44 protein-coding genes (1 of these 44 cut by a window edge) are annotated in these 56,069 nt (G+C 73.7%); 26 read left to right on the plus strand and 18 right to left on the minus strand.

Translation table 11 applies throughout. The annotated features are described in order from the left end of the window. The 6 genes in view from FB00_RS09920 to FB00_RS09945 are tightly spaced (at most 1 nt apart) and all read right to left on the minus strand, a layout consistent with a single transcriptional unit that may run on beyond the window. A protein-coding gene (locus tag FB00_RS09920; protein ID WP_047232751.1) for a class I adenylate-forming enzyme family protein crosses the window boundary here: on the minus strand, positions 1 to 1,560 show its 5' portion. It extends 57 nt beyond the left edge of the window; the window shows 1,560 of its 1,617 coding nt (coding positions 1–1,560); its start codon is at positions 1,558 to 1,560; the stop codon falls past the left edge of the window. Next, entirely contained in the window at positions 1,557 to 2,714 is a 1,158-nt protein-coding gene (locus tag FB00_RS09925) for a branched-chain amino acid ABC transporter permease (RefSeq protein ID WP_082141184.1), read from the minus strand. The genes FB00_RS09920 and FB00_RS09925 overlap by 4 nt, the downstream gene beginning before the upstream one ends. Continuing rightward, a complete protein-coding gene (locus FB00_RS09930; RefSeq protein ID WP_047232752.1) occupies positions 2,711 to 3,586 on the minus strand; it encodes a branched-chain amino acid ABC transporter permease in 876 nt (291 codons plus the stop codon). Before FB00_RS09930 ends, FB00_RS09925 begins: the two co-directional genes overlap by 4 nt. After that, positions 3,583 to 4,359 (minus strand): ABC transporter ATP-binding protein, encoded by a 777-nt coding sequence (locus FB00_RS09935; protein WP_047232753.1) that lies wholly within the window; start codon positions 4,357 to 4,359, stop codon positions 3,583 to 3,585. Before FB00_RS09935 ends, FB00_RS09930 begins: the two co-directional genes overlap by 4 nt. Then, positions 4,356 to 5,132, minus strand: coding sequence for an ABC transporter ATP-binding protein (locus FB00_RS09940; RefSeq protein ID WP_047232754.1), 777 nt, complete (start codon positions 5,130 to 5,132; stop codon positions 4,356 to 4,358). Before FB00_RS09940 ends, FB00_RS09935 begins: the two co-directional genes overlap by 4 nt. 1 nt (position 5,133) lies before the next feature. Further along, the gene (locus FB00_RS09945) at positions 5,134 to 6,348 is read right to left on the minus strand and encodes a substrate-binding domain-containing protein (RefSeq protein WP_047232755.1); all 1,215 of its coding nucleotides are present in this window, start codon (positions 6,346 to 6,348) and stop codon (positions 5,134 to 5,136) included. Positions 6,349 to 6,607: 259 nt separating this feature from the next. On the opposite strand from FB00_RS09945, the gene FB00_RS09950 reads away from it, so the two are divergent. Continuing rightward, on the plus strand, positions 6,608 to 8,101 hold the full coding sequence (locus FB00_RS09950; RefSeq protein ID WP_197088790.1) for a PHB depolymerase family esterase: 1,494 nt from the start codon (positions 6,608 to 6,610) through the stop codon (positions 8,099 to 8,101). 119 nt (positions 8,102 to 8,220) lie between these two features. Here the strand turns inward: FB00_RS09950 and nhaA are convergent, their stop codons facing one another. After that, entirely contained in the window at positions 8,221 to 9,540 is a 1,320-nt protein-coding gene (nhaA, locus tag FB00_RS09960; RefSeq protein WP_047232757.1) for a Na+/H+ antiporter NhaA, read from the minus strand. 180 nt (positions 9,541 to 9,720) lie between these two features. Between nhaA and FB00_RS09965 the strand changes: the two genes are divergently transcribed. Next, positions 9,721 to 10,626 carry a hypothetical protein gene (locus FB00_RS09965; protein WP_047232758.1) on the plus strand — a complete coding sequence of 302 codons (906 nt, stop codon included), beginning with the start codon at positions 9,721 to 9,723 and terminating at the stop codon, positions 10,624 to 10,626. Between the two features lie 853 nt (positions 10,627 to 11,479). Here FB00_RS09965 and FB00_RS09970 read toward each other — a convergent pair. Together FB00_RS09970 and FB00_RS09975 are read right to left on the minus strand one after the other, a co-directional pair. Then, entirely contained in the window at positions 11,480 to 12,064 is a 585-nt protein-coding gene (locus FB00_RS09970) for a DUF1697 domain-containing protein (protein WP_047232759.1), read from the minus strand. Continuing rightward, on the minus strand, positions 12,031 to 13,503 hold the full coding sequence (locus FB00_RS09975; RefSeq protein WP_047232760.1) for an amidase: 1,473 nt from the start codon (positions 13,501 to 13,503) through the stop codon (positions 12,031 to 12,033). The genes FB00_RS09970 and FB00_RS09975 overlap by 34 nt, the downstream gene beginning before the upstream one ends. 171 nt (positions 13,504 to 13,674) lie before the next feature. On the opposite strand from FB00_RS09975, the gene FB00_RS09980 reads away from it, so the two are divergent. The 3 genes from FB00_RS09980 (at position 13,675) to FB00_RS09990 (ending at position 17,677) form a co-directional block, all read left to right on the plus strand. Next, the gene (locus FB00_RS09980; RefSeq protein WP_047232761.1) at positions 13,675 to 14,295 is read left to right on the plus strand and encodes a PadR family transcriptional regulator; all 621 of its coding nucleotides are present in this window, start codon (positions 13,675 to 13,677) and stop codon (positions 14,293 to 14,295) included. A 134-nt stretch (positions 14,296 to 14,429) separates the two neighbouring features. Beyond that, positions 14,430 to 15,935 (plus strand): DHA2 family efflux MFS transporter permease subunit, encoded by a 1,506-nt coding sequence (locus tag FB00_RS09985; protein ID WP_231581797.1) that lies wholly within the window; start codon positions 14,430 to 14,432, stop codon positions 15,933 to 15,935. A 404-nt stretch (positions 15,936 to 16,339) separates the two neighbouring features. Further along, positions 16,340 to 17,677: a PhoH family protein gene (locus FB00_RS09990; protein WP_047232762.1), complete on the plus strand. Its 1,338-nt coding sequence runs from the start codon at positions 16,340 to 16,342 to the stop codon at positions 17,675 to 17,677. A 58-nt stretch (positions 17,678 to 17,735) separates the two neighbouring features. On the opposite strand, the gene FB00_RS09995 is transcribed toward FB00_RS09990, so the two are convergent. Next, on the minus strand, positions 17,736 to 19,148 hold the full coding sequence (locus FB00_RS09995) for an FUSC family protein (RefSeq protein WP_052877572.1): 1,413 nt from the start codon (positions 19,146 to 19,148) through the stop codon (positions 17,736 to 17,738). A gap of 75 nt (positions 19,149 to 19,223) precedes the next feature. On the opposite strand from FB00_RS09995, the gene FB00_RS10000 reads away from it, so the two are divergent. Then, a complete protein-coding gene (locus tag FB00_RS10000; protein ID WP_047232763.1) occupies positions 19,224 to 19,712 on the plus strand; it encodes a MarR family winged helix-turn-helix transcriptional regulator in 489 nt (162 codons plus the stop codon). 81 nt (positions 19,713 to 19,793) lie between these two features. Here FB00_RS10000 and FB00_RS10005 read toward each other — a convergent pair whose 3' ends face one another. Further along, the gene (locus tag FB00_RS10005) at positions 19,794 to 21,239 is read right to left on the minus strand and encodes a class II fumarate hydratase (protein WP_047232764.1); all 1,446 of its coding nucleotides are present in this window, start codon (positions 21,237 to 21,239) and stop codon (positions 19,794 to 19,796) included. A gap of 98 nt (positions 21,240 to 21,337) precedes the next feature. Then, on the minus strand, positions 21,338 to 22,015 hold the full coding sequence (locus FB00_RS10010) for a carbonic anhydrase (RefSeq protein ID WP_047232765.1): 678 nt from the start codon (positions 22,013 to 22,015) through the stop codon (positions 21,338 to 21,340). Between the two features lie 128 nt (positions 22,016 to 22,143). Between FB00_RS10010 and FB00_RS10015 the strand changes: the two genes are divergently transcribed. The 4 genes from FB00_RS10015 (at position 22,144) to FB00_RS10030 (ending at position 26,708) form a co-directional block, all read left to right on the plus strand. Next, positions 22,144 to 23,436, plus strand: a complete 1,293-nt coding sequence (locus tag FB00_RS10015; protein ID WP_047232766.1) for a sugar ABC transporter substrate-binding protein — start codon at positions 22,144 to 22,146, stop codon at positions 23,434 to 23,436. Beyond that, entirely contained in the window at positions 23,433 to 24,500 is a 1,068-nt protein-coding gene (locus FB00_RS10020) for a carbohydrate ABC transporter permease (protein WP_082141189.1), read from the plus strand. Before FB00_RS10015 ends, FB00_RS10020 begins: the two co-directional genes overlap by 4 nt. Then, positions 24,500 to 25,351 (plus strand): carbohydrate ABC transporter permease, encoded by an 852-nt coding sequence (locus tag FB00_RS10025; protein ID WP_047232767.1) that lies wholly within the window; start codon positions 24,500 to 24,502, stop codon positions 25,349 to 25,351. Before FB00_RS10020 ends, FB00_RS10025 begins: the two co-directional genes overlap by 1 nt. 103 nt (positions 25,352 to 25,454) lie before the next feature. Further along, on the plus strand, positions 25,455 to 26,708 hold the full coding sequence (locus FB00_RS10030; RefSeq protein WP_047232768.1) for an ABC transporter ATP-binding protein: 1,254 nt from the start codon (positions 25,455 to 25,457) through the stop codon (positions 26,706 to 26,708). Positions 26,709 to 26,765: 57 nt separating this feature from the next. Here FB00_RS10030 and FB00_RS10035 read toward each other — a convergent pair whose 3' ends face one another. The 4 genes from FB00_RS10035 to FB00_RS22010 all read right to left on the minus strand — a co-directional run bounded on the left by FB00_RS10035 (position 26,766) and on the right by FB00_RS22010 (position 30,189). After that, complete coding sequence (locus tag FB00_RS10035) at positions 26,766 to 27,731, minus strand: carbohydrate kinase family protein (protein WP_047232769.1); 966 nt, start codon at positions 27,729 to 27,731, stop codon at positions 26,766 to 26,768. Continuing rightward, entirely contained in the window at positions 27,728 to 28,024 is a 297-nt protein-coding gene (locus FB00_RS10040) for an exodeoxyribonuclease VII small subunit (RefSeq protein WP_047232770.1), read from the minus strand. Before FB00_RS10040 ends, FB00_RS10035 begins: the two co-directional genes overlap by 4 nt. A 61-nt stretch (positions 28,025 to 28,085) precedes the next feature. Then, entirely contained in the window at positions 28,086 to 29,429 is a 1,344-nt protein-coding gene (gene xseA / locus FB00_RS10045) for an exodeoxyribonuclease VII large subunit (RefSeq protein ID WP_419865523.1), read from the minus strand. An 82-nt stretch (positions 29,430 to 29,511) separates the two neighbouring features. Next, on the minus strand, positions 29,512 to 30,189 hold the full coding sequence (locus FB00_RS22010; protein WP_052877573.1) for a polysaccharide deacetylase family protein: 678 nt from the start codon (positions 30,187 to 30,189) through the stop codon (positions 29,512 to 29,514). 1,003 nt (positions 30,190 to 31,192) lie between these two features. Here FB00_RS22010 and FB00_RS10060 point away from each other — a divergent pair. Continuing rightward, positions 31,193 to 32,284, plus strand: a complete 1,092-nt coding sequence (locus tag FB00_RS10060; RefSeq protein WP_082141191.1) for a 4-hydroxy-3-methylbut-2-enyl diphosphate reductase — start codon at positions 31,193 to 31,195, stop codon at positions 32,282 to 32,284. Positions 32,285 to 32,324: 40 nt separating this feature from the next. On the opposite strand, the gene rmuC is transcribed toward FB00_RS10060, so the two are convergent. After that, entirely contained in the window at positions 32,325 to 33,833 is a 1,509-nt protein-coding gene (gene rmuC, locus FB00_RS10065) for a DNA recombination protein RmuC (protein WP_047232772.1), read from the minus strand. A gap of 119 nt (positions 33,834 to 33,952) precedes the next feature. Here rmuC and FB00_RS10070 point away from each other — a divergent pair, with 119 nt between their 5' ends. From FB00_RS10070 to FB00_RS10095, 6 genes are all read left to right on the plus strand, one after another. After that, complete coding sequence (locus FB00_RS10070; RefSeq protein WP_082141192.1) at positions 33,953 to 34,837, plus strand: ABC transporter ATP-binding protein; 885 nt, start codon at positions 33,953 to 33,955, stop codon at positions 34,835 to 34,837. Further along, positions 34,819 to 36,405, plus strand: a complete 1,587-nt coding sequence (locus FB00_RS10075; protein ID WP_047232773.1) for a hypothetical protein — start codon at positions 34,819 to 34,821, stop codon at positions 36,403 to 36,405. Before FB00_RS10070 ends, FB00_RS10075 begins: the two co-directional genes overlap by 19 nt. A 52-nt stretch (positions 36,406 to 36,457) precedes the next feature. Next, on the plus strand, positions 36,458 to 37,543 hold the full coding sequence (ychF, locus tag FB00_RS10080) for a redox-regulated ATPase YchF (protein ID WP_047232774.1): 1,086 nt from the start codon (positions 36,458 to 36,460) through the stop codon (positions 37,541 to 37,543). A gap of 324 nt (positions 37,544 to 37,867) precedes the next feature. Then, complete coding sequence (locus FB00_RS10085; RefSeq protein WP_047232775.1) at positions 37,868 to 39,724, plus strand: ABC transporter family substrate-binding protein; 1,857 nt, start codon at positions 37,868 to 37,870, stop codon at positions 39,722 to 39,724. 249 nt (positions 39,725 to 39,973) lie between these two features. Beyond that, entirely contained in the window at positions 39,974 to 41,503 is a 1,530-nt protein-coding gene (locus tag FB00_RS10090; protein WP_047232776.1) for an ABC transporter permease, read from the plus strand. Then, entirely contained in the window at positions 41,500 to 42,537 is a 1,038-nt protein-coding gene (locus tag FB00_RS10095; RefSeq protein ID WP_047232777.1) for an ABC transporter permease, read from the plus strand. The genes FB00_RS10090 and FB00_RS10095 overlap by 4 nt, the downstream gene beginning before the upstream one ends. Before the next feature lie 68 nt (positions 42,538 to 42,605). On the opposite strand, the gene FB00_RS21065 is transcribed toward FB00_RS10095, so the two are convergent. Then, entirely contained in the window at positions 42,606 to 43,184 is a 579-nt protein-coding gene (locus FB00_RS21065; protein WP_052877574.1) for a PH domain-containing protein, read from the minus strand. A gap of 65 nt (positions 43,185 to 43,249) precedes the next feature. Here FB00_RS21065 and FB00_RS10105 point away from each other — a divergent pair, with 65 nt between their 5' ends. From FB00_RS10105 to FB00_RS10145, 9 genes are all read left to right on the plus strand, one after another. Continuing rightward, positions 43,250 to 45,079, plus strand: a complete 1,830-nt coding sequence (locus FB00_RS10105; RefSeq protein WP_047232778.1) for an ABC transporter ATP-binding protein — start codon at positions 43,250 to 43,252, stop codon at positions 45,077 to 45,079. Positions 45,080 to 45,213: 134 nt separating this feature from the next. Further along, positions 45,214 to 46,983: a BCCT family transporter gene (locus tag FB00_RS10110; RefSeq protein WP_082141193.1), complete on the plus strand. Its 1,770-nt coding sequence runs from the start codon at positions 45,214 to 45,216 to the stop codon at positions 46,981 to 46,983. A gap of 220 nt (positions 46,984 to 47,203) precedes the next feature. Beyond that, positions 47,204 to 49,114, plus strand: a complete 1,911-nt coding sequence (gene typA, locus FB00_RS10115) for a translational GTPase TypA (RefSeq protein ID WP_047232779.1) — start codon at positions 47,204 to 47,206, stop codon at positions 49,112 to 49,114. A 13-nt stretch (positions 49,115 to 49,127) separates the two neighbouring features. Then, entirely contained in the window at positions 49,128 to 50,162 is a 1,035-nt protein-coding gene (locus tag FB00_RS10120) for a PIG-L family deacetylase (protein WP_231581795.1), read from the plus strand. A gap of 10 nt (positions 50,163 to 50,172) precedes the next feature. Beyond that, positions 50,173 to 50,622 (plus strand): hypothetical protein, encoded by a 450-nt coding sequence (locus tag FB00_RS10125; RefSeq protein ID WP_181446398.1) that lies wholly within the window; start codon positions 50,173 to 50,175, stop codon positions 50,620 to 50,622. A gap of 76 nt (positions 50,623 to 50,698) precedes the next feature. Beyond that, the gene (locus tag FB00_RS22720; RefSeq protein WP_082141194.1) at positions 50,699 to 53,818 is read left to right on the plus strand and encodes a VanW family protein; all 3,120 of its coding nucleotides are present in this window, start codon (positions 50,699 to 50,701) and stop codon (positions 53,816 to 53,818) included. A gap of 31 nt (positions 53,819 to 53,849) precedes the next feature. After that, positions 53,850 to 54,755 (plus strand): hypothetical protein, encoded by a 906-nt coding sequence (locus tag FB00_RS10135; RefSeq protein WP_047232780.1) that lies wholly within the window; start codon positions 53,850 to 53,852, stop codon positions 54,753 to 54,755. Further along, positions 54,752 to 55,714 (plus strand): prephenate dehydratase, encoded by a 963-nt coding sequence (locus FB00_RS10140; protein ID WP_047232781.1) that lies wholly within the window; start codon positions 54,752 to 54,754, stop codon positions 55,712 to 55,714. Before FB00_RS10135 ends, FB00_RS10140 begins: the two co-directional genes overlap by 4 nt. Then, on the plus strand, positions 55,708 to 56,069 hold a 362-nt coding region (locus tag FB00_RS10145), incomplete at its 3' end, for a prephenate dehydrogenase/arogenate dehydrogenase family protein (protein WP_047232782.1). The genes FB00_RS10140 and FB00_RS10145, both read left to right, overlap by 7 nt.

Consider the following 56,069-nt stretch of genomic DNA (forward strand, 5'->3'; position numbering starts at 1 on the left):
CAGCGACGTGCGGGGCAGGGACGGGACGAGGTCGAAGCGGCGAGGGACCTTGAAGTGCGCGAGCTCGCGGCGGCAGAACGCCTCCAGGTCCTCGGGGTCGGTGGGCCAGCCCTGGCGCGGGACGACGAACGCCGCGCCGACCTCGCCCCACCGGTCGTCGGGGACGCCCACGACCGCGACGTCCGCGACACCCGGATGACGCCGGAGCACGGCCTCCACCTCGGACGGCGTGACGTTCTCGCCGCCGACGATGAAGACGTCCTTGATCCGGTCGACCACGCGGTAGTACCCGTCGGCGTCGCGCTCGACGAGGTCCCCGGTGCGCAGCCAGCCGTCGTGCAGGACGGCGGCCGTCGCGGCGTCGTCGCGGAAGTACCCGTCGAACACCCCAGGGCCGCGGACCAGCAGCTCGCCGGACGCGGGCCCGTCGAGGTGCTGGCCCGTCACCGGGTCGGCCACCGCGACCTCGACGTGCGGGTACGGCGTCCCGGCCGACCCGATGCGCTCGCGCGCCTGGTCGTCGGGAAGGCACAGCACGTTGGGACCCGCCTCCGTGAGCCCGTACCCCTGCGACAGCGCGACGCCGCGCCGGTGCCACGTGCGGAGCAGCGGCTCGGGCATGGGTGCGCCGCCCACGACGGCGTGCCGCAGCGACGACAGGTCGGCGTCCGCGAAGCCGGGGTGCTCGGCGAGCAGCAGGTAGTTCGTCGGGACGCCCATCATCGTCGTGACGCGGCGCTCGGCGACGAGCTGCAGCACGCGCTCGGGCTCGAACGTGCGCTCCAGGACGACCGTCGCGCCGGTCCACCACGCGAGCAGGGGCTGGATGTTCCAGCCGCCCGCGTGGAACTGCGGCAGCACGCTCAGCACGACGTCGTGGCTCGTGAGCTCGACCGTGCGCGAGAGCGAGAGGTTGGTCCAGAAGCAGTTCGCGTGCGTGAGCAGCGCGCCCTTGGCCGCGCCCTGGGTCCCGGACGTGAAGACGAGCAGCAGTGGGTCGTCGTCGCGCACATGCCGGCGCTCGGGGGAGGGCGCGACCGCGGCCCGGTCCGCGCCGCTCGCGCCACGCGCGCCCTCGGTCAGCCGCGGGCGGCGCGACGGCGCGGGGACCCGCGCCTCGACGCCGCTGCGGCCGAGCTCGGTGCGCCGCGGCGGGAGGACGAGCCGGTCCAGGGCGGCGTCGGCCAGCGCGGAGAACTCCTGCTCGACGAGCACGAGCGCGGGGTCGGCCTGCTCGAGCTGGGCCGCGAGCTCGCCGGGCGACAGGCGCCACGAGAGCGGCGCGAGCACCAGTCCCGCCTGCGCGCACGCGAAGAACAGCACGACCTGGTCGGCGCTGTTGCCCGTCACCGTGGCCACGCGGTCCCCGACGCCGTACCCCGCCTCGCGGAACGCGGCCGCCAGGGTGCTCGCGCGCTCGTGCAGGTCGCGGTAGCGCAGGGTCACGCCCCGGTCGTCGACCGCGACGCGGTCCGGCGTCGCGAGCGCGCGGTCGCGCGTCCAGCGCCCGAGGGTGTGCAGGCCGTCCTGCGCGCCGGGCCGGTGCTGCGTCGTCGTCATGCCACCTCCTCGAGGCGCTCGCGGGCTCCCTCCCGATCCTCCCGCGGGCGGCGGCGCGCGGCGAGGCGCGACGCGGCGCCGGCGATCCCGCCGGGCAGGAACATCACGACGAGGATGAAGAGGGTCCCGAGGAGGAACAGGGGCTCGCTGAGCGGCACGCGCAGGACGGCCGGCAGGTCGGCCACGGTCGCGGAGCCCGCGAGCGTCCCGAGCCGCTGGTCGAGGATCGTGTAGAGCACGCCGCCGACGATCGCGCCCCATCGGGACCCGACGCCGCCGAGCACGACCATGACGAGCAGCGTGAGCGTGAAGTCCGCGGACGTCGCGCGCGGTACGGCCCCGGACTGGAGCAGCAGGTAGGCCATGCCGACGACCGTGGCGAGCGTCGCCGCGAGCACGAACACGAGGAGCTTGACCAGGTAGGGGCGCCCGCCGATGACGCGGACGCGCATCTCGTTCTCGCGCGTCGCCGCCGCGACGTGACCGGCGCGCGAGCGCTCGACCCACAGCACGACGAGGTAGACGCCGACGAGCACGGCGAGCGCGAGCCAGTAGAGGTTGCGCGTGTTGAGCACCCCGACGAACGCGTCGGGGACGTTCCCGGTCGCGAGGGCGAGGCCCTCCTCGCCGCCGGTCGCCCCGCCGGGGTTGCGGCGCACGAGCACGTTGCCGGCCTGCGCGAACGCGGGCGTGACCATGGCGAAGGAGATCCCGGTGACGCGCAGCGAGATCGCGCCGACGACGTGGGCGAGCACGATGCCGCCGACGAGCACGAGCGCCGCGGCGGGAAGGAGGGGGATCTCGGTCGTGTCGAGCACGATCGCGAGCCCGTAGACGCCGGCGGCGAAGTAGAGCGCGTGGCCGAAGCTCAGCAGCCCCGCGACCCCGAACAGCAGGTGGTAGCTCAGCGCGAGCGCGCCGATGAGCCAGCACAGCGCCATCATCTGGAGCGCGCCGGGGGTGTACGTCGGGCCGGGCAGGACGCCCGGCACGTGGATCGCGAGCAGGGGGAGGCACGCGAGCAGGGCGACGAGCGCGACGCCCGCGAGCGTGCGGACCAGCGTGCCCGACGGCGTCCGGCGGGCGGGCCGGTCGGCGCGCGGTGCGTCGTCGGCCGGGGCGGCCGAGGCCGGGGGAGCGGTCTGGGTGGTCATGCGGCTGCCCTCCCGAGGAGGCCGGTGGGACGGACGAGGAGCACGAGCGCGAGCAGCAGCACCACGATGAGGTCGCCGTAGCCGAGGTAGTAGTTCGCGAACTGCTGCAGGACCGCGACGAGCACGGAGGCGACCGCGGCGCCGGTGAGCGATCCGAGGCCGCCGATCACGGTGACGATGAACGCGAAGATGAGCAGCGACCCGCCGAGGTGCGGCGAGACGTAGCCGAAGTACTGCGAGGCGAGGACCCCGCCGAGGCCCGCGGCGGCGCCGCCGACCGCGAACACGAGCGTGAACGCCTTGCGCACGTCGATGCCGAGCGCGGTGACCATGGACCGGTTCTCGACGCCCGCGCGGATGATGAGCCCGTAGCGGGTGCGCTTGAGGAACAGCACGATCGCGCCGAGCACGAGCGCCGCCGCGGCGATCGCGACGAACCGGTCGTTGGGCACCGGCGCGCCCGCGAGGTCGGTCGTGCCCTTGAGCCACGCGGGCCCGGAGATGAACTCGGGGTCCGATCCCCACATGCCCTCGAACAGCGCGACCGAGGCGAGCGAGAGCCCGACCGTGACGAGCACCTGCTCGATGTGCCGCTCGTAGAGGGGGCGGATGAGCAGCAGCTCGGTGAGCGCCGCGGCGCCCGCCCCGACGATCGCGCCGGCGAGCAGCGAGAGGGCGAACACGCCCCACGAGTCCGCGCCGAGCGAGCGCGCGACGAACCAGCCGCCGAACGCGCCGAGCGTGAGGAACGAGCCGTGCGCGAAGTTGAGGACGCCCATGAGCCCGTAGATGAGCGACAGGCCCGACGCGACGAGGAAGTACAGCGCCCCGAGGCCGAGCCCCGTGACGAGGAGGAGGACGATCGTGCTCACCGGGCCACCGCCCCTTCGGTTCCGTGGTGGTCGACCTCGGCGTGCACGCCGAGGAGCTGCTGGACGCGGTCGGGGTCGTCGAGGAGCTCGCGCGCCGGACCGGTGTGCACGACGCGGCCCGCGTCGATGACGACGACGCGCTCGGCGAGCCGCTCGATGACCTCGAGGTTCTGCTCGACGAGCAGGATCGGCACGGTGCGCGCCGCCTCCGCGAGCGCGTCCGCGACCTCGCCGACGATCCGCGGCGCGAGGCCCTTGGTCGGCTCGTCGACGAGGAGCAAGCGGTTGGCGTTGAGCAGGGCGCGCGCGAGCGACACCATCTGCTGCTGGCCGCCCGAGAGCGTGCCCGCGCGCTGGGCGGCGCGCTGCACGAGGTCCGGGAAGAGCTCCGCGACGAGCTCGCGGCGCGGGTGGGCGTCGCGCTCGGCGAGCCGCAGGTTCTCCGCGACCGTGAGCCCGGCGAACACCTCCCGGTCCTCGGGCACGTACCCGACGCCGCGCCGCACGATCCTGTCCGTGCGCTCGCCGTCGACGCGCTCGCCGGCGAGCAGCACCTCGCCCCGGCGCTCGATCAGGCCGAGCACGGCCTTGAGGGTCGACGTCTTGCCGACGCCGTTGCGTCCCAGCACCGCCGTGACTCCGGTGGCCGGGACGGAGAACGTCACGTCCTCGACGACCTGCTGGCCCGCGATGCGCGCGGACAGCCCGCGCACCTCAAGGACGGGCACGCCGGTCGCTCCGGTGCGGTCGCTGTCGTTCCTGGCGGCGCTCATGCTGCCTCTCCTGCCGTGACGCCCAGGTAGGCGCTCTGCACCGTCGGGTCGGCCATGACGGCGTCGGGGGTGTCGCACGCGAGCAGCTCGCCGTGGTGCATGACCGCGACGCGGTCCACGAGCCCCAGGACGACGTCCATGTGGTGCTCGACCATGAGCACCGTGCAGCCGGTCGCGTGCAGGTCGCGGATGACCTCGACGAGGCCGGGCACGTCGGCCGACGACACGCCCGCCATGGGCTCGTCGAGCAGCACGACGCGCGGCTCCGTGGCGAGGAGCACCGCGATCTCGAGCTTGCGCTTGTCGCCGTGGGACAGGTCGCCGGCCGCGACGTCGGCGCGGCGCGTGAGACCGACGGTCTCCAGGTGCCGGTCCGCCTCCCGCGTCGCGGCGTCGCCGCGGCGCGGGAAGCGCAGCACGGACAGGGCGCCGCCGAGGCGCCCCTGCGCGGCGAGCCGCACGTTCTCCCGGACGCTCAGGCGCGGGAACAGGCTCGACGTCTGGAACGTGCGGCCCAGCCCGGCGCGGGCGCGCGCGGCCACCGAGGTGGTCGTCACGTCCGCGCCCTCGAGGAGCACCGACCCGCTGGTCGGGCGGTGGATCCCCGAGACCAGGTTGAAGAGCGTCGTCTTGCCCGCACCGTTCGGCCCGATCACCCCGAGCATCTCGCCCCGCCCGACGGCGATGCTCACGCCGTCGAGGATGCGCGCCCCGCCGATCTGGAGGCCGAGGTCGCGGACCTCGAGCGCGGGGCGGGTGTGCGGCTCGCCCACGTCAGCCCGCCTCGGCCGGCGCGACGTCCTCGCCCGGCACCTCGGTGACGAGCTCGGGCACCCAGGCGTCGCCGTCGGCCACGAGCTTGACCTGGTACATCGGCTGGACCAGCGCGTGGTCGGACGCGCGGACCGTCGTCGTGCCCTTGGGGCCCTCGAAGCTCCAGCCCTCGAGCGCGTCGACCATGGCGTCGACGTCGTCGCCGCCCTCCTCGATCGCGTGGACGATCATCTGCGCCGCGACGAAGCCGTCGGGCGTGAAGAGGTCCGCCTGCTTTCCGGCCTCCTCGACCGACGCGAGCATCGCGGCCTCGACCTCGGTGCCCGCGGCGCCCGGGAAGTAGTGGTTGAGGAAGTCGACCTTGCTCGCGGCGCCGCCGTACGCGCCGTAGGTCGCGACGTCACCGAGGCCGGTGACGACCGTCGTCGAGTCGAGCACGCCCTGCTGGTCGAGGCCCTGCCACATCGCGCCCGACGTCGCCCCGGCCCACGCGACGAACACGAGGTCGGGCGCGGCGTCGACGATCTGGTGCGCGAACGGTGTGAACTCCGTCGCGTCCTCGGGCACGAGCACGCTCGTCACCTCGGCGCCCTGCGCGCCGAGGACCGCCTCGACCGCGGCGAGGTTGCCCTGGCCGAACGCGTTGTCCTGCGCGAAGACGACGACCTTCGCGCCGTCGGGGTCGACGAACGTGCCCGCGGTCGCGACGTCCTGGAGCGACTGGCGGCCCGAGCGGAACGTGTAGTCGTTGATGCCCGTGAGCGCGTCGACCGCGGCCGGGCCGGAGATGTAGAGGACCTTGTTCTGCTCGGCCTGCTCCGCGAGCTTGAGCGCGACGCCGGACACGACCGTGCCGCCGAGGATCTGGTAGCCCTTGCCGATGAGGTCCTTGGCCTGGCCGACCGCCTTGTCGGGGTCGCCGCCGTCGTCGTGGAACGTCACGTTGACCGGGCGGCCGTCCACCTCGCCCGTGCCGTCGGTCGCGTAGTCGAGACCAGCCTGGAAGCCCTCGTAGTAGGCCTCGCCGTAGGCCGCGAGCGGCCCGGTCTTGGAGTAGATGATGCCGACGTCGACCGGGTCGGCGCTCGTGCTGCTCTCGCCGCCGGTGGTGTCGCCGCCGGTCGCGTCGGTCGGCGCGCACGCGGCGAGCACGAGGCTCGCGGCCGCGAGCGCGGCGACGGCGAGTGCCGGCCGCTGGGACTTCTTCGTCCGCATGACTTCGCCCTTCGTTGGGTGGTCCTGGGGGAGCGCCGCTCAAACATGAGAGGCGATTCAGGTTGCGGGAATCATGGGTCCGCGACCGACGCGGTGTCAACCCGCGCCGGTCACGATCCGGCCACGAGGTTCACGAAGAGATGTTGACAGGTGATTCAGGTCACACGTAACGTCCGGTCCGCCCGGGTCCGGCGCGCAACGGTGCGCGCCGCAGCGCGTCCCGCGCTGACGGCGACCCGACCTCGACGTGGAGGTTCAGATGGTCAGGCACTCCCTCAGGCGGCGCGGCCGCGCCCGCCGGTCCGCGGCCGCGCTCGCCCTCGGCACGGCGCTCGCCGTCGTGCTCGCGCCGCTCGTCACGACCCCGGCGTCCGCGGCGGGCTCCTGGTCCCAGCGCTCGGCGGGCGGCATGACGGTCGAGCTGTACCGGCCGACGACCGCGCCGCCCCTCCCCGGCGGTCGGGCGCTCATGATCTCGCTGCACGGCTGCGTCCAGACCTCGCAGGTGCTCAAGAACGCGGGCAACTGGGCCGACGCCGCCGACGACCACGGCATGGTCGTCGCGGTCCCCGCCGCTCCGAACGGCGGCGTGCTGCTCGGCTGCTGGGACTACTACGACACGAACCACAGCCGCACGAGCCCCGCGCGGCACGACGACAACCTGCTCGACCTCGTCTCGGCGCTGCTCGCCGACACCTCGCTCGGCATCGACCCGGACCAGGTCTACGTCAGCGGGCTGTCGTCCGGCGGCGGCCAGGCGATGGTCATGGGCTGCCTCGCACCCGACGTGTTCGCCGGCGTCGGGATCGCGGCCGGGCCGACCGTGGGGACGACGTCGGGCCAGATCGGGAGCGTCGCGACGACGCTCGCGCAGGCGCGCTCGACGTGCCGGACGTTCGCCGGGACGCACGCGGCGGACTTCGGCTCGCAGGTGACGTCCGTCGTCTTCGGGAGCGCCGACACGACCGTCGCGACCGGGTACGGGACGCTCAACGCCCAGGTCATGGCGGACCTCTACGGCGCCGGGACCACGTCGTCGTTCTCGCTCGCCGGGCTCGCGGGGGCGAACACCGCGGGCTCCGGCTCGCTGTGGTCCGACGCCGACGGTCCGCGCGTCTCGCTGGTCCGGAACACCGGGCTCGCCCACGCGTGGCCCGCGGGCGGCGGCCCGGGCGGGTCGTACGTCGCGACGAACAGCATCGACTACCCGGCGTACCTCACCGACTTCCTGTTCGCGAACAACCGCCGGGTCGAGCGCGAGCCCGGCACGGGACCGGACCCGGACGTCGTCGCCCCGACGGTCACGATCACGTCGCCGGCCGCGGGCTCGACCGTGACCGGGACCGTCCGGGTCGGGGTCGCGGCGTCGGACGACCGCGGCGTGGACCGGGTCGAGCTCAGCGTCGACGGCGCGGCGCTCGCGACGCTGCGCACCGCCCCGTACGCGTACGACTGGGACACGACGGCGCTCGGTGCGGGCACGCACGTCGTCGCGGCGCGCGCGGTGGACGCCGCGGACAACGCGACGACGGCGCAGGTCACCGTGACGGTCCAGGCGCCGAGCGGGCCGTGGTGCGGGACCGCGACGAACGCCCAGCACCAGGCCGCCGGCCGCGCGATCTCCTACGGCGTGAACCCGTACAACCCGTACTACGCGGTGGGCTCGCTCGCGTACCTCGGGCAGGGCGACGCGACGGTCACGACGCTGCGCGAGACGGCGCCCGGCCGCTACGAGGTCGCGACGACCTGCTGAGCAGGAAGCCCCCAAGCGCCGAACCCGGGGATACGGGCGAGCTGGGCCGCTGCCTCGCCCACGACCCCGGGTTCGGCGGCCCGGGGCAGCCCGGGACCCGGGTCCGGCGGGCGGGTGGGTCAGTGCTCGAGGCGGTCCTTCGCGTCGCCGATGTGGTCGGTGACGTCGTCCGGCAGGTCGTCGAGGTTCATGTCGTTGGTGCGCGCGCGCCGCGCGTCCCAGCGCAGCGCGACCGCCGCGAGGGCGGCGGCGATCGTCGAGGCGGCGAGGACGGCGATCTTCGCCGCGTCGGTGTGCGTCGAGTCCGGGAACGACAGCTCCGCGATGAGGAGCGACACGGTGAACCCGATCCCGCCCAGCAGGCCGACCGGCAGCAGGTCGCGCACCCCGATCCCGGGCGCAAGGCGCAGCGGCGTGAACCGCGTGACGAGCGCCGTCACCCCGAGCACGCCCACGAGCTTGCCCAGCACCAGGCCGAGGACGATCGCCAGTACGACCGGCTGACCGAGGACGTCGCCCCCGCCGCCGACGAACGTCACGCCCGCGGCGAAGAACGCGAACACGGGCAGCGCGATCCCCTGGGAGAACGGTCGCAGGGAGTGCTCGAACCGGTGCGTGCGCGACTCGGTCTCGCCGTGCATGGCGAGCGCCGGGACGGTGAAGCCGAGCAGGACGCCCGCGACCGTCGCGTGCACGCCGGACTCGTGCACCAGCACCCACGCGACCACCGCGACGGGCACCAGCAACCACCAGCGCGTGCGCCGGGCGCGGACGAGGACGGCGAACAGCGCGACCGCGACGAGCGCGAGGCCCAGGAACCCGATGCGCAGGTCGGCCGTGTAGAAGACCGCGATGACGATGATCGCGAGCAGGTCGTCCACGACCGCGAGCGTCAGGAGGAACGTGCGGATCGCGGCGGGCAGCCCGCGCCCGAAGACGGCGAGCACGCCGAGCGCGAACGCGATGTCCGTGGCCGTCGGGATCGCCCAGCCGTGCAGCGCGCCGTCGTCGCCCGCGAGCAGCACGACCGCCGTGAAGATCACCGCCGGCACGGCCATCCCGCCGACCGCGGCGAGCATCGGCACGCCCGCCTGGCGCGGGCTCCGCAGGCTGCCCGCCACGAACTCCTGCTTGAGCTCGACGCCCACGACGAAGAAGAAGATCGCGAGCAGGCCGTCCGCAGCCCAGGTCTCGAGGCTCAGGTCGAGGTGCAGCGGCAGCGGTCCGATCGAGGCCGGCCCGACGACCGTCTCCGAGAGGGCTGTGTACGCGTCCCGCCACGGCGAGTTCGCCCACAGCAGCGCGAGCAGCGCCGCGCCGATGAGCAGCGCGCCGCCCGTGGTCTCCCTGCTCACCCAGCGGCGCAGCCGCGCACGGGGCGACGGCCGGTCGGGCCGCGCGGTGGGGTGGGTGCCGGAGGGCGGGGTCGCGTGGGTCATCGTGCTCCCGGGGTCGCTGTCGTGTCGCACGGTCCGCGGACGCGAGACCGTGGCCGACCAGACTTCCCGGCACACCGCCCTCGATTCTACGGGGGCGTACCCCGCGCGGCCGACGTGCCCGTCTCGTGGTCATCCTCCCGGGCGACGCCGTGCGCGGCCAGCGCACGGGAGGATCTGCGGGTGCCCGACGCCGTCCCCCACCCCGCGCCCGACCTCGCCCCGGCAGGCCTCACCGGCTCTGACCCGGCCCCGACGCCTGTCCCGACACCGTCCCCGGACGGGTGGGCGCCACCGGACGCGCCGACCGCCGTCGGACCGACGGCGCTCGACCGCTCGCTCCTGTGGGGCGGGTCGCCGGTCGTGGGGGCTGTCGTCGCGTTCGGGGTGCTGCACCTGGCCGGATGGATGGCGGGCCTGCCCTGGGCCCCGTTCCAAGGTCTCGCGCGCGCGATCGACGAGCTCCTCGGTGAGCGCGGCGCGCTCGGTGTCGGGATCTGCCTCGCCGTCGGGGCGCTCGCCGGGCTGGCGTTCGCCGCGCACGCGGTGCGGGACATCGCGCTCGTGACCGTCGACCCCGAGCGCACGACCGTGACCCTGCGCGACGAGCGCACCGAGCTGGACCGGGGCGACGTCACCGCCGTGCTCGTCGACCGCAAGGACCTCGTCGTGCTCGGCCGTCGTGCGGCGGCCCCCGTCGACCGGCCGGCGTCGCCCGTGTCACCCGCGGCGCGCGCGTCGACCTCGGCCGCCGGCACCGCGGAGGGTGTTCCTGACGACGCCCCGGTCGTCGAGCTCCTGCACGTGCGCACCGAGCTCGCGACCGACCGTCTCGCGACTGCGTTCCGATCGCACGGCTGGCCGTGGCACGACGACGACCCCTGGGAGGAGGAGTTCCGACGCTGGGTCCCCGGCGACCCCTCACTGCCGCCGAGCGCCGACGCCGTCCTGCGCGCCCGGGCCGCCATGCTCCAGTCCGACAAGACGTCCGACGTCGTGGACCTGCGGCGCGAGCTCGCCCGCCTCGACGTCGTCGTGCGCGACGTCGACAAGGTCCAGCACTGGCGCCCGGCCACCCCGCCCAGGTAGAACCCTGGTCTGCCGAGGTAGAGCCGTGGTTGCGCGGGGTAGAGCCGTGGTTGTGTGAGGTAGAGCCGTGGTTCTTATGTTCGGCGGCGTGTGGCCGGGTTGGGTGGTCGGGGTGGGTGGTGGTGCCGCGTCTACCATCCGCCGCTCGTTCCTCGCGGCTCCCGCCAGGCCCAGCCACGACGCGGCACCACCACCCACCCCGCCCGGCGTCGTCTCGCCCTGGTCGTCGCTCACCCGGGCGACCGCCCGCGGTGTCGGTCTCGCGATCCAGGTTGCGGTTGCCGCATCCGGTCTCGGTGCGACACCCCCGCACCCCCGCACCGCCGCACCGCGGTGCCGCCGCACCGCGGCACCGCGGCACCGCGGCACCGCGGCACCGCGGCACCGCCGCCCTAGCGTCGCTGTGACTGTGACTGTGACTGTGACTGTGACTGCGGCTGCGGCTGCGTGTCGTGGTTCGTGGGGCGCGTCGCGCCCCGACCTGGTCGTCGCGCCGTCGCGCCGTCGCGCCGAGTCGTCGCGACGTTTGCCGATCAGGTGGTTCGGGCTGGTCCTGGGAACCTGACGAGCCGTCGTCGCCTGTTCGACCTGCCGAGACCGCCTGGTCGGACGGTCGCCAGGCCATGGTGAGACGACGGCCGAGCGGTGGGGGTGGGCTCGGATGCGAAGGGGCGTCAGAGCGGCGCTCCTAGAACCCACGGCCGAAGGACCCGGGGTGACGGCGCCGCAGCCCCGAGCACCGAGCCCACCCGCGCCGCGGACCCGACCCCGCGGGCTTGAGGCCCGACCGCGCCCACCTCGCCGAACCACGGCTCTACCTCGCGCGACCACGGTTCTACCTCGGCCGGATGGGTCAGGCGCGGGTGTCCTCGGCGAGGGTGAGGAGGCGGGTGATGGTGTTCCAGTTGCGGCCTGTCACCGGGGTGCCGGCGGCCTTCGCGAGGACGGCCGTCGTGAGCTTCGAGCGGCCGATGCCGTCGGGGTAGGCGACGTAGAGGACGCCGTTCGCGACGGCGGCGCGCTCCGTCCCGCCGCGGTCGTCGATGGTGGCGGCGCCGTCCGGGTCGACCGGGGTCTCGCCCACGAGGACGAGGAGCGCGGCGGGCCGCTCCTGCGCGTCGTCCGGAAGGGGGTTGCCGCGCACGATCTTGCGCAGGCGCTCGGTGGTGAGCACGGCGACGGCGGCGTCGACGCCGAAGCGTTCGGCGACGGCGTCGTGCAGGAGCCGAGCGACGTCGTCGGGCCCGGACGCGCCGGAGGTACCGGGCGCGACGACGAGGTTGCCGCTGTTGACGACCGTGCGGGCGTGCGCGAACCCGAGCTCGCCCGCGAGCTCGCGCAGCGCGGTGGACGGAACCTTGCGCCCGCCGACGTTCACGGCGAACAGCAGGGCGACGTACGCGGTCACGACGACGCCCCCGGTCGTCGGTGGGACCACGGCGCGGCCTCCTCGAGGCGGGCGGCGAGGTCGAGGAGGAGTGCGTCGTCGCCGTGGTCGGCGCCGAGCATGACGCCGACCGGGACGGTGGCGGAGGTCCCGTCGGGGTCGGTCACGCGCACCTCGCCGAGGGGGAGCGAGATCGCGGGGCGGCCCGTGAGGTTCCAGACGCTCGTCCACGGCGTGAACGCGGTCTGGGCCGCGAAGTCGGCGGCAGGGTCGTCGTCGATCCGCTGGCTCCCGACGAGCGCGGGGGGCTGGGCGAGGGTGGGGGAGAGCACGACGTCGACGCCCGCCCACGCGGCCGCGACCTCGCGCGTGAGCTGCTGCACCCCGCCGAGGGCCGTCGCGTACGCGAGCCCGGTCACGCCGCGCCCGCGCTCGCGCAGCCACCGGGTGAGCGGCACGAGCAGGTGCTCGCGGTCCGGCGGGACGGGCGCCTGGAGCGCGCCGACCGACCACAGGGCGGCGAACGCGTCCCAGCGCTCGGCGGCGAAGGGCGGGGGGATCTCGACGACGTCGTGCCCGAGCCCGGCGAGGAGCGCCGCGGTCGCGCGGGCGGCGTCGGCGCACGCGGGGTGCACGGGAGCGTCGGCGGCGATCACGGGCTCGAGCAGGAGCCCGACCCGGAGCCGCCGTCCGCCCCGCGCGGTCGCGAGGCGCGCCGTGAAGGTGTCGCCCGGCCACGGCCGGGCGAGCACGTCGAGGAACGCCGCGGCGTCGCGCACCGACCGGGTGAGGACGCCGTGCGTGGCGAGCCCGGCGCCGTCGATCCCGTAGGGGCCGGGGCTCACGAGCCCGCGCGACGGCTTGAGCCCCACGAGCCCGCACGCGCTCGCGGGGATGCGCAGCGACCCGCCGCCGTCGCTCCCGTGCGCGACGGGGACGACGCGCGCGGCGACCGCGGCGGCCGCGCCCCCGCTCGACCCGCCCGCGGACCGCTTGAGGTCCCACGGCGTCCGCGCCGTGGGCCCGACGTCGGGTTCGGTGTAGCAGGGGAGCCCGAGCTCGGGGGTGGTCGTCTTGCCGATCATGACCGTGCCTGCGGCCCGCAGGAGCGTCACGACGCCGTCGTCGTAGGGGGCCGGGAACGGGTCGATCGCTGCCGACCCGGCACGGATCGGCGCGCCCTCGACCATCGTGAGGTCCTTGATCGGGCACGGGACGCCGAGGAACGGGGGGAGCCCGTCGGGACGACCGGGCGTGGGCGCCTCGACCGCGCTCCCCGCGCGGCGCGCCGCGACGAGCGCCGACTCGGCGGCGAGCGCCTGCGTGCGGGCGAGATCGGCGGTGAGGACCGTGAAGGCGCCGACGTCCGCGCCGACGCCCCCCGCGGCGTCGAGCGTCGCGTCGAGCACCTCGGTGGGGGAGGTGTCGCCGGTCCGGAGCGCGTGGGCGAGGGCGGTCGCGTCGAGGTCGAGCAGGTCGGTGACGCTCATGGCTCGTGAACCTACGCGGCGTGCCACGACCGCGCGAACCGTCCGGGGTCGACACCCGGCCCGCCCGAGGCGTATATTCCAAGCGGAATATTCCTCGCGGACCTCCCCCTCCGGGCCCTCCCGCCCGCGCCGTCCGCGCCTCCCGCCCGTGAGACCGTCCCGGAGACGACCGTGCCCGCACCACGCCTGAGCCCCACGGCGACCCTCGTGCTCGCCGTGCTGCTCGACCAGCCCATGCACCCGTACGAGATGCTCGTACGCCTGCGCAAGCGGCGCGACGACCGTCTCGTCCGCCTCAACCCGGGCGCCGTCTACCACGCGGTCGACCGGCTGGAGCGTGACGGCCTCGTCGAGCGCGCGGGCGTCGACCGCGACGGCAACCGGCCCGAGCGCACGGTCTACGCCATCACGGACGCAGGCGTCGCCGCGCACCACGACCGCACGCGCGAGCTCGTGCGCGAGACGCCGCCCGAGTACCCGGCCTTCCCCGTCGGGCTCGCGCTCGTGCACGACCTCCCGCGCGACGACGCCCTCGCGCTCCTGCGCGAGCGTCGCGCCGCGCTCGCCGCCGCGATCGACGGGGTGCCCGAGCACCTCGACGGCGTCGTGGCGCGCGGGCTGCCTCGCCGCATCCTGCTCGACGCGTCCTTCCAGCTCCACCAGACGGCGGCCGAGATCGCGTGGCTCGACGCGACGATCGCCGACGTCGAGTCGGGCGCGCTGAGCTGGACCGAGGAGCCCGCGGCCGCCTTCCGCTTCCCCCGCACTGCCTCACCTCAGGAGACCTCGTGACCACTCCCGCCCCGGGCAGCAGCCCGAGCACGGCCCCGGCGCCCGCCGACGCCGGCTCGCGCGTCGTGCCCCTCGTCGACCTCCACGGCCGCAGCGCCTGGAGCATCCTGCCGCCGCTCATCCTCGGCTTCTTCATGATCATGGTCGACACCACGATCGTGAACATCGCCGTCCCCACGCTCCAGACCGAGCTCGACGCGTCCCTCGTCGCGGTGGGCTGGGTGAACAGCGCCTACCTGCTCTCCTACGCGGTGCTGCTCCTGCTCGCCGGCCGCCTCGGTGACCGGTACGGACCCAAGCCCGTGTTCGTCGTCGGTCTCGCGGTCTTCACGCTCGCGTCCGCCTGGTGCGGGCTGTCGGGCTCCATCGAGATGCTCATCGCGGCGCGCGTCGTCCAGGGCGTCGGCGCGGCGCTCATGACGCCGCAGACCATGGCGATGATCACGCGCGTCTTCCCCCCGCGGCAGCGCGGGGCGGCCATGGGCCTGTGGGGTGCGACGGCCGGCGTCGCGACGATCGCCGGACCGCTGCTCGGCGGCGTGTTCGTCGAGTCCTGGGGCTGGGAGTGGATCTTCTTCGTCAACGTGCCGGTCGGCGTCGTGGCGCTGTGGTTCGCGCTCACGCGCCTGCCGCGCCTCGCGACGAACAAGCGCTCGTTCGACGTGCTCGGCGTCGTGCTCTCGGTCGTCGGCCTGTTCGCCGTCGTCTTCGGCCTCCAGGAGGGGGAGACCTACGACTGGGGCACCATCACCGGACCGATCACGGTCTGGGGCGTCATCGGCGCCGGGCTGCTCGTGCTCGTGGGCTTCGTCCTGTGGCAGCGGCACCTCGGCGACGGCGCGCTCCTTCCGCTGCGACTCTTCCGCTCGCGCAACTTCTCGCTCGCGAACGTCGCCGGCATGTCGGTCTCGTTCGCGATGATCGGCATCTTCTTCCCGCTGACGATCTTCCTCCAGTCGATCCTCGGGCTGTCCCCGCTGCACGCCGCCCTCGTCAACCTGCCGGGGTCGCTCGTGTCGGGGATCGTCGCGCCGCTCGCGGGGCGCCTGTCCGACCGGGTCCCGGCCAAGTGGGTCGTCGCGACGGGCTTCGGCGTCCTCGCGGTCGCGATCGGCTGGCTCGCCGCGGTCGTGGGCCCCGGGGTGTCGGTCGTGACGATCGTGCTGCCCATGACGCTGTTCGGCATCGGCACCGGGTGCGTGTTCTCGCCGCTCGCCAACCTCGCGACGTCGGGCCTCGACCACCGCACCGCCGGCGCCGGCGCCGGCGCGTTCAACACCACGCGCCAGGTGGGCGGCGTCATCGGCTCCGCGGCGATCGTCGCGACGCTCACCGCGCGCCTCGCCGTCACGCTGCCCGCCGCGGCGCGGGACGCGGCGGCGTCGCTCCCGGAGCAGTTCCGTCAGCAGTTCGTCGACGGGTTCGCGAACGCGGGCTCCCTGCAGGGCGGCGCGGGCGGGTTCGACCTCCCGCCCGGGGTGCCCGACGACGTCGCGCGCCAGGTGACCGACGCCGCCACCACCGCGTTCCACCAGGGCTTCGCGACCGCCGTCGGGCAGACGCTCGCCGTCACGGCCGTCGTGCTCGTCCTGGGATTCGTGTGCGCGGTCGCGATGGCACCGAAGCACGTCGAGCACTGACTCCCGCGAGATCGGCCCGTGCGTCGCGAGGTCGACCCTCCGAGGGTCGATCTCGAACGTTCGGGCCGATCTCGTGGAGCTCTCGTCGGACCAGCGCGTGAACGGAGGGTTAAACCTCGCGCCGGGGGCGTGTCGGGGGTGGTGAGCGGAATCACACGGGCGTAGTTTCGAGGGGACGGACGGCACCACCGCCGTCCTCCGGGAGGCCAGCCGATGGGGTTCACGCTCCGCTCAGGAGGGCCGGCACCGGCGCTGCTGAGCCGTGGCACCCACGGCCCGACGGCCGGTCGCCTGCCTCGCCCAGAGAGAGAACGGCGCCCGCGCGCCGGAGGGGAGCCCTCGTGGTCCATTCCTCACCCACCCCCCGCCCCGGTACCTCACCCACCCCCGGTACCTCACCCACCTTGCAGGACGATGCGAGCGACGACGCGCGCCGCACGTTCGTCGTCGACACCTCCGTCCTGCTGAGCGACCCCCGCGCGATCGGGCGGTTCGCCGAGCACGACGTCGTCCTCCCGGTCGTCGTCATCACCGAGCTGGAGGCCAAGCGCCACCACGCCGAGCTCGGGTACTTCGCCCGCAGCGCGCTGCGCATGCTCGACGACCTGCGCGTCAAGCACGGTCGGCTCGACGCCCCGATCCCCGTCGGTGACGTCGGCGGGACCCTGCGCGTCGAGCTCAACCACACCGACCCGGACGTCCTGCCCGCCGGCTTCCGGCTGGGCGACAACGACACCCGGATCCTGTCCGTCGCCGCGAACCTCGCGGCGGAGGGGCACGACGTGACGGTCGTGTCGAAGGACCTGCCGATGCGGGTCAAGGCGTCGGCGGTCGGGCTGCGCGCGGAGGAGTACCGCCACGAGCTCGCCGTGGACTCGGGCTGGACGGGCATGGGGGAGATCTCCTTCACGGACGCCGAGGCCGCGGCGCTCTGGGAGCACGAGTCCGTCGAGCTGACGAGCCTCGACCCGGAGGTCGTCGAGGCCGCCGGGCCGCTGCACTGTCACACGGGCCTCGTGGTGCACTCGCCGCGCGGCTCGGCCCTCGGCCGGGTCACCGCGGACAAGCACGTCCAGCTCGTGCGCGGCGACCGCGAGCTGTTCGGGCTGCACGGCCGCTCGGCCGAGCAGCGCGTCGCGATCGACCTGCTGCTCGACGAGTCCGTCGGCATCGTGTCGCTCGGCGGCAGGGCCGGGACGGGCAAGTCGGCGCTCGCGCTGTGCGCGGGGCTCGAGGCGGTGATGGAGCGCCGCCAGCACCGCAAGGTCATGGTGTTCCGCCCGCTCTACGCGGTGGGCGGCCAGGAGCTCGGGTACCTCCCCGGCTCCGAGGCCGAGAAGATGAACCCGTGGGCGCAGGCCGTCTACGACACGCTCGGCGCGCTCGTCTCGCCGCAGGTGCTGGACGAGGTGATCGACCGCGAGATGCTCGAGGTGCTGCCGCTCACGCACATCCGCGGGCGCTCGCTGCACGACGCGTTCGTCATCGTCGACGAGGCCCAGTCGCTCGAGCGCAACGTGCTGCTCACGGTCCTCTCCCGCATCGGGCAGTCGTCGCGCGTCGTCCTCACGCACGACGTCGCGCAGCGGGACAACCTCCGAGTGGGGCGGCACGACGGCGTCGCCGCGGTGATCGAGGCGCTCAAGGGCCACCCGCTGTTCGCGCACGTGACGCTCACGCGCTCCGAGCGCTCGCCCGTCGCGGCGCTCGTCACGGAGATGCTGGAGTCGATCGAGGTCTGACCCGCCGCGAGGTAGAGGCCTGGCGATGACCAGGCCTCTACCTCGCGGTACCAGGCCTCTACCTCGGCGGACCGGGGATCTCGCTCGCGCGGGGGCGGGTCCGCGGGTGGACGAGGACCACCGCGAGCACGCCGACGACGGCGCCCAGGACCGTGTCGAGCGCGCGGTCGAGCGCGAGCGCGGCCGGGTCGGCCGGGTGCGCGAGCGAGGTCATGAGGAGCGCCATGGGCGTGATGGTGAGCATCGCGAGCCCGTAGTGGCGGCTCACGATGGTCTCGGTCACGGTCTGGAGCACCACGACGACCGCAGCCGTCCCCCAGAAGCCGAGCGGTGCGGCGAGGAGCGGCCACGCGAGCAGCGCGCCCGCGACGGTGCCGGCTCCCCGCTGCAGCGCCCGCACGACGGCGTGGCGCGCCGACTCGCCCTGGAGCACGGCGGTCGAGCCCATGGTCGCCCAGGCGCCGTGCCCGAGGCCGGCGACCGCGGCGACCCCGCCCGCGACGAGCCCGGAGACCCCGACGCGCGCCGTCGCGAGCCGCCACGGGCCACGGACGCGGGACCGCGCCTGGGCGGTGACGGAGGTGCGGACGGGCGCCGTGGCGTCCTCGCGCGGGGTGCCCAGGGCGACGAGCGCCCGCTCGATCTCGTCGAGCTCGCGGGAGAGCGCGGGGACGGCGCCGCGGGGCCGCCGCCACGACGCGTCGTCGGCGAGCACCTCGCGCGCCCGGGCGACGGCGACCCGTGCGGCGTGCGACCCGTGCGGGGAGGGCGCGGGCAGCGCCGTGTCGGTCGGGCGCTCGCCGGGGGCGACGTCCCCGCCACGCGACGCCTCCCGCGCGACGACCGCGACGGCGTCGGCCGCACGCCGGACGGCGAGGCGCGCGGGCGCCGTCGGCCGCACGAGTACACCGGCCATGCAGACGAGCCACGCGAGGAGCGCGCCGGACGAGCCGGCGAGCACGCGGGGGCCGAGGTCGGCGAGCGCCGGCGAGCCCGCGAGCCCTGCACCCGCGGCGAAGACGACGATCGTCGCGCCTGGCGGGCCGGTCCGGACGACGAGGCAGAAGGCCGTCGCGCCCGCGGCGAGCAGCGCGACGGCCGCCGTGGTCACGAGCGTGGTCACGCCGGCGGCGGCGAGGAGCGTGAAGATCGCGATCGTGCCGGCCATGAGGACGCCGACGGTGGCGAGGAGGCCGGCGCGGCGGCGGTAGGGGTCGTACCGGCCGTAGAGCGACGTGAGCGCGCCGAGGGAGGCGAACGCCGCGAGGTCGGGTCGGCCGAGCAGGCCCGGGACGGCGATCGCGAGGGCGACCGCCGCACCGCACCGCAGCGCGGCGGCGAGGGTCGCGTCCGCAGGGCTCACGCGCAGCGCGTCGCGCAGGTGGGCGGGGTCGAGGACGTCCTGGGCGGCGGCACGCACGGGTGCGAGGCCGGGCAGCGTGGGGGAGGGGAGCGAGGAGAGGAGTGGCATGACCGGTCCACCGTACCGGTGATTCGAAGGTGTTTCACCGGTGAAACACTGTGAGGTCCGCCCTATCCTGGGTCGGTGGACTACGTGGACCGCGTGCGAGCGGAATGGGCCCAGCAGCGGCCGGACCTCGACACCTCGACCTCCGCCGTCGGGGCGCGGCTGCGCCGTGCTGCTGGTCTCCTCGAGGGCGCGCTCGAGCGCTCGGCGGCGCGCCACGACGTCTCGCGCGCGGAGTTCGACGTTCTTGCCGCCCTGCGGCGCGCGGGACGCCCGCTGCGCGCGGGCGAGGTCACGACGATGACCGGCGCCCCCGGAGCGTCGATCACCAAGCGCCTCGACCGGCTCGAGCGCGCGGGGCTCGTCGAGCGGACCGTCGCCGAGCGGGACCGCCGCGGCGTCCTCGTCGCCCTCACGCAGGACGGCGTCGCGCTCGTCGACGAGGTGTTCCCGCAGCAGCTCGAGCGGGAGCGCGCGGCGCTCGCGGACCTCGACGACGCCGAGCGCGCCGAGCTCGCGCGGCTCCTCGGCGTGGTGCTGCGCCGCCTCGACCCGGTCGAGTACTGAGCGCACGCCGAGACGCCGAGAGCCGGGCGGGGTGCGCGCGCACCCCGCCCGGCTCCACGGCGGATCGGACGGTCCGAGGGCTCAGGCCTGCGGCGGGCGCGTCATCGACAGCACGTCGAGCGCCTCGTCGAGCTGCGCCTCGGTGACCTCGCCGCGCTCGACGAAGCCGAGGTCGATCACGGCCTGGCGGACGGTGAGGCCCTCCTTGACGGAGTGCTTCGCGACCTTCGCCGCCGCCTCGTAGCCGATGACGCGGTTGAGCGGCGTGACGATCGACGGCGACGACTCGGCCAGCGCGAGGGCCCGCTCGACGTTCGCCGTGATGCCCGCGACGGTCTTGTCCGCGAGGACGCGCGACGCGTTCGCGAGGAGGCGGATCGACTCGAGGACGCCCTGCGCGATGACGGGGATCTGCACGTTGAGCTCGAACGAGCCCGACGCGCCGGCCCACGCCACGGTCGCGTCGTTGCCGATCACGCGCGCGGCGACCATGAGCACGGCCTCGGGCACGACGGGGTTGACCTTGCCCGGCATGATCGAGCTGCCCGGCTGCAGGTCCGGGATGAAGATCTCGCCGAGACCCGTGTTCGGGCCCGAGCCCATCCAGCGCAGGTCGTTGCAGATCTTGGTGAGCGAGACGGCGATCGTGCGCAGCGCGCCCGAGAGCTCGACGAGGCCGTCGCGCGAGGACTGCGCCTCGAAGTGGTCGCGCGCCTCCGTGAGGGGCAGACCCGTGTCCTCGACGAGCAGCGCGATGACGCGCTGGGGGAACCCGGCGGGCGTGTTGATGCCGGTGCCGACGGCGGTGCCGCCGAGCGGGACCTCCGCGGCGCGGGGGAGCGCCGACTCCAGCCGCTCGACGCCGTACCGGATCGCGGCGGCGTACCCGCCGAACTCCTGGCCGAGCGTCACGGGCGTGGCGTCCATGAGGTGCGTGCGGCCCGACTTCACGACGGTCGCGAACTCCGCCGACTTGGCCTCGAGCGCCTCGGCCAGGTGGCCGAGCGCGGGCACGAGGTCGCGCACGACGCCGGCGGTCGCCGCGACGTGCACCGACGTGGGGAAGACGTCGTTGGAGGACTGCGACGCGTTGACGTGGTCGTTCGGGTGCACGTCGCGCCCGAGCGAGCGCGTGGCGAGCGTCGCGAGGACCTCGTTCGTGTTCATGTTCGACGACGTCCCGGACCCGGTCTGGTAGACGTCCACCGGGAAGTGCGCGTCGTGCGCGCCGGAGGCGACCTCGTCGGCCGCGGCGACGATGGCGGCGGCGACGTCCTCGTCGAGCACGCCGAGCTCGGCGTTCGCCCGGGCCGCGGCCTTCTTCACGCGCGCGAGGGCCTCGATGTGACCGCGCTCGAGCGGGGTGCCGGAGATCGGGAAGTTCTCCACGGCGCGCTGCGTCTGCGCGCGGTAGAGAGCCTGCGCGGGCACGCGCACCTCGCCCATCGTGTCGTGCTCGATGCGGTACTCGGTCGTCGGTGCGGCCTCGCCGGCGGCGGCGCCGGAGGCCTCGGGAGATGCAGTCATGGGGCCATCCTGCCGCACCGCGCGCGGGCACCCGCAACCCGCGTGACGGAGGTCACGCGGGTCGCGGGCCGGGCCGGTCGCGCGTCGGCGTCGCGGCCTCAGGCGTCGGCGAGAGGCGCCTCGCCGACCTCGCCCACGACGTCGACCAGGTGGGCGCGGCCCTCGGCGAAGTCGTACTCGACGCCGACGATCGCGCAGCGCCCCTCCGCGACCGCGGCCGCCAGGCCCGCGGAGTACGAGTGGAGCATGTCGACCGTGTTGCGCACGTGCTCGCGGCGCAGCACGGCAGGGTCGAGGTTCTCGAGCGAGCCGTTGCCGGCGCCCGTGATCTTCGCGATCGACGGGATGACGCGGTCGACGACGGCCCGGACGAACCCGTCCGCCTGGGCACCCGTCGTGAGCGTCTCCACCGCGGCGCCCACGGCGCCGCACGAGTCGTGCCCGAGCACCACGACGAGCGGCGCGGAGAGGATGTCCACGCCGTACTCGATCGAGCCGAGCACTGTGGTGTCGACGACGTGGCCCGCGGTGCGCACGACGAACATGTCGCCGAGGCCCTGGTCGAAGATGATCTCCGCCGCGACGCGCGAGTCCGAGCACCCGAACAGCACCGTGTGCGGGTGCTGCGCGGCCGAGGTCTCGCGGCGGCGGTCCGCGCCCTGCGAGGGGTGCAGCGGGGCGTCGGCGACGAAGCGGTCGTTGCCGGCTCGCAGCGTCGCCCACGCCTCGGCGGGGGTGAGCGAACGGACCGGCTGTGCGGGGGCGGGAGAGGTCATGGCTCCCATCATCGCGCAGGTCGGGGCGTGCCCGACGTGCCCGTTCGCATGGCGGGCCGGGCCGGGGAGCGGTATCCATGAGGGGTGACACCCCGGAGACGGGGAAGCCGCGACCGAGGGGAGCTGACGTGCGTCGACGCACCCGAGCGCTCGCCGTCCTGGTCGCCGTGGGGCTCGTGGCGCCGCTCGCCGCGTGCGGCCCGGGCGACGACGGGACGCCGGTGCTCACGTGGTACATCAACCCGGACAACGGCGGCCAGGCCGACATCGCCGCCTCCTGCACGGAGGCCGCCGGGGGCGCGTACCGGATCCAGACCGAGCTCCTGCCGCGCGACGCCGCGTCGCAGCGCGAGCAGCTCGCCCGCCGCCTCGCGGCGAAGGACTCGTCGATCGACATCATGAGCCTCGACCCGGTGTTCATCGCCGAGTTCGCGGAGGCCGACTTCCTCGCCCCGGTGCCCAGCGACGTCGCCGACGCGACGACGCAAGACGTCGTGCAGGGCGCGATCGACGCGTCGACGTGGAAGGACGAGCTGGTCGCCATCCCGTTCTGGGCCAACACCCAGCTCCTCTGGTACCGCAAGTCGGTCGCCGAGGCCGCAGGGCTCGACATGTCGCAACCCGTCACGTGGGACCAGATCATGCAGGCCGCACAGGACCAGGACAAGCTCCTCGCGGTCCAGGGCGCCAAGGCCGAGTCGTTGACGGTGTGGATCAACGCGCTCGTCGAGGGCGCGGGCGGGCACATCCTCGAGAACCCGGAGGCGCCGGCGGACGAGGTGAAGCTCGGCCTCGACACCGACGCGGGCAAGGCCGCCGCGACCATCATCGGCGAGATCGGCACGTCCGGCGTCGGCGGCCCGGGGCTCCCGAGCGAGGACGAGCCGGCATCCCTGACGAAGTTCCAGGGCGACCGCGGGTCGTTCATGGTCAACTGGCCGTTCGTCTGGTCCTCCACCCAGGGCGCGGTCGACGCGGGGTCGCTCGACCAGTCCCTGCTCGACGACATCGGCTGGGCCCTCTACCCGCAGACCATGGAGGGCGACGACGCCCGCCCGCCCTACGGCGGCATCTCGCTCGGCATCGGCGCGTTCGGCAAGCACACCGACCTCGCGTACGAGGCGGCGCAGTGCATCGTCAGCCCGGAGAACCAGGCCGAGTACTTCGTGACCAACGGGAACCCCGCCGCGAGCATCAAGGCCTACGACGACCCCGACGTCCAGGAGGCCTTCCCGATGTACGACGTCATCCGTGACTCGCTCGACCAGGCCGCCCCACGGCCGCAGACGCCGTTCTACAACGAGGTCTCCACGGGCCTCCAGCAGACGTGGTACCCGCCGGCGTCCGTCGACCCCGACACGACGCCGCAGGAGTCCACCGAGTTCATCACCGCCGTCCTGCGAGGGGAGCGACTCCTGTGAACGCCGGACCTCCCGCCGAGCCCGCACCCCGCGGCCGGCACGCCACGCCGTCGACCACCGCCGACGAGGCGCCGACCCGTCGCGGCTCCGAGTCCCGTCGCGAGTCCCGTCGTGAGTCCCGGGACGACTCCCGCGGCGCGCCCGACGCCGCGGCGAAGGCCGCGCGCAGCGACCGGGCCCGCGCCGAGGCGCGCCTCGGGTGGTACCTCGCCGGGCCGGCGTTCGTCGTCATGCTCGCCGTGACGCTGTACCCGATCCTCCAGGCGGTCTACGACTCGCTCTTCAACTACAAGCTCACCGCCCCGGACGACCGCGCGTTCGTGGGTCTGAACAACTACGTCGTGATCCTCACGGACTCGGTGTGGTGGCGCGACCTCGGCGTCACGCTCTTCATCACGGTCGTCACCGTGCTCATCGAGCTCGTGCTCGGGTTCGCGCTCGCGCTCGTCATGCACCGCGCGATCAAGCGCCTGCGCGGGCTCCTGCGCACCGCGATCCTCGTGCCGTACGGCATCATCACCGTCGTCTCGGCGTTCGCGTGGTTCTACGCGTTCGACATCACGTCCGGGTACGTCAACCACTGGTTCGACTGGGTGCCCGGCATCGGACCGGACCTCAACTGGTTCGCGCAGCAGGGCACGAGCCTCTTCGTCATCATCGCGTCCGAGGTCTGGAAGACGACGCCGTTCATCTCCCTGCTGCTCCTCGCCGGCCTGGCGCAGGTGCCGGGCGACCTCGAGGAGGCCGCGAAGGTCGACGGCGCGACCGCCTGGCAGCGGTTCACGCGCGTCATCGTGCCGAACATGAAGGCGGCGATCATGGTCGCCGTGCTGTTCCGCGCGCTCGACGCGTTCCGGATCTTCGACAACGTCTTCATCATGACGAACGGCGCGAACGGCACCGAGGTGCTGTCCCTGCTCGCCTACCGCACCTCGATCGGTCAGCTCCAGATCGGTATGGGCTCGGCCATCTCGGTGCTGCTGTTCCTGTGCGTCGTGCTCATCTGCTTCATCGCGATCAAGCTCTTCAAGGTGGATCTCGCCGGCGCGAGGGGGGAGAAGTGATGGGCAGCGTCCTCAGCACCCGGGCCAAGGTCTGGTGGGCCGTCATCACGGTCGTCGTCCTCGTCGGGGCGCTCTTCCCCGTGCTCTCGATCTTCATGACGAGCTTCAAGGGGCCCAGCGACATCAACTCCGGGACGTTCCTGCCGCCGCAGTGGAGCACCGACAACTACGAGCAGATCCTTGCCTCGGGCGGGTCGGCGCAGGAGCTGTTCCTCTCCGCGCTGCGCAACTCGATCGGCATCTCGCTCATCGCGACCGTCATCGCCGTCGTGCTCGCGACGCTGTGCGCGTACGCGATCGCGCGCCTGAACTTCCCGGGCAAGCGCCTCATCCTCACGACGGCGCTCGGCGTCTCGATCTTCCCGGTCGTCTCGATCGTCACGCCGCTGTTCAACCTGTGGCGCAACATCGGCCTGTACGACACGTGGCTCGGCCTCATCATCCCGTACCTGTCGCTCACGCTCCCGATCTCCATCTGGACGCTCGCCGCGTTCTTCCGGCAGATCCCGTGGGAGCTCGAGCAGGCCGCGCAGGTCGACGGCGCGACCCCCTGGCAGGCGTTCCGCAAGGCGATCGTCCCCCTCGCGGCGCCCGGCGTGTTCACGACGGCGCTCATCGCGTTCTTCATCGCGTGGAACGACTTCGTCTACGGCATCTCGCTCACGTCGACGAGCGCGGCCCGTCCGGTCCCGGCGGCGCTCGCGTTCTTCACCGGCGCGTCGTACTTCGAGGAGCCGACCGGCGCGATCTCCGCCGCGGCCGTCGTCGTGACGATCCCGGTCGTCGTGCTCGTCGTGCTGTTCCAGCGCCAGATCGTCTCGGGCCTGACCCAGGGGGCGGTGAAGGGATGAGGACCACCGCCCTGCCGACCGCCCCGCTACCCGCCGCGGCACCGCCGCGCCCCGCCCGCGTCGTCGGGCACCGTGCCGCACGCCGAACCCGAGGAGAGAGCTGATGGCGTCGATCACCCTGAAGGACATCGTCAAGCGCTACGGCGACGGGTTCCTCGCGGTCGACCGCGTGAACCTCGACATCGCCGACGGCGAGTTCGTCATCCTCGTCGGGCCGTCCGGCTCGGGGAAGTCGACGGTCCTGCGCATGATCGTCGGGCTCGAGGACATCACGTCCGGCGAGCTCGACATCGACGGCGCGCGCGTCAACGAGAAGGCGCCGCGCGAGCGCGACCTCGCGATGGTGTTCCAGAACTACGCGCTCTACCCGCACCTCACGGTGGCCGAGAACATCGCGTTCCCGCTGCGCCTGGCCAAGGGCAAGCACAGCGAGGAGGAGATCCGCGAGAAGGTCGAGCGTGCGGCCGACATGCTCGACCTGCGCGAGCACCTGGACCGTAAGCCCGCGAACCTCTCCGGCGGCCAGCGCCAGCGCGTCGCGATGGGGCGCGCGATCGTGCGCGACGCGAAGGCGTTCCTCTTCGACGAGCCGCTCTCGAACCTCGACGCCAAGCTGCGCGGGCAGACCCGCACCGAGATCGCGCGCCTCCAGCGGCGCCTCGGCACGACGACCGTCTACGTCACGCACGACCAGACCGAGGCCATGACGCTCGGCGACCGCGTCGCGGTGCTGCGCCGCGGCGTGCTCCAGCAGGTCGCGAGCCCGCGCGGGCTCTACGAGCAGCCCGTCAACCTGTTCGTCGCGGGGTTCATCGGCACGCCGCCCATGAACTTCCTGCCGGGCGAGGTGTCGGGCGGGCGGATCACGCTGCCGTTCGGCGAGTTCGACATGCCGGAGAACGTCGCGTCGGTCGTGGGAGACCGCGGACTGGTCATCGTGGGGCTGCGTCCCGAGCACTTCGAGGACGCGCGGCTCGTGGACCCGTCCAAGAAGGACCGCGGCCACACGTTCGAGATCCAGATCGACGTCACCGAGTGGCTCGGGGCGGAGCTCTACGCCTACGTGCCGTTCGACATGCACGAGTCCGTGAAGGGCCAGCTCGAGGAGCTGGACCGCGAGCTCGACGGCGAAGGCCTGCGCAGCCAGTTCGTCGTCGCCCTGGACTCCGCGTCGCGCGTGCGCGACGGCGACACCACGGAGCTCTGGTTCGACCCGACGAAGATGATGATCTTCGACCCCGAGACGAGCGAGAACCTCACGCGCGACGACGCCGAGGCCGACCGCATCGAGGAGGAGAACACCGAGGACCGCCGGCGTTCGCTGGAGCGCGCGCAGAAGCAGGACGCCCAGGTCTGAGGAACGTCGGCCGCCCGGGCGACCTGCCCGGGCGGCCGACGTGCGCCGGGGACCTGTTCAGGCGGACGCGAGCTCCGCGCGGCGGGGCGGGTTGGCGCCGGCGCGGGAGACGGTGACGGCGGCGACGGCGGCGCAGCGTTCGAGCAGGCCGGTGAGCGTGGCGGGGTCGATCGCGTGCAGGGCGTCGCGGTGGTCCGCGCCGAGGAGGCCTGCGCTCCAGAGCCCGTCGAGGAGCGCGCCCATGAAGGAGTCGCCCGCGCCGACGGTGTCCACGACGTCCACGCGCGGGGCGGTGATGCGCTGCTCACCGGCGGCGGTGATCGCGAGGGCGCCCTCGCCGCCGTAGGTGATGACGACGAGCGCGGGGCCGAGCGCGAGCCACTGGTGGGCGAGGTCGACGGGGTCGGTGCCGGGTGCGAGCCAGGCGAGGTCCTCGTCGCTGACCTTGACGACGTCGGCGAGCGTGACGAGCGCCTCGATCCGGGTGCGGGCGTCGGCGGGGTCGCCCATGAGGGCGGGGCGGGCGTTGGGGTCGTAGGTGATCGTGGCGGTGTCGCGGGCGGCGGCGACCAGGGTGCGCACGTCGGACGCGCCGGGCTCCAGGACGGCGGCGATCGAGCCGGTGTGCACGGCGAGGGTGCGGGCGTCCGGGGCGGTGCCCGCCGGGACGCGCCACTCCAGGTCGAACTGGTAGGTCGCGGCGCCGTGGGCGTCGAGGTGGGCGGTGGCGACGCTGGTCCTCTCGGCGTCGGTGCTGCCGGGGGTGAGCGTCACGGTGGAGTCGTGGAGCCAGGCCCGGATCGCGTCGCCGCGCTCGTCCGGGCCGAGCCACGTGGCCAGGCGTGCGTCGCGGCCGAGCCGCCCGAGGGTGAGGGCGACGTTGGCCAGGCTGCCGCCGGGGTGCTCGTCGACGCTGCCGTCGGCGCGGTGCACGACGTCGATCAGCGCCTCACCGACGACGAGCACGTGCTCGCCCTGCGCAGGGGCGCCGTCGGTCGAGGGGGCGGCGGGGGAGGTGCTCATCGGTCGTCTCCGGTGGTGTCGTCGGGGGTCTCGTCGGGCTCGTCGTGCGTGCGTCCCTCCGGGGCGCGTGCCGCATCGAGCCGGGCACGCGCGCCGTCGAGCCACTCCTGGCAGCGCGCGGCCAGCGCCTCGCCGCGCTCCCAGAGCGCGAGCGACGCCTCGAGCGGCTCGCCGCCGGCCTCGAGCCGCGCGACGACCTGCACGAGCTCGTCGCGCGCCTGCTCGTAGGAGAGCGTCGCGACGTCGGGCGTGACAGCGTTGTCAAAGGAAGTCACGGCAGTATTCAACCCCATCTGTGCATCGTGGTCGGACCGGGCGTCCGGGAGCCGGACACCTCGGGGTGCGGGACGCGCCTCACGACGCGTCCCGGGAAGCGTCGGGCGCAGGCCCGTCGTCGTGCGTGGCGGTGACCGCCGCGTCGAGCCCACCGCGCGCGAGCCGCACGTGGACCACGTCTCCCGCCGCCACGTCGTCGGGGGAGCGGACCACGTGGCCGTCCGTCCGCTGCACGACGGCGTACCCCCGCTCCAGCGTCGACGCCGGCGACAGGGCGCGGACCTGGGCCTCCAACCGGCCCACCTCGCCCGAGGCGCGCACGAGCCGCGTGTCGAGAGCGCGTCGTGCGCGGTCGCGCAGCGCGGTCACGCGCTCGGCGTGGTCGGCGAGCATCGTGCGGGGCGTGGCCAGGACCGGGCGGGACCGGAGGCCGTCGAGCAGGGCCTGTTCCCGCGCCACGCGCCCGGCGACCGCCGTCCGCAGCCGGTGACGGCCCTGCGCCACCCGGGCCCGTTCCTCCGCGACGTCCGGGACGACGCGCTTCGCCGCGGCCGTCGGGGTCGAGGCGCGGTAGTCCGCCACGAGGTCGAGGAGCGGGCTGTCCGTCTCGTGCCCGATCGCGCTCACGAGCGGGGTGCGGCACGCCGCCGCGACCCGGACGAGGGCCTCGTTCGAGAAGGGCAGCAGGTCCTCCACCGCGCCGCCGCCGCGCGCGACCACGATCACCTCGACGTCCGGGTCGGCGTCGAGCGCCCGGATCGCGTCGCCGACCTGCTGGACCGCGTGCGCGCCCTGGACCGCGACCTCCCGGATCTCGAACCGCACCTGGGGCCAGCGGGCGCGCGCGTTGACCACCACGTCGTGCTCGGCCTTGGACTCCCGTCCGCACACGAGCCCGACGACCTTCGGCAGGAACGGGAGCGGGTGCTTGCGGTCGGCGTCGAACAGGCCCTCGGCCGCGAGCACGCGCTTGAGGTGCTCGATGCGCGCGAGCAGGTCGCCCACGCCCACCGGCCGGATCTCGCGCGCCTGGAGCTGGAGCGTGCCGCGTCGCGTCCAGAAGACCGGCTTGGCGTGCACGACGACGTGCGCGCCCTCCGTCAGCGGCGTGCCGTCGAGCACGCGCGTGGCCGCGGAGACGGGCAGGGACATGTCCAGGTCGGTGTCGCGCAGCGTGAGGAACGCGGTCGACGTGCCCGGGCGGCGGTTGAGCTGGACGACCTGGCCCTCGACCCACACCGGCGCCATCCGGTCCACGTACTGCTCGATCTTGCGGGCGAGGAGCCGCACGGGCCACGGGTGGTCCGCGCTCGTCTCGAGCGCACGTGCCGGCAGCGGGCCGCGGTCCCCGGGCCGAGGAGGCCGCGCGGACGGCGTGCCCGGCCCGGGGACGTCGTCGGGCAGGGGCAGCGAGGCGGTCACGGGACCAGCCTGCCGCACCCCACCCACGCCCACCCGGCGCACCCACCGCGCGGAGCGGGCGCCGCCGTCGCTGGGCGCCCGCTCACGGTGCGAGCAGGTCGACCGTCACGAGCGTGTACCCCTCGGCGCGCAGGTCGTCGATGATGCCGGGCACGGCGTCGACCGTCGTGGCGTGGATGTCGTGCATGAGGACGACGCTGCCCGGTCGGGCACCCTCGACGGCGCGCCGTCGGGTCTCCGCGGCATCCTTGGTCTTCCAGTCGAGCGTGTCGAGGTTCCACAGGATCACCTGGAGCCCCGTGCGTGTCGCGACCGACCGGACGCGGTCGTCGACGTCGCCGTACGGGGGACGGAGGAACGTGGGTGTCTCGCCGGAGGCCTCCGTGATCGCCTCCTGCGTGCGCTCGAGCTCGGCGCGCACCTCGTCGTCGTCGAGCGTCGTGAGCTGCGGGTGGTCCCACGTGTGGTTCGCGAGCAGGTGGCCCCCGGCGGCGGTGTCCCGCACCACGTCGGGGCGCTTCTCGACGTTGGTCCCGACGAGGAAGAACGTCGCGGTGACGTGCTTCTCCGCGAGTGTCTTCAGCAGGCGCTCGGTGTCCGCGCCCGGCCCGTCGTCGAACGTCAGGGCGACGCACCGGTCGACCGTGCAGTCCACCCCCTGCGCCCGCCCCAGCTCGCGGCGCTGCTGGAGCGTCAGCTCCAGCCGGTCGGTCCACACCGCCTCGGTGGCGCCGAGCACGGCGTCCCGCTGCGCGACCACCTCGGCGACGGGGGCGCCCCCCCACGCCGGCGTCGAGAGAGGGGTCGGCGGCGGTGAGCGCGGCGTCGAGCGACGTGCGGTGCCCCTCGTCGGAGACGAGCCCCGCCGACTCGGTGAGCACCGGGCGGCCCTCCGCGACGGCGTCCTCGAGCCCGTCGTACGCCCACTGCTGCCACGCCGACGCGACGTCCTGCGTCGCCCCGACGACCGCCGCCGTCGCGTCGTCGAGCGCCTCGGGCGACGGCGTGGACCCCGTGACGACCTCGAACCGGCGCTCCGGCAACTCACGAGGGAAGAAGGGGTTCGGGCGCGTGAGCGCGTCGACCGTGCGGTCTTCGACGGGGTACTCGACGGGCGCCGCGACGAGCGTCGCGGCCTCCGGCAGCGCCGCCGCCAGCGGATCGCGCACGGCGTCGTCGTCGACCTGGCCCTCGCTCTGCGCCAGCACCGCCTCACCGACCACCTCCGCCCCGGCGAGAACGGCGAGGCGGGGCACGTACGCCGCCTCCGCCTCGGCGCGCGCCGTCACGGCGTCGCGCTCGGCCCGGGCGACCTCGGTGTGGTACCGCTCGACGGACCCGACCCACCGGTCGTGCTCCAACGACGCCGCGAGGACGAGCGCGCCCGCCACCACGACGGCGACCCCGGGCACGAGCCACGGCCACACGCGGCGCCGTGGTCGTGTCGGCTCGGCGGGGTCGGCGGGCCCCCCGGACGGGTGCCGGTCGGACGCGTCAGGGGTCTCGGGGTGGGTCGGGTCGAGGTCGTCGGCCATCACTCGATCCTCCGGGGCGGTCGGACGTCCGGCGACCCGGGGCGCGGTCCCGCCGGGGTGAGATCCGTCTCCCGGTCGGGCGCCCGTGCCCCTCGTGCGAGCGAGTCGCGGAGGGACGGTGGAGCACCGGCGTCGGTGCTGTGAGGAGGGCGGGAGGGGTACGGGTGCGGCCGGCGGTGACGGGCCTCACCGGGGTCGGCGCGCGGGCGCTCGCCTAGACTCGGTGGCGTGAGCGACCTCCCCGCCGGCTCGTCCGCGCACCCGTCCGACCGCCCCGCCGTCCCGTCGGAGGCGGCCCCGCAGAACGCGGCACCCCGCAAGCGCGTCCTGCTGGCCGCGCCGCGCGGCTACTGCGCGGGCGTGGACCGGGCCGTCGTCGCGGTCGAGAAGGCGCTCGAGCACTACGGCGCGCCGGTGTACGTGCGCAAGGAGATCGTCCACAACAAGTTCGTCGTCGAGACGCTGAGCGAGCGCGGCGCGGTGTTCGTCGACGAGACCGACGAGGTGCCGGAGGGCGCGCGCGTCGTGTTCTCGGCGCACGGCGTCTCGCCCGCGGTCAAGGCCGCCGCGGCCGCCCGCAACCTCGACACGATCGACGCCACGTGCCCGCTCGTGACCAAGGTGCACAAGGAGGCCGTGCGCTTCGCGAAGGACGACTACGACATCCTCCTCATCGGCCACACGGGGCACGAGGAGGTCGAGGGCACGGCGGGCGAGGCGCCCGACCACGTCCAGGTCGTCGACTCGCCCGACCACGTCGACGACGTCGTGGTCCGCGACCCCGACAAGGTCGTGTGGATCTCGCAGACCACGCTCTCCGTCGACGAGACCATGGAGACCGTCCGTCGGCTGCGGGAGAAGTTCCCGACGCTCCAGGACCCGCCGAGCGACGACATCTGCTACGCGACGCAGAACCGCCAGGTCGCGGTGAAGAAGCTCGCGCCCGACGCGGACGTCGTCATCGTCGTCGGCTCGGCGAACTCGTCGAACTCGGTGCGCCTCGTCGAGGTCGCGCTCCAGGCGGGTGCCGGGGCGTCGTACCGGGTCGACCGCGCGAAGGAGATCGACCCGGCCTGGCTCGACGGCGCGACGACCGTCGGGGTGACGTCGGGCGCCTCGGTGCCCGAGATCCTCGTGGACGACGTGATCGCCTACCTTGCGGAGCGCGGGTTCGGCGAGGTCGAGGAGGTGCGCACCGCGACGGAGGACCTCATGTTCTCGCTGCCGCGCGAGCTGCGCGCGGACCTCAAGTCGTCCGGCTCCGACGGCGGTCGCCCGGCCCGTGGGGGCCGCACCCCGCTCTCCGTCCAGCCCGTCTGACGGTCGGGGGCGCCCGCAGCCGCCGGCTCCGGGCGGGCCGTCAGGCGCTCGCCCCGCCGGCCGACGGCTCCCGACGGGAGTCCTCACGGTCCTCGGGGCGCTCGTCGATCGCGACCACGGACTCGTTCACGGACGCGAGCAGCTCGGGCGCGCTCACGGCGCTGAGCTGCGGGTTCACCGTCGGCGGCGTCGTGAGGTCGTCGTCCACGACGTGCAGGTCCGCGAACCGGCGCGCGCTGACGAGCACGCGCGTCTCGAGCGAGCCGACCGTCCGGTTGTAGGAGTCCGCGGCGCTCTGGAGCTGGCGACCGAGCTTGGCCAGGTGCGAGCCCATGACCGCGAGGCGGCCGTGCAGCTCCTTGCCGAGCGTGAGCACCTGCTGCGCGTTCGTGGCCAGGGCGTCCTGCCGCCACGCGTAGGCGATCGTCCGCAGCATCGCGACCATCGTCATGGGTGTCGCGATGACGACGTTCTTGGACACCGCGTGCTCGAGCAGCGACGGGTCCTGCTCGACGGCGGCCGAGAGGAACGACTCCGCCGGGACGAACATGACGACGAACTCGGGCGCCGGACCGAACTGGTCCCAGTACCGCTTGGCGCCGAGGTCGTCGACGTGCTTGCGCATGTGGCGCGCGTGCGCGGCGAGCCGGTCGGCGCGCACAGCGGGGTCGGTCGCACCCTGCGCGTCGAGATAGCCGAGGAAGGCGACCTTGGCGTCGACGACGACCTGCTTGCCCCCGGCGAGGCGGACCACCATGTCGGGGCGCAGCGCGCCGTCGTCCGTCGCGACCTGGTCCTGCTCCACGAAGTCGACGTGGGGGAGCATCCCGGCCGCCTCGACCACGCGGCGGAGCTGGAGCTCGCCCCACGCGCCGCGCACCTGCGACGACCGCAACGCGGTGACGAGCTGCGACGTCTCGGCGCGCAGCAGCTCCGACGCGTCGCGGACCCCGCGCACCTGCTCGGCGAGGCTGCCGTGCGCCGCGAGCCGCGCGCGCTCGGCCTCGGCGACCTCGGCGCGCACCTTCTCGAGCGCGCCCGCGAGCGGCTCCACGAGGTGGCGCACCGCCTCCTCGCGGCGCTCGAGCTCCGCCGCGCCCTGCTCCTGGCTGCGGCGCAGACGCTCCTCCGCCTGGACGAGGAACTGCTCCGTGCCCGCGGCCAGCACCTTGCGCGAGAGCGCCTCGAACTGCGCCTCGAGCCGGCGGTGGTCGCCCTGGACCTCCTCGACGCGGCGCTCGGCCGCCGCCCGCAGCTCGGCGAGCTGCTGCTCGTGCGTCGCCCGCGCGAGGTCGAGGCGCTCGTCCGCGCTGCGCTGCGCCGCGCCGAGCTGGCGCACGAAGCCCTCGCGCTCGGCCTCCAGCCGCTCGGCCAGACCGGCGCCGCGCGCCGCCTCCTGCTGCGCCTGCCCCAGGAGCTGGGTGAGCCGGCGGACCTCCGCCGCGGCGGCGTCGGGCGACGCGCGCCGCACGGTGAGGACGAGCGCGGCACCGCCGACGAGCCCCAGCACGAGGCCGACCGCGAAGAGCAACCATCCCGAGGTGTCCATGGCGGCACCCTCCCACGGGGGTCCGACACGACGGCCCCCGACACGTCGCGCGCGCCCTCGTGGACAGGTCGTGACAAAAGGCACCGGCCGAGGTCGGAGGGCTCGGCTACGTTGGCCGCATGGTCGATCCCACCCCCGTACCACCCGCCGCGCCGGCCGGCGCGCCCGCCCCCGCGCCGGGCCTGGCGCACGGCGCCGCACCAGAGCCGCTCCCCGGCACGCAGCCCGGCCTCCCGACGCCGCCCGACCCCGCCGCCGCGCTCTCGCTGCGCGGTCTGTGGAAGCGGTTCGGCGAGAAGATCGCCGTCGCCGGCATCGACCTGGACGTCCCGGCGGGCTCGTTCTACGGGCTCGTCGGGCCCAACGGCGCGGGCAAGACGACGACCCTGTCCATGGCGACCGGGCTGCTGCGCCCCGACGCGGGGTCCGCGCACGTGCACGGCACCGACCTCTGGGCCGACCCCGTCGCGGGGAAGCGGCAGCTCGGCGTCCTGCCCGACGGCGTCCGGCTGTTCGACCGGCTGACCGGCGCGCAGCTCGTCACGTACGCGGGCCTGCTGCGCGGCCTGGACCGGGACACCGTGGCCGAGCGCACGGCGGAGCTGCTCGCGGCGCTCGACCTCGCCAAGGACGCGAACACGTTCGTCGTCGACTACTCGGCCGGGATGACGAAGAAGATCGCGCTCGCGACCGCGCTCATCCACGCCCCGCGCACGCTCGTCCTCGACGAGCCGTTCGAGGCCGTCGACCCGGTCTCGGCCGCCAACATCCGCGACATCCTCGCGGGCTACGTGGCGAGCGGCGGCACGGTCGTCGTGTCCTCGCACGTCATGGACCTGGTGCAGCGCATGTGCGACCACGTCGCCGTCGTCGCGGGCGGGCACGTGCTCGCGGCGGGCACGGTCGACGCGGTGCGCGGCGACCAGAGCCTGGAGGACCGGTTCGTCGACCTCGTCGGTGGCCGGCAGAGCACGGAGGGCCTGGCGTGGTTGCGCAGTTCGTAAGGCTCAAGCTCACCCTGATGGGCAACACGTTCCGGCGGAGCGTGTGGCAGACCATCGGGTTCCTCGTCGGGGCGCTCTACGGGCTCTTCGTCGTCGGGATGCTCGTCGTCGGCATGGTCGTGCTCGGCACGGACGACCCTGCGCTCGCGGGGTCGATCATGATCCTCGTCGGGGCGCTCGCCGTGCTCGGGTGGTGGGTGATCCCGCTCTTCGCGTTCGGCGTCGACGCCACCCTCGACCCGCAGCGCTTCGTCCTGTTCGGCATCCCCCAGCGCCGACTCCTCGCCGGGCTCGCCGTCGCGGGCGTCGTGTCGGTCCCCGGGATCGTCACCGCGCTGGCCGCGCTCGGCGCCTCCTTCGCGTGGTGGCGCACGCCCCTCGCGGTGCTCGCCGCGCTCGTCGGCGCGGTCCTCGCGGTGGCGCTCTGCGTCGTCGGCTCCCGGGCGACGACGACGGCCCTCGCCCCGCTGCTCGAGTCGCGCCGCTACCGCGAGGTCGTGACGATCGCCGCGTTCGTGCCGCTCGTCCTGGTCGGCCCGGCCTTCGCGTGGGTCGGCTCGCAGTTCGGCCAAGGCCCGGTCGACGGTGACGCGGTGCGGGGCATGGTGGCGCGTCTCGCCGAGATCGCGGCCTGGACCCCGTTCGGAGCCCCCTGGGGCCTGGGCGCCGCGGTGCACGACGGCGCGTGGGGCCTCGCGCTCGCGCGGCTCGTTGTCGCGCTGGTCACCCTCGCGCTGGCGTGGGTCGTGTGGGACAAGGCGCTCGCCCGCGCGCTCGTGACGCCGCCCGCGGCGGTCTCCGGGGGCCGGGCCAAGGGCCTGGGCTTCTTCTCCCGGTTCCCGGCGACGCCGACCGGGGCGGTCGCCGCGCGCACCGCGACCTACTGGCTCCGCGACCCGCGCTACTCGGGGTCCATCGCCGTCGTCCCGCTCATCCCGGTCGTGCTGCTCGTGGTGGGCGGGGGGTCAGGGTCCGAGATCTTCCTCGCCCTCGCCCCGTTCACCGCGTGGATCCTCGGGTTCTCGATCTCGGCCGACATCGCGTACGACCACACGGCGTTCGCGCTGCACGTGTCGACGGGGGTCTCCGGGCGCGCGGACCGGTGGGGCCGCGCCCTCCCGGTGCTGGTCGCCGGGGGCGTCGTGACGCTCGTCTTCGCGGTGGTCTCCGTCGCCGTGGCGGGACGCTGGGACGCGCTGCCGGCGCTGCTCGGCCTGACCGTCGGGACGCTCCTGGTCGCGACCGGCGTCTCGAGCGCGACGTCGGCGCGGCTGCTGTACCCGGTGCCCAAGCCCGGCGACAGCCCGTTCAAGCAGCCGCAGGGCGCCGCGATGGCGACCCTCGTCGCGCAGTCGGTCGCGATGCTGCTCGTCCTCGCGCTGTCGCTCCCGTTCCTCGTGCCCGGGCTCGTCGCGATCCTGGCCGACCTGCCGGTCGTGGGCTGGGTGACGCTGGTCGTCGGTGTCGCCGTCGGGGTGGTCGTCCTGCTCCTCGGCGTCCGCTGGGGCGCCCGCGCGTACGACCGGCGTGCGCCCGAGCTGCTCCAGAAGGTGATGTCCGCGGCCTGAGCCCCGGGCCGGGGTCCGTGCACCGCGGCCCCGGCCCGTAGACTCGGGCGACGTGGCACTCACTATCGGCATCGTCGGCCTGCCCAACGTCGGCAAGTCCACCCTGTTCAACGCCCTGACGCGCAACCAGGTCCTCGCGGCGAACTACCCGTTCGCGACGATCGACCCGAACGTCGGCGTCGTCTCGCTCCCCGACCCGCGGCTCGACAAGCTCGCCGAGATCTTCGGCAGCCAGCGCATCCTGCCCGCGACCGTGTCGTTCGTCGACATCGCCGGGATCGTCAAGGGCGCGAGCGAGGGGGAGGGGCTCGGCAACAAGTTCCTCGCGAACATCCGCGAGGCCGACGCGATCTGCCAGGTGACCCGCGCGTTCGCCGACCCGGACGTCGTCCGCGTCGAGGGCTCGACGGACGCCGAGGGCGACATCGAGACCATCAGCACCGAGCTGATCCTCGCCGACCTCCAGACGCTCGAGAAGACGGTCCCTCGCCTCGAGAAGGAGGTGAAGATCAAGAAGGGCGACGCCGCCCTCCTCGACGCCGCCCAGAAGGCGCAGGCGATCCTCGAGGCCGGGACGACGCTCTTCCAGGGCGCGGCCGCCGCCGGGCTCGACCTCGCTGACGTCGCGAGCCTCCAGCTCCTCACGGCCAAGCCCTTCATCTACGTGTTCAACACCGACGACGCCGGCCTCGTGGACGACGACCTCCAGGACCGACTGCGCGCCCTCGTCGCCCCGGCCCAGGCGATCTTCCTCGACGCGAAGTTCGAGTCCGAGCTCGTCGAGCTCGAGCCGGACGAGGCGAAGGAGATGCTCGCCGAGTCGGGGCAGGACGAGGCCGGGCTGGACCAGCTCGCGCGCGTCGGGTTCGACACCCTCGGGCTCCAGACCTACCTCACCGCGGGTCCCAAGGAGGCGCGCGCCTGGACCATCCGCAAGGGCTGGACCGCGCCGCAGGCCGCGGGGGTCATCCACACCGACTTCGAGCGCGGCTTCATCAAGGCCGAGGTCGTCTCCTTCGAGGACCTCGTCGCGACGGGGTCCGTCGCCGCCGCGCGCGCCGCGGGCAAGGCGCGCGTCGAGGGCAAGGACTACGTCATGGCCGACGGCGACGTCGTGGAGTTCCGCTTCAACGTCTGAGTCCAGGTCACAGGCCACGGCGCCCGCCGCATCGTGAGATGCGGCGGGCGCTGTCGTGTCGGGGCAGCGGCGTTTCGCGCGTGTTTCGCTGCCGTCGCGAGGTGGAAACGCACCCGTACCGGCCAGTATCAACTCGGTAACGATCGACCGCAGCAACCGGGCAAGGGGGAGAAGCCACGCAACTTGCTGGGTAGCGTTGCCTCAAACCGTGGTGGGCATACCCGTCCACGCGCGCCGACACCATCCGGACGCGCGGGCGACGGGGCGGCCGGGGGGCTAACGACGCTCCCTCGTACGCGCTCACCATCCCTTGGAGGAGGAACATTGAAGATCAGGCGCACCAGTGCCGCCCTCGCCGTGACGGTCACGGGGGCACTGCTGTTCTCCGCGTGCAGCGGCACGTCGGGTGACGGCGAGACCGAGACCGACGACGCGGGCATCAACACCGAGTCGGCCGTCACGGTCGCGTGGGAGGCCCCCCTCAACGAGCTGAACCTCAGCTCGTCGAACGGCAACGCGACGCAGAACGCGATCATCAACTACGTGCTGAACTCTGGCTTCAGCTACTACGACGCCGACCTGAACCTCGTCCAGGACGAGTCGTTCGGTACGTACGAGAAGGTCTCGGACGACCCGCTGACCATCAAGTACACGTTCGGTGACGACACCAAGTGGTCGGACGGCACGCCGGTCGACGCGACGGAGCTGCTGCTCGACTGGGCCGGCCAGTCCGGCAAGTTCAACACGGTCGAGGCCGAGACGGACCCGGAGACCGGCGAGGTCACGAACCAGGCCGAGGTGGACGCCGGTGTCTACTTCGACGGCTCGGACCCCGGCATCGCCCTGATCTCGCAGAACCCTGAGATCTCCGAGGACAACAAGTCCATCACGGTCGTCTACGACAAGCCGTTCGGTGACTGGGAGCTGAGCTGGACGAACGAGTTCGTCCCCGCCCACGTCGTCGGCCAGAAGGCGCTCGGCATCGAGGACGCGGAGGAGGCCAAGGCCGCCGTCCGCGACGCGATCCTCAACAACGACACCGCCGCGCTGTCGAAGATCTCGAAGTTCTGGAACGAGGGCTTCCAGTTCACCTCGCTCCCCGAGGACCCCGCGCTGTACGTCTCGAACGGTGCCTACACGCTCGAGGACTACAAGGAGAACCAGTACCTCACCCTGAAGGCGAACCCTGACTTCAAGGGCAAGAACAAGGGCTCGGTCGACACCATCACGGTCCGCTACATCGAGGACCCGATGGCCCAGGTCCAGGCCCTCGAGAACGGTGAGGTCGACCTCATCGGCCCGCAGGCCTCGGCCGACGTCCGTACCGCGCTCGAGGCGCTCGACGGCATCGAGACCCACTCGGGCATCGAGGGCACGTACGAGCACGTCGACCTGGTCTTCCAGAACAAGGGTCCGTTCGACCCGCAGACCTACGGCGGCGACGCGGAGAAGGCCAAGGCCGTCCGCCAGGCGTTCCTGCTGACGATCCCGCGCCAGACGATCGTCGACAACCTCATCAAGCCGCTCAACCCGGACGCCGAGGTGCGTAACTCGAACATCCTCATCCCGGGCTCGCCGAACTACGACCAGATGGTCGCGGAGAACGGCTCGGACTTCTACCCGGCTGCGGGTGACATCGAGAAGGCGAAGCAGCTGCTCGCCGACGCCGGGGTCGCCACGCCGGTCAAGGTGCGCTTCGCGTACAACAACGAGAACACGCGCCGCGTGAACGAGCTCGCGCTCATCACGGACACCGCCTCGCAGGCCGGCTTCGAGATCGTCGACACGGGCCGCCCGGCCGCCGAGTGGGGCACCCTGCTCGCCACCGGCCAGGACCAGTACGACGCCTCGCTCTTCGGCTGGCAGTCCACGTCGACCGCGGTCACCGAGTCGGACGCGAACTTCCGCTGGGCGCCGAACCCCGGTGTCAACAACTACGGCCAGTACAACAACCCGGCCGTCGACGCCGCGCTGGACAAGCTCCAGGTCTCGACCGACCCCGAGGAGCAGTTCCAGCTCCAGCTCGAGGTCGAGAAGAACCTGTGGGCGGACGGCTTCGGTGTGACGATCTTCCAGTTCCCGGCCATCCAGGGCTGGGACGAGAACCTGAAGGGTGTCGAGTCGATCACGATCAGCCCGACGATCTTCCACGGTTTCTGGAACTGGACGTTCGAGGGCTGAGAGTCCTGAACACCGCCTGACGAGGCCCGTCGCCGTCCGCGAGGACGGCGGCGGGCCTGTCCGGACGCAGGAGACCGGGGGTCTCCGACGGCCCGCCCGTCGGGACCCCCGGTCCTCGCGTGCTCCCGAACCCCGACGTCCTCACCACGGCGTCCCGTGCCCCTCGGTTCACGATCGCGCGAGACCCGCGCGTAGAATCGACCGGCCCCAGACCCGGGGTCCCTACCGACCAGCGAGGTAAGACCTCCGATGTTCTCCTTCATCTCGCGGCGTGTGCTGGCAGGGTTGGCGACCCTCCTCGTGTCCACGTTCGCGATGTTCCTGCTCGTCGACGCCGCGATCCGGCCGTACATCTTCATGGATCTCGAGTCGAGCACGAAGCCCAACAAGGCGCAGCTCATCGCCCAGCGCACCGCCGAGCTCGATCTCGACACGCCCTCGGTGATCCGCTACTTCAAGTGGCTCGGCGACTTCGTCACCGGTGACCTCGGGACGGCCTGGCAGAGTGGCCAGTCCGTCACCACCCTGCTCCAGGGCGCGGTGATCTCGACCATCCAGCTCGTCGCCGCGGCGACCGTCCTCGCCGTCGTCTTCGGCGTCATGGTCGGCATCGTCAGCGCGCTGCGCCAGTACAGCACCTTCGACTACCTGACGATCTTCGTCTCGTTCGTGCTCTACTCGCTCCCGGCCTTCTGGGTCGCCGTCCTGCTCAAGCAGTGGGGCGCGATCGGCTTCAACGACTTCCTCCGGGACCCGAACCTCTCGATCCTCGTGATCGCCGTGGTCGGCGTCGTGATCGGCCTGTTCTGGTCGCTCGCCTTCGGCGGGACGCTCAGGCGCCGGCTCACCGTGTTCGCGATGGGCTTCGCCGCCAGCGTGCTCGCGCTGCTGTACCTCCAGCTCTCCGGGTGGTGGGCCGAGCCGAACCTCGGTCCGGTCATCATCATCGTCACGGGCACGGCCCTCGCCTTCGCTATCACCGCGCTGGTGTCCGGGCTGAAGAACCGCCGCGCGCTCTACGCGTCCCTGACCACGGTCCTGGTCGGCGTCGTCATCTACTTCCCCATCCAGTCCGTCCTCAAGCAGGTGGACAACTGGTGGCTCGTGCTCGTCCTCGGGGTCGTCGCCGTCGGCGTCGGCATCGGGATCGGGTACGCGTGGGGCGGCCCCGACAAGGGCGTGTCCGCGCGCGCCTCCGGCATCACGGCGTTCCTCGTGGCCTCGATGATCTTCGTCGACAAGGTGATGGGCGTCTGGCCCGCGTACTTCAACGCGACGGCGATCAACGGCCGGCCCATCCCGACGATCGGCAACAGCACGCCGAACCTCGGCGGAAACTTCTGGGTGCAGGTCCTCGACCAGTACACGCACCTGCTCCTGCCGACCATCGCGCTCGTGCTCATCCAGTTCGCCGGATACACGCGCTACTCGCGCGCCAGCATGCTCGAGGTGATGAGCCAGGACTACATCCGCACGGCGCGCGCCAAAGGCCTGCCGGAGCGGACCGTCGTCATGCGCCACGGCTTCCGCAACACGCTGATCCCGCTCGCGACGATCGTCCCCATCGACGTCATCACCCTCCTGGGCGGCGCGATCATCACCGAGAAGGTCTTCGCCCGACCAGGCATGGGCCTGCTCTTCCTCAACTCGCTGCAACGAGGCGAGATCGACCCCGTCATGGCGTACCTCGTCATCGTCGCGGCCCTCGCCATCATCGCCAACATCGTGGCTGACCTCATCTACGCAGCCCTCGACCCGCGGATCCGGGTGAACGCATGAGCAACACACCGAACGACGCATCGCAGAGCGGCGCGACCGAGAACCAGATCGAGCTCCTCGAGGTCGAAGGACTGTCCCAGGGGCAGATCGTCCGACGGCGCTTCTTCCACCACAAGGGCGCGGTCGTCGCGCTCGTCTTCCTCGTGGGCATCGTCGCGCTCGCGATCACGTCCATCGGGATCGGCGGCTGGGACGGCTGGTACGCCTACAAGGCGTCCGGTCAGGGCTCGACCTACCCGCTCGTCAACGGGGGAGCGCCCTCGCCCGAGCACATCTTCGGTCAGGACGAGGCCGGCCGCGACGTGTTCGCGCGCGTCATGCAGGGCACGCAGACCTCGCTCCTCGTGGTGCTGTCCGTCGGCGTCATCGCGACGGTGGCCGGCGTCCTCTTCGGCGCGCTGTCCGGGTACTACCGCGGTCGGGTCGACTCGTGGCTCATGCGCTTCACGGACCTCGTCATCACGATGCCGGTCATCGTCATCGGCGCGGTGCTCGCGCTCCTGTCCGGTGGCAGCAACGCGCTCATCCTGGGTGCGTTCCTCGGGCTCGTCCTGTGGCCGCCGCTCGCGCGCCTCGTGCGCGGTGAGTTCCTCTCGCTGCGCGAGCGGGAGTTCGTCGACGCAGCCCGTGTCGCCGGCGCGAGCGACCGGCGGATCATCTTCAAGCACATGCTGCCCAACGCGGTCGGCGTGATCATCGTCAACGTCACGCTGCTCATGAGCTCGGCGATCCTGCTCGAGACGGCGCTGAGCTACCTCGGCGTCGGGATCCAGGCGCCGGCGACCTCGCTCGGCAAGCTCATCAGCGACTACCAGGAGGCGTTCGCGACGCGTCCGTGGCTGTTCTGGTGGCCGGGTCTGTTCATCGTCGCGATCGCGCTGTGCGTCAACTTCATCGGTGACGGCCTGCGCGACGCGTTCGACCCGCGCCAGAAGCGGATCCCGTCGGAGCGCAAGATGGCGCGCGCGAAGCGCGTCGCGCGTCCCACGGCCGCCGCCACGCCGGGCGCGACCGGTGAGGCCGGGGCGAGCTGATGACCGCCGTCGTCGCCGCCCGCCCGGGAGGTCGTGGACCTCGCGGGCGGCGCGGTGCGCCGACGAGGTCAGGCGGTGAGCGCCACGGCCGTCCCCACGACGAGCGCGCCCAGCACGGCGAGCTGCACGACGTGCCACGTCGTGCGGGCACCGGGAGCCCCCGGAACCGCACGATCGAGGTGGCCGGCGGCCGCGAGCAGGCCGTGCCGCTGCGTGACGGCCTCGGCGACGGCCTCGGCGTTCGCGCCGTTCACCACGCGCTCGCGGTCGACGGGGTTCCTGCGGGAGCTGCGCAGCCAGCGAGCCGATCCGCTCGACCGGGGCGCCGCCCAGGCGGTCACTCTGCCGCCCTGGTAGCGCACCTCGAGCGAGTACCGGGTCTCGACGCCCTCGTACACGGTCCACGGCACGTGGACGGTGCGGGCGACGTTGCGGACCTCGATCCCGCCGTCGGACACCTCGACGGCGGGACGCCAGAACAGCATCCAGACGAGGTACGTCACGAGCGCGGCGGGGAGCAGAGCCCCCAGGACCGCGACGACGTCCCCCGTCACGGCCGTGACCACGACCAGGGCGACGGCGACGGCGCCCGTCGCCACCGTGAGGACTCGGCCGTACGTCGAACGGAAGACCAGCGTGGGACCCATGCGCCCATGCTCGCAGAGTCGAGGCGCCACGAGCGCCGGCTCCAGCAGGAAGGACACTGATCAGCGTGGCCATCGAGACGTCTCCCGCGGCCCCGGCCGCGCGCCAGGGCAGCCCCGTGCTGACCGTGCGCAACCTCGGCGTGGACTTCTACGTCGACAAGGCCTGGTACCCCGCGGCCACGGACGTGAGCTACGACCTCCACTCCGGTGAGGTCCTCGCGATCGTCGGCGAGTCCGGCTCGGGCAAGTCCCAGTCGTCGCTCGCGCTGCTGGGCCTGCTCCCGCCGAACGGTCGTGCGCGCGGCTCCGCCAAGCTCGGCGACCGCGAGCTCATCGGCATGTCGCACGGCTCGCTGCGGCACGTCCGCGGCAAGGAGATCTCCATGATCTTCCAGGAGCCGATGACGGCGCTGAACCCCGTGTACACGGTGGGCTTCCAGATCGTCGAGACCATCCGGACGCACTTCAACGTCGGTCCCGCGGACGCGAAGAAGCGCGCGATCGAGCTCCTGCGGCTCGTCGAGATCCCGGAGCCGGAGCGCCGCTTCGACGCGTACCCGCACCAGCTCTCCGGCGGTCAGCGCCAGCGCGCCATGATCGCCCAGGCGCTCGCGTGCGACCCCAAGCTCCTCGTCGCCGACGAGCCGACCACGGCGCTCGACGTCACGGTCCAGGCCGAGATCCTCAAGCTGCTCCGCGACCTGCGCTACCGGGTCGACGCGGCGATCATCCTCATCACGCACGACATGGGCGTGGTGGCCGACATGGCCGACTCGATCATGGTCATGAAGGACGGCCAGGTCGTCGAGCGCGGCACGTCGGCCGAGATCTTCGGCGCGCCGAAGCACCCGTACACGATCCGCCTGCTCGAGGCGGTGCCGCACCTCGGCTCCACGCGCGAGGCGACCACGACCACGGACCGCGTCCCGGCGGCCGCGGCGCAGGAGCGCCCGCTCGTGCTCGACGCGCAGGACATGGTCATCGAGTACCCGGGTCGACGCCGCCAGGCCGCGTTCCGCGCCGTCGACGAGGTGTCGATGCAGATCCGCCAGGGCGAGGTCCTCGGGCTCGTCGGCGAGTCGGGATCGGGCAAGACGACGATCGGTCGCGCGGCCGTCGGCCTCCTGCCGGTCACCGGGGGCTCGCTCGAGATCGTCGGCAGGAACATGGTGGGCGCCACGGTCAAGGACCTCAAGCCGCTGCGCACCGAGGTGGGCATCGTGTTCCAGGACCCGGGGTCGTCGCTCAACCCGCGCCTGCCGATCGGCGAGTCCATCGGCGAGCCGCTCATGCTGCACAAGGGCGTGAAGGGCAAGGAGCTCAGCCGCGAGGTCGAGCGCCTGCTCGACCAGGTCGAGCTGCCGCGCGCGATGCGCAACCGCTACCCGCACGAGCTCTCGGGTGGCCAGCGCCAGCGCGTCGGCATCGCCCGTGCGCTCTCGCTCGAGCCCAAGCTGCTCGTGGCGGACGAGCCGACGTCGGCGCTCGACGTGTCCGTGCAGGCCAAGGTCCTCGACCTGTTCACGGACCTCCAGCGTGAGCACGGTTTCGCGTGCCTGTTCATCTCGCACGACCTCGCGGTCGTCGAGATGCTGTCCGACCGCATCGCCGTGATGCACAAGGGCAAGCTGGTCGAGGTGGGCGCGACGTCGCAGATCGTGCACGCCCCCCAGCACCCGTACACGCAGCGTCTCCTCGCCGCGGTGCCGGTGCCGGACCCGGCGGCGCAGCGCGAGCGCCGTGCCGCGCGCGACGCGCTGCTCGAGGCCGCGGCGCGCGACATCGCGAACGACGAGCTGTCGTCGCTCGTGGACGAGGAGCGCTCGCTCGCCGAGTCGCGTGACGACATCGACCACGAGCGGAGCGCGCCTCCCACGGCGGGCGCGGGGTTCTGAGTCCCGGGACCCCACCGGGGAGGGCGGGTACCGCCCTCGGCCCTTGACCTGACGCCCCGGCGGGGGCCACGATCGTGGCCCCCGCCGGGGCGTTCCGGTTGCCGGAGACCGGCTGCGCGGCAAGCCTGGGAGGCATGACACGAGCCGAGGACGACGTGCCGGGGACGCCCGGCCCGGACCATGCCGGGTCGGCGGACGCGGGCCCTCCCGCCTGCGGGGCCACGGCAGCCGACGACCTCGACAGCCCTCGCACCGGACGCCCGGACCCTCGGGTCTTCTACCCGGCGGCCGGGATCATCCTGCTCTTCGTGCTCGCGACCATCTTCTTCACCGACACGGTGACGGCGCTCATGGACACGCTCCAGCGGGACGTCATCGGCGTCTTCGGCTGGTACTACGTGATCGTCGTGGCAGGGTTCGTGGTCTTCTCCCTGTGGATGGGCCTGAGCCGCTTCGGCGACATCGTGCTCGGCAAGGACGAGGACGAGCCGCTGTTCCGGCTGCCCGTCTGGTTCGCGATGCTCTTCGCGACGGGCATGGGGATCGGGCTCGTCTACTGGGGCGTGGCGGAGCCGCTGTCGCACTACGTGAGCCCCAAGCCGGGCGTCGAGGGGAGCGACCCGGCGCTCGCCCAGGCCGCGATGGGGCAGAGCTACCTCCACTGGGGCGTCCACGCGTGGGCGATCTACGTCGTCGCGGGCCTCGCGCTCGCCTACGCGATCCACCGCAAGGGCCGGCCGGTGTCGATCCGGTGGGCGCTCGAGCCGCTGTTCGGGGACCGGGTCAGGGGCCGGCTCGGGGACGTCATCGACGTCGTCGCGATCATCGGCACGGTGTTCGGGGTGGCGACGTCGCTCGGCTTCGGCGTCCTCCAGATCGCCGCGGGCCTCGGCTACCTCGACGTGGTGCAGCCGAGCACGGCCCTCGAGATCGGGCTCATCGCGGCGATCTCCGCGCTCGCGACGATCTCGGTCGTGTCGGGGCTGGGCAAGGGGATCAAGTGGCTGTCCAACGGCAACATGATCCTGGCCGGGGTCGTCCTGGTCCTCGTGCTGGCCCTGGGACCGACCCTCTTCCTGCTGCGCGAGTGGGTCCAGTCTCTCGGCTACTACGTCCAGAACATCGTCCGGCTGTCGTTCGACACGACCGCGTTCCAGGGCGAGGCCGGGCTCGAGTGGCAGTCCTCGTGGACGATCTTCTACTGGGGCTGGTGGATCTCGTGGGCACCCTTCGTCGGCGTCTTCATCGCCCGGATCTCGCGCGGGCGCACGGTGCGCGAGTTCGTCCTCGGGACGCTCCTCGTCCCGACGGTCGTCACGACCCTGTGGTTCTCGGTCTTCGGCGGGTCGGCCCTCTACCGCGAGCTGACCGAGCCGGGGAGCATGCTCGTCGACGGCGCGGTCGACACCGACACGACGCTGTTCCAGCTCTTCGACGGCCTGCCGCTCGGCAACGTCCTCTCGGTCGTGGGGATCCTGCTGATCGTCGTGTTCTTCGTGACGTCGTCGGACTCGGGCTCGCTCGTCGTGGACATGCTCGCGAGCGGGGGCAACCCGAACCCGCCCACGTGGAGCCGCATCTTCTGGGCGGGCGTGTCGGGGCTGCTCGCGATCGCGCTCCTGCTCGCCGGCGGGCTCCAGGCGCTCCAGACCGCGGCGATCCTCATCGCGCTGCCGTTCTCCGTCGTCATGATCGGGATGGCCGTCTCCACCGTGCGCGCCCTGCGCGCGGAGCATGCCGCGATCCTGCGCGCCGAGCGCAGGGCTGCGCGCACGGCGCTGACGGAGCACGTGACGACCCGCGTGTCGGAGAGCATCTCGGAGCAGTGGGAGGAGCTCTACCCGGACCGCCCGGACCGGTGGCGCGCGCTGGCCCGGCGCCCGCGCAAGGGCTCGCCGAGGTGACGCCGTCGGCGCCGCGGCGGGACCGGCGCGGGGGCCGGGTGCGGCGAGCGCGGCGGCGGAGTGACGCGGGTCATGGTGGCGGGAAGCGCGACCCGGTAGGATAGCCGTGCCCGGGTGACGGCCCGTGCTCCGTGATGCCGCGGCGGGCTGCTCCCGCGCCGTGCGCGCAGAGGTGGCCGGCCGTCGTCGCCCCTCGAACCCCACGAAATGAGAACCGTAGATGTCTGTGCGCTCCGACCTGCGCAACGTGGCGATCGTCGCCCACGTCGACCACGGCAAGACCACGCTCGTCGACGCGATGCTGCGCCAGTCCGGCGCCTTCTCCGCGCACCAGCACGTGGACGACCGCGTCATGGACTCCGGCGACCTCGAGCGCGAGAAGGGCATCACCATCCTCGCGAAGAACACCGCGGTCCGCTACGCCGGCCCGGCCGCCGCCGCGGTGGGGGAGCCCGACGGCATCACGATCAACGTGATCGACACCCCCGGCCACGCCGACTTCGGCGGCGAGGTCGAGCGCGGCCTGTCGATGGTCGACGGCGTCGTCCTCCTCGTCGACGCGAGCGAGGGCCCGCTCCCGCAGACCCGGTTCGTGCTGCGCAAGGCGCTCGCCGCGAAGCTCCCGGTCATCATCGTCGTCAACAAGGTCGACCGCCCGGACTCGCGCATCACCGAGGTCGTCGCCGAGGCGACCGACCTGCTGCTGGGTCTCGCCTCCGACCTCGCGGACGAGGTGCCCGACCTCGACCTCGACGCCATCCTCGACGTCCCGGTCGTCTACGCGTCGGCCAAGGCCGGTCGCGCGTCGCTCGACCAGCCCGTGGACGGCCAGCTCCCCTCGAACGAGGACCTCGAGCCGCTCTTCACGACCATCCTCGAGAAGATCCCCGCGCCGACGTACGACGAGGGCGCGCCGCTCCAGGCGCACGTCACGAACCTCGACGCGTCGCCGTTCCTCGGCCGCCTCGCGCTGCTGCGCATCTTCAACGGCGAGCTCCGCAAGGGCCAGGTCGTCGCGTGGGCCCGGCACGACGGCACGCTCCAGAACGTCAAGATCACCGAGCTCCTCGAGACCAAGGCGCTCGACCGCGTCCCCACGGAGTCGGCCGCGCCCGGCGACATCGTCGCCGTCGCGGGCATCGCGGACATCACGATCGGCGAGACGCTCACCGACCCCGAGGACCCGCGTCCCCTCCCGCTCATCACGGTCGACGACCCGGCGATCTCCATGACCATCGGGATCAACACGTCGCCGCTCGCGGGCAAGGGCGGCAAGGGCCACAAGGTCACGGCGCGCCAGGTCAAGGACCGCCTCGACTCCGAGCTCGTCGGCAACGTGTCGCTGCGCGTGCTCCCGACCGAGCGCCCCGACGCGTGGGAGGTCCAGGGCCGCGGCGAGCTCGCGCTCGCGATCCTCGTCGAGCAGATGCGCCGCGAGGGCTTCGAGCTCACGGTCGGCAAGCCGCAGGTCGTCACGCGCACGATCGACGGCAAGACGCACGAGCCGATGGAGCGCATGACCATCGACGTCCCCGAGGAGTACCTCGGCAACGTCACGCAGCTCCTCGCGCAGCGCAAGGGCCGCATGGAGACCATGTCCAACCACGGCACCGGCTGGATCCGCATGGAGTTCATGGTCCCGGCGCGTGGGCTCATCGGCTTCCGCACGCGCTTCCTCACGGAGACGCGCGGCACGGGCATCGCGGCCTCGATCTCCGAGGGCTACGAGCCGTGGGCCGGGCACATCGAGACCCGCACGACGGGCTCGCTCGTGGCCGACCGCGCCGGCAAGGTGACGCCGTTCGCGATGATCAACCTCCAGGAGCGCGGCTCGTTCTTCGTCGACCCCACCCAGGAGGTCTACGAGGGCATGATCGTCGGCGAGAACTCGCGCAACGAGGACATGGACGTGAACATCACCAAGGAGAAGAAGCTCACGAACATGCGGTCCTCGACGGCCGACAACTTCGAGAACCTCATCCCGCCGCGCCACCTCACGCTCGAGGAGTCGCTCGAGTTCGCCCGCGAGGACGAGTGCGTCGAGGTCACGCCCGAGGTCGTGCGCATCCGCAAGGTGCTGCTCGACCAGACCGAGCGCGCCCGCGCGGTCTCGCGCGCCAAGCGCGCCTGACGTCGCCTCACGGGTGACCGTCCCGACCTCCCAGCAGGCCGCCGTCGTGCCCGACGGCGGCCTGCTGGCCGTGCACGCCCACCCCGACGACGAGACGCTCGCCACGGGCGCGCTCCTCGCGACGTGGGCCGGGTCGGGTCAGCGCGTCACCGTCGTGACGTGCACGCGCGGCGAGCGGGGCGAGGTGATCGACACGCCCGCGCACCCGACGGGCGTCGGGCACCTCGAGGGCGTCGGTCCCGCCCTCGCCACGCACCGCGAGGGCGAGCTCGCTCGCGCGCTCGCCGCCCTCGGCGTCGCGGACCACGTCTTCCTCGACGCGGTCGCGCTCCCCGGGCCGGGCGCGATGCCCGACGGCGGTGCGCCACCCCGGTTCGAGGACTCCGGCATGGCCTGGGTCGCGCCGGGCGTCGCGAGCGCCGCGGCGGACCTCCCGCCCCGGGCGTTCGTCGGCGTCCCGCTCGACGAGGCCGCCGCGCTGCTGGCCGCGGTCGTGCGCGACCGCGGCCCCGCGGTCGTCGCGACGTACGAGCCCGGGGGCGGCTACGGGCACCCCGACCACGTGCGCGCGCACGACGTGACCGTCCGGGCGCTCGAGCTGCTCGACGCCGCGGGCGAGCCCGTGCCCGCGCTCTGGCTGGCGGTGGCCCCCGCGAGCACGGTGCGCGCCGCGCGGCGCGCCCTCGCGGCGCATCCCGCGGTCCGAGCCCTCCTCGCGGACGACGCCGACCTCGTCCTGCCCGACCCGGACGAGGACCTGCCGCCGTTCGCACGCCCCGACGCGTCGCTGCCCCCGCTCGCGACCGTGCCGGTGGCGCCCGTCCTCGACGAGCTCCTCGCCGCGATGCGGGAGCACGCGACGCAGGTCCAGCGCGTCACCGCCGCGGTCGCCGAAGCGGGCTCGGTCACGGGGGAGGGCCCCGAGGGCGTGCTGGGCTGGTACGCGCTCAGCAACGACGTGCTGGCCCCCGTCCCTTCACACGAGTTCTACGCTCCCTCCGGCGGCGCTCTCCTCGGCGACCAGGTCCGGCCCGGGCCCACACGTTAACCTGGGGCCCGTGGAGACCGGTATGGGGCGGCTCGTCGGCCGCGGGGTGGCGTGCGCGCTCGTCGGTGCGATCGTCGGGCTCGTCGGCACCGTCGCGCACCGGGCGCACCTGCTCGGTGTCGACCTCCCCGGAGGCGTCGGGCTGGGCATCGTGCTCGCACTCGTGACCGTCTTCGCGGCCGGCACCCTCGCGCGCGCCTGGGGCGGCATGGCCGGCCTGCTCGGCTACGGCATCGGATGGGTCGTCGTGGTCCAGCTGCTCTCGCTCGAGGGCCCCGGCGGCGACGTCCTGGTGCCCAGCGAGCCCGTCGGGTACGTCTGGATCTACGGGGGCCTGCTCGTCGTCGCTGCGGTCGCGTTCCTGCCGCGCTCGTGGTTCAGCGACCGGCCCGTCCGCCCGGCGCTCCACGGCCGTCCCACCAGGCACGACGGACCTGAGGACACCCTCGCGTCCCGCTAGAATTCGCGGTGCGGATCCCCGCACACCCCTCGTCGTCGCGCGGACAGCCGCGCGCCTTTCGTCACGGAGACAGTGGATGGGTCAGCCGACCGACCGAGACGCCGATCTCGACTCCCCTCAGGACGCCGTCCCCGGGACCGGGACCCCCGGTCCCCGCCCCGAGCCCGCCCCCGTCGACGAGAGCGCCGAGGCGTCCGGGACGGCCGACGTCTCCGAGCGGCCCGGCACGGACGACGGTGACGTCGCCGACGAGGCCCGTGTCCCCGCCGACTCCGCGCCCGCGGTGGACGACGACGCACCACGGGTCGGCACGGCCGAGGTCGCCGCTCCGGGCGAGGTCGCCGCTGCGGACGAGGTCAGCGAGCCCGTGACGCCGGTCGACCAGGACACCCCGGCCGCCGGCAGCGGGGCGGCCGAGCCGGAGGCGCCCGCCGAGCCGACGGCGCCAGCTGAGCCGGCGGCGCCTGCTGAGCCGGCGACGCCCGCCGAGCCGGTGGCTCCTGCCGAGCCGGTCGCGGCTGCCGAGCCGGCAGCCCCGCACGAGCGGTCCGACGCCCCGGTCGATCCGGACGAGACGGCGGTCATCGAGGTGGCCGAGGCCCGGCCGGACCTGTCGGAGGGCGCGGAGGGCGTCGTGCCGCAGGCCGACGCCGTCCCGAGCGCTCAGGCGGCCGACGCCGCCTCGACCGCCGCGGACGACGCTCCCGACGACGCGGCGCAGGTACCGGCGCCGGCCGGCGAGCCCGCGGCGGCTGCGGCCGGGACGGCCGTCGGGACCGAGGACGGCTCCGCACCGGACGCGGCCGCGACGGAGGCGGCAGACGCCACGACGGACCCGGTCGCGGACGGTGCCGTGGAGGCTCCGGCGGCGGACGAGGCGTCGAGCGCCGCACCCGCGCCCGAGGCGCGGTCCGCCGGCTCGGCCCCCGTGGCGGAGACCGACCCGTCGTCGACCGCGCCCGCCGGGACGGTCGACCCGCCGTCGTCCCCGGACGAGGAGGACGACGGCGAGGAGGACGAGGAGGAGCCGTACGTGCCCCGCGTCTTCGCGTTCGACCCCAGCGTCCCGGCCGTGCTCGTCCCGGCGCCCGGGACCGAGGAGCAGGCGGCGACGCCCTCGGACGGTCCGGACGTCGCGGCGGACGACCCTCCGGCCGAGCCGATCGCCGTGGCGCCCACGGTGGAGGAGCCCGAGGCCGAGCGGACCGCCGTCGTGCCCGTGGTGCCGCCGCAGGCACCCGCGCCGTCGCCGACCGCCCCGGACCCCGCGGCTGCGGACCCGACCCCCGCGCCGGCCGCGGACGCCACCCAGGTCATCCCGCCCGTCGACCCGTGGTCCCGCCCCGCCCCGGTCGTCCGGACCTCCGTCCGACCGGGTGCTCCGGCCACGACCCCCGCGGCGGACCCGACGGCGACCCCGGGCGCGACGCCCGCGGCCGCACCGGCGGCGGCGGGCCTGGGAAGCGCCTTCGGCCCGGTCCCGCCCGACGAGTCCCGGCAGGCGTCGCCCTTCGACGGTTTCGAGGAGGACGCGCCCCGGCGCGGCTGGGTGCGCGGGCTGATGTGGACGGGCATCGGCGTCCTCGTCCTCGGCGGCCTCTACACGGGCGCGCAGTGGTTCTTCTCCGACAAGGTGCCGAGCGGGACGAGCGTCGCCGGCGTGGACGTCGGGGGACTCACCCGGACGGCGGCGCAGGACAGGCTCGAGTCCGAGCTCGGCCCGCGTGCGGCCGAGCCGGTGGCGCTCACGGCGGGCGAGGCGAGCACGACGCTCGACCCGGCGGCCGCGGGCCTGACCTTCGACGCCGCGGCCACCGCGGAAGAGCTCACGGCGTTCTCCATGAGCCCGGCCCGGCTGTGGCAGCACCTGTTCGGCGGCGAGGACGAGGCCCCGGTGGTCTCCGTGGACGACGCGGCGCTCGACGCCCAGGTCGAGGCGCTGCGTGGGAGCCTCGAGATCGAGCCGGTCGACGGCACGGTGCAGTTCGTGGACGGTGCCCCGACGAGCACGCCGGCGGCCGACGGCTCGGCCCTCGTGACGGACGAGGTCCCGGCGGCCATCACGTCGAGCTGGCTCGTCACGGACGGCCCGGTCGCGCTGCCGACCGAGCCCGTGGAGCCCGCGATCACGCAGGAGGAGACGGACGCCGCGCTCGCGCAGGCGGAGAAGGTCGTGTCCGCGCCCGTCGTCGTGTCGGTCGGGGGGCAGAACCCCGAGCTCCCGCCGGAGGCCCTCGCGGCGGCCGCGTCGTTCCCGGCGACGGACGGGGTGCTGACCCTCACCTTCGACGGCGCGACGCTCGTGGACTCGGTGGTCGACCGGACGAGCGACCTGCTCACCGCCGCCGACGACGCGCACTTCGTCTTCCAGGACGGCGCCCCGGTGATCGAGGGCGGGGAGCCCGGTACGACGATCGACCCGGCGGCCATCGCGGCGGCCGTCACGACGGCGGCGTCGGGCGACGAGCGGACCGCGACGGTCGAGCTCGTCGAGTCGGACCCCGAGCAGTCGGTCGCGGCGCTCGAGGCGCTCGGGATCAAGGAGAAGGTCTCGGAGTTCTCGACCCCCGTGCCGAACGTCCCGGTCCGCACCGCGAACCTGCGCCGCGGCGCGGAGAAGGTGACGGGGACCCTCGTGAAGCCGGGCGAGACGTTCTCGCTCGTCGACACGCTGTCGCCCATCACGCTCGAGGGCGGTTACTTCGCGGCGGGCATCGTCGAGAGCGGGCGGCACACGGAGGGCGTCGGCGGCGGTCTGTCGCAGATGGCGACGACCACGTACAACGCCGGGTTCTTCGCCGGCCTCGAGGACGTCGAGCACCGGCCCCACAGCTACTGGTTCGAGCGGTACCCCGCGGGGCGCGAGGCGACGATCTTCGTCGGGTCGATCGACATGAAGTTCAAGAACGACACGCCGTACGGCGTCCTCATGCAGTCCTGGGTCGGCGGGGGCGAGCTGCACGTCGCGATCTGGAGCACCAAGTACTACGACGTGGAGACGTCGTCGAGCGGCAAGTCGAACGTGGTCCAGCCGACGACGGTCACGCACTCGGGCGCCGACTGCGCCCCCACCCCCGCGGGCAGCCCGGGCTTCTCCATCACGAACTACCGCAAGGTCTACCACGAGGGCGAGCTCGTCAAGGACGAGTCCTACCGGTGGACGTACAAGCCGGACAACGCGGTCGTCTGCGAGTAGACGACCGGTCCACCACACACACGGAGGTCCCATGCTCGGACGGAGCGAACGGGAGTCGGGCGCGCAGGCGCTCCTCGCGGCCACGGCGGCGGGCTGGGTCGAGGGCGACCCCGCCGAGGCGGACGCGCTGCTCGACCTCGGGTCGACGACCGCGACGCTGTCGACCGTCGCGAGCATCGACGGCCTGTCCGCCGTCGTGCACCTGGGGCACCCGGCACAGCCGTCGCACGAGCTGGAGCGGGCGCTGCTCGCCGCGCCGCCCTCGCTCGTGCTCACGGGGGCGTCGGCCGTGCCGGCGCAGTGGGTCTGGGTCGGGCGCTCGGGCGCCGCGCGGGACCTGACGGGGCACGTCGTCGTGGACGAGGCGGGCATGCGCGACCGCCGCCACGTGCTGCGCACGATGGGCGTGAGCCCGTCCCTCGTCCCGACGCGGACGAGCCTGGAGGAGCGCATCGCGCTCGCCGGCCCCGACGGCAGCCTCGTCGTCGAGCGTTCCGTCGCCGCGGGACCGCTCGCCGCGCTCGGGTACGCCGAGCTCGCCGGGAGCGAGGTCCTCGGCGACGGCGCGCCCGTCTGGTACGGCCTCCTGGAGAGCCGGGGCGCCGTACCGCGGGCCGAGGGCGTCGCCCAGGTCTGGCTCGCGTTCGGGCCGCGGGACGACCACCGCGGCTCGCTCCAGGAGACGCTCGCGCTCGTGGCCCAGGCAGGCATCGACCTCCAGCACCTGCGCAGCCACCGCTCCCAGGCCGGACCCCACATCTTCTTCTGCGCGTTCTCCTGCCCCGACGCGGGGACGCTCGACGGTCTCCTCGCGGGCTTCGCGGAGCGGGGCGTCGCGCACCGCCTGCTGGCCGTCCTGCCCGGGCAGGAGTTCGTGCCCGGCCCGGACGCGCTCGCGCCGCGCTGGGCGTCGGCACCGGACCCCGTGCGCGCGTGAGCGTCGTCGGCTACCTCGGCCCGGAGGGGTCGTTCACGCACCAGGCGGCAGCCGTGTGGTGCGCCGACCACGCGGACGGCCGGGCCGACCGGTCCGCCGGCCTCGCCGCGCGCACGACGGTGGCGGACGTGTTCGCCGGGGTCGCCGCCGGAGAGCTCGCGCGCGGCGTCGTCGCGATCGAGAACACGGTCGAGGGCTACGTGGTGCCGTCGCTCGACGCGATCGTCGGGAGCGCGACGGTCGTCGCGGTCGACGAGGTCGTGCTCGACATCTCGTTCGACGCGTTCGTGCGGCCCGGCCACGGCGAGCTGACGGAGGTCACCGCCCACCCGCACGGCCTCGCGCAGTGCCAGGAGTTCGTCCGCCGGACCGGCCTCGCCCCGCTCGCCGCGTCGTCGAACGCGGCGGCGTGCCGGGACGCCGGTCCCCACCAGGTCGCGCTGGGGCCGACGATCTGCGGCGAGCTCTACGGCCTCGAGGCGTTCGAGCGCGCCGTCGAGGACTTCGCCGGCGCCCGGACGCGGTTCCTCGTCCTCGCGCCGCGGGCGGAGGCGACGACGGCCCTGGAGGCGGCGCGGGCCCGGGGCGACGGCCCGTGGCGCACGATGCTCGCGGTGACCCCCGTCGTCACGGGGCCGGGCGTGCTCGCCCGCATCACGCGGTCCTTCGGCGAGCGCGGCGTCAACCTGTCGAGCCTCATCACGCGCCCGCTCAAGGCGGTGGCCGGCACGTACGTGTTCGTGCTGACCGTCGACGGTGCCCCGTGGGACGCCCCGGTCCGTGCCGTGCTCGACGACCTGGTCCGGGCGGGCGACTCGCTCAAGACCCTCGGGGTCGTGCCCGCGCGCGGCGAGCTGGACGAGTCGGTGCACGCCGACGTGGACGTCGCGCACGTCCCGGTGGGCAGCGTCGACTCCTCGGCGGACCCGGCCGCGCTCGCGACGGGGCTGCTGTGGTGACGCCCGACCCCGCGCCGGCCGCGGGGACGGAGCCGCGGGTCGGGGTCGTCGGGCTCGGGCTGGTCGGCGGCTCGGTCGCGCGGCTCCTGCACGAGCAGGGCGTCGAGGTGACCGCCCACGACGCGACCGCCTCCACACGTGCCGCCGCGCGCGCCGCGGGCCTGCGGGTCGTCGGCGACGTGGCCGACGTGTGCGCGGCCGAGCCCGACGTCCTCGTGCTCGCGGTCCCGCTGCGGGCCATGCGGGCGGTCGCGACCGAGGTCGCGCGCCACGTGCGCGGCACGACCGTCGTCACCGACGTCGGCAGCGTGAAGGGCGCGGTGCGCGACGCCGTCCGGTCGGCGGGGCTCGACGC

Origin of the sequence: Cellulosimicrobium funkei, assembly GCF_001019615.1 — a bacterium.
Taxonomy (GTDB): Bacteria; Actinomycetota; Actinomycetes; order Actinomycetales; family Cellulomonadaceae; genus Cellulosimicrobium; species Cellulosimicrobium cellulans_E.

Bases quoted from the DNA above. Each gene is read 5' to 3' on its own strand.
- nhaA (WP_047232757.1), bottom strand. From the start codon at position 9,540: ATGACCCACGCGACCCCGCCCTCCGGCACCCACCCCACCGCGCGGCCC.
- FB00_RS10040 (WP_047232770.1), bottom strand. From the start codon at position 28,024: ATGGGGTTGAATACTGCCGTGACTTCCTTTGACAACGCTGTCACGCCC.
- rmuC (WP_047232772.1), bottom strand. From the start codon at position 33,833: ATGGACACCTCGGGATGGTTGCTCTTCGCGGTCGGCCTCGTGCTGGGG.
- FB00_RS09950 (WP_197088790.1), top strand. From the start codon at position 6,608: ATGGTCAGGCACTCCCTCAGGCGGCGCGGCCGCGCCCGCCGGTCCGCG.
- FB00_RS10110 (WP_082141193.1), top strand. From the start codon at position 45,214: ATGACACGAGCCGAGGACGACGTGCCGGGGACGCCCGGCCCGGACCAT.
- FB00_RS09925 (WP_082141184.1), bottom strand. From the start codon at position 2,714: ATGACCACCCAGACCGCTCCCCCGGCCTCGGCCGCCCCGGCCGACGAC.
- FB00_RS10095 (WP_047232777.1), top strand. From the start codon at position 41,500: ATGAGCAACACACCGAACGACGCATCGCAGAGCGGCGCGACCGAGAAC.
- FB00_RS10010 (WP_047232765.1), bottom strand. From the start codon at position 22,015: ATGACCTCTCCCGCCCCCGCACAGCCGGTCCGTTCGCTCACCCCCGCC.
- FB00_RS10070 (WP_082141192.1), top strand. From the start codon at position 33,953: ATGGTCGATCCCACCCCCGTACCACCCGCCGCGCCGGCCGGCGCGCCC.
- FB00_RS09935 (WP_047232753.1), bottom strand. From the start codon at position 4,359: ATGAGCGCCGCCAGGAACGACAGCGACCGCACCGGAGCGACCGGCGTG.
- FB00_RS10030 (WP_047232768.1), top strand. From the start codon at position 25,455: ATGGCGTCGATCACCCTGAAGGACATCGTCAAGCGCTACGGCGACGGG.
- FB00_RS22720 (WP_082141194.1), top strand. From the start codon at position 50,699: ATGGGTCAGCCGACCGACCGAGACGCCGATCTCGACTCCCCTCAGGAC.
- FB00_RS21065 (WP_052877574.1), bottom strand. From the start codon at position 43,184: ATGGGTCCCACGCTGGTCTTCCGTTCGACGTACGGCCGAGTCCTCACG.
- FB00_RS09995 (WP_052877572.1), bottom strand. From the start codon at position 19,148: ATGCCACTCCTCTCCTCGCTCCCCTCCCCCACGCTGCCCGGCCTCGCA.
- FB00_RS09975 (WP_047232760.1), bottom strand. From the start codon at position 13,503: ATGAGCGTCACCGACCTGCTCGACCTCGACGCGACCGCCCTCGCCCAC.
- FB00_RS10090 (WP_047232776.1), top strand. From the start codon at position 39,974: ATGTTCTCCTTCATCTCGCGGCGTGTGCTGGCAGGGTTGGCGACCCTC.
- FB00_RS10035 (WP_047232769.1), bottom strand. From the start codon at position 27,731: ATGAGCACCTCCCCCGCCGCCCCCTCGACCGACGGCGCCCCTGCGCAG.
- FB00_RS10025 (WP_047232767.1), top strand. From the start codon at position 24,500: ATGGGCAGCGTCCTCAGCACCCGGGCCAAGGTCTGGTGGGCCGTCATC.
- FB00_RS10135 (WP_047232780.1), top strand. From the start codon at position 53,850: ATGCTCGGACGGAGCGAACGGGAGTCGGGCGCGCAGGCGCTCCTCGCG.
- typA (WP_047232779.1), top strand. From the start codon at position 47,204: ATGTCTGTGCGCTCCGACCTGCGCAACGTGGCGATCGTCGCCCACGTC.
- FB00_RS09985 (WP_231581797.1), top strand. From the start codon at position 14,430: ATGATCATGGTCGACACCACGATCGTGAACATCGCCGTCCCCACGCTC.
- FB00_RS10005 (WP_047232764.1), bottom strand. From the start codon at position 21,239: ATGACTGCATCTCCCGAGGCCTCCGGCGCCGCCGCCGGCGAGGCCGCA.
- FB00_RS09945 (WP_047232755.1), bottom strand. From the start codon at position 6,348: ATGCGGACGAAGAAGTCCCAGCGGCCGGCACTCGCCGTCGCCGCGCTC.